At 65.5% G+C, this 55,472-nt stretch carries 52 protein-coding genes, 1 tRNA gene and 1 riboswitch (2 of these 54 running past the window's edge); of the genes, 22 read left to right on the top strand and 31 right to left on the bottom strand.

Features of this window, described 5'->3' with window-relative positions; translation table 11 throughout:
- The 3 genes from ACIPK7_RS12185 to ACIPK7_RS12195 all read right to left on the bottom strand — a co-directional run.
- Positions 1–1,844 carry the 5' portion of a fimbria/pilus outer membrane usher protein gene (locus ACIPK7_RS12185; protein WP_401087928.1) on the bottom strand. The gene continues 748 nt to the left of window position 1, outside the view, so only the first 1,844 of its 2,592 coding nucleotides appear in the window; the start codon lies at positions 1,842–1,844; its stop codon lies beyond the left edge, outside the window.
- On the bottom strand, positions 1,828–2,580 hold the full coding sequence (locus ACIPK7_RS12190; protein ID WP_192436119.1) for a molecular chaperone: 753 nt from the start codon (positions 2,578–2,580) through the stop codon (positions 1,828–1,830). Before ACIPK7_RS12190 ends, ACIPK7_RS12185 begins: the two co-directional genes overlap by 17 nt.
- A gap of 98 nt (positions 2,581–2,678) precedes the next feature.
- Positions 2,679–3,224, bottom strand: a complete 546-nt coding sequence (locus tag ACIPK7_RS12195) for a fimbrial protein (protein ID WP_192436120.1) — start codon at positions 3,222–3,224, stop codon at positions 2,679–2,681.
- A gap of 254 nt (positions 3,225–3,478) precedes the next feature.
- Here ACIPK7_RS12195 and ACIPK7_RS12200 point away from each other — a divergent pair, with 254 nt between their 5' ends.
- From ACIPK7_RS12200 to ACIPK7_RS12225, 6 genes are all read left to right on the top strand, one after another.
- On the top strand, positions 3,479–3,847 hold the full coding sequence (locus ACIPK7_RS12200) for a YciI family protein (RefSeq protein ID WP_192436121.1): 369 nt from the start codon (positions 3,479–3,481) through the stop codon (positions 3,845–3,847).
- A gap of 40 nt (positions 3,848–3,887) precedes the next feature.
- Positions 3,888–4,418 carry an SRPBCC family protein gene (locus ACIPK7_RS12205; RefSeq protein WP_192436122.1) on the top strand — a complete coding sequence of 177 codons (531 nt, stop codon included), beginning with the start codon at positions 3,888–3,890 and terminating at the stop codon, positions 4,416–4,418.
- 31 nt (positions 4,419–4,449) lie between these two features.
- Positions 4,450–4,602, top strand: a complete 153-nt coding sequence (locus ACIPK7_RS12210; protein WP_192436123.1) for a hypothetical protein — start codon at positions 4,450–4,452, stop codon at positions 4,600–4,602.
- Complete coding sequence (locus ACIPK7_RS12215; protein ID WP_401087931.1) at positions 4,599–5,396, top strand: DUF899 domain-containing protein; 798 nt, start codon at positions 4,599–4,601, stop codon at positions 5,394–5,396. Before ACIPK7_RS12210 ends, ACIPK7_RS12215 begins: the two co-directional genes overlap by 4 nt.
- A 24-nt stretch (positions 5,397–5,420) precedes the next feature.
- On the top strand, positions 5,421–5,861 hold the full coding sequence (locus tag ACIPK7_RS12220) for a nuclear transport factor 2 family protein (protein ID WP_192436125.1): 441 nt from the start codon (positions 5,421–5,423) through the stop codon (positions 5,859–5,861).
- A 293-nt stretch (positions 5,862–6,154) separates the two neighbouring features.
- Positions 6,155–7,408 (top strand): RNA polymerase sigma factor, encoded by a 1,254-nt coding sequence (locus ACIPK7_RS12225; RefSeq protein WP_192436126.1) that lies wholly within the window; start codon positions 6,155–6,157, stop codon positions 7,406–7,408.
- A 74-nt stretch (positions 7,409–7,482) separates the two neighbouring features.
- On the opposite strand, the gene ACIPK7_RS12230 is transcribed toward ACIPK7_RS12225, so the two are convergent.
- The 5 genes from ACIPK7_RS12230 to ACIPK7_RS12250 all read right to left on the bottom strand — a co-directional run bounded on the left by ACIPK7_RS12230 (position 7,483) and on the right by ACIPK7_RS12250 (position 13,611).
- Positions 7,483–8,256 (bottom strand): SDR family NAD(P)-dependent oxidoreductase, encoded by a 774-nt coding sequence (locus tag ACIPK7_RS12230; RefSeq protein ID WP_401087934.1) that lies wholly within the window; start codon positions 8,254–8,256, stop codon positions 7,483–7,485.
- A 246-nt stretch (positions 8,257–8,502) separates the two neighbouring features.
- Positions 8,503–9,306: a gamma-glutamyl-gamma-aminobutyrate hydrolase family protein gene (locus ACIPK7_RS12235; protein ID WP_192436128.1), complete on the bottom strand. Its 804-nt coding sequence runs from the start codon at positions 9,304–9,306 to the stop codon at positions 8,503–8,505.
- 384 nt (positions 9,307–9,690) lie between these two features.
- Positions 9,691–11,361, bottom strand: coding sequence for a diguanylate cyclase (locus tag ACIPK7_RS12240; protein ID WP_401087936.1), 1,671 nt, complete (start codon positions 11,359–11,361; stop codon positions 9,691–9,693).
- Between the two features lie 182 nt (positions 11,362–11,543).
- On the bottom strand, positions 11,544–11,888 hold the full coding sequence (locus ACIPK7_RS12245; RefSeq protein ID WP_192436130.1) for a hypothetical protein: 345 nt from the start codon (positions 11,886–11,888) through the stop codon (positions 11,544–11,546).
- 394 nt (positions 11,889–12,282) lie between these two features.
- Entirely contained in the window at positions 12,283–13,611 is a 1,329-nt protein-coding gene (locus ACIPK7_RS12250; protein ID WP_401087938.1) for an OprD family porin, read from the bottom strand.
- A 450-nt stretch (positions 13,612–14,061) separates the two neighbouring features.
- Between ACIPK7_RS12250 and ACIPK7_RS12255 the strand changes: the two genes are divergently transcribed.
- From ACIPK7_RS12255 to ACIPK7_RS12275, 5 genes are all read left to right on the top strand, one after another.
- Positions 14,062–14,439: a RidA family protein gene (locus ACIPK7_RS12255; RefSeq protein ID WP_081517570.1), complete on the top strand. Its 378-nt coding sequence runs from the start codon at positions 14,062–14,064 to the stop codon at positions 14,437–14,439.
- Positions 14,440–14,837: 398 nt separating this feature from the next.
- Entirely contained in the window at positions 14,838–15,371 is a 534-nt protein-coding gene (locus ACIPK7_RS12260) for a hypothetical protein (RefSeq protein ID WP_192436132.1), read from the top strand.
- A 61-nt stretch (positions 15,372–15,432) separates the two neighbouring features.
- Complete coding sequence (locus ACIPK7_RS12265) at positions 15,433–16,278, top strand: DUF692 domain-containing protein (protein WP_401087941.1); 846 nt, start codon at positions 15,433–15,435, stop codon at positions 16,276–16,278.
- Positions 16,271–17,044, top strand: a complete 774-nt coding sequence (locus ACIPK7_RS12270; protein ID WP_401087943.1) for a DUF2063 domain-containing protein — start codon at positions 16,271–16,273, stop codon at positions 17,042–17,044. Before ACIPK7_RS12265 ends, ACIPK7_RS12270 begins: the two co-directional genes overlap by 8 nt.
- Before the next feature lie 12 nt (positions 17,045–17,056).
- The gene (locus tag ACIPK7_RS12275; RefSeq protein ID WP_401087945.1) at positions 17,057–17,479 is read left to right on the top strand and encodes an organic hydroperoxide resistance protein; all 423 of its coding nucleotides are present in this window, start codon (positions 17,057–17,059) and stop codon (positions 17,477–17,479) included.
- A gap of 705 nt (positions 17,480–18,184) precedes the next feature.
- Here ACIPK7_RS12275 and ACIPK7_RS12280 read toward each other — a convergent pair.
- From ACIPK7_RS12280 to ACIPK7_RS12295, 4 genes are all read right to left on the bottom strand, one after another.
- Positions 18,185–18,700: a DoxX family protein gene (locus ACIPK7_RS12280; protein WP_401087947.1), complete on the bottom strand. Its 516-nt coding sequence runs from the start codon at positions 18,698–18,700 to the stop codon at positions 18,185–18,187.
- A gap of 94 nt (positions 18,701–18,794) precedes the next feature.
- Positions 18,795–19,433 carry a hypothetical protein gene (locus ACIPK7_RS12285; protein WP_401087949.1) on the bottom strand — a complete coding sequence of 213 codons (639 nt, stop codon included), beginning with the start codon at positions 19,431–19,433 and terminating at the stop codon, positions 18,795–18,797.
- 123 nt (positions 19,434–19,556) lie between these two features.
- A complete protein-coding gene (locus ACIPK7_RS12290; protein ID WP_192436138.1) occupies positions 19,557–20,867 on the bottom strand; it encodes an ATP-binding protein in 1,311 nt (436 codons plus the stop codon).
- The gene (locus ACIPK7_RS12295) at positions 20,864–21,604 is read right to left on the bottom strand and encodes a response regulator (RefSeq protein ID WP_045209716.1); all 741 of its coding nucleotides are present in this window, start codon (positions 21,602–21,604) and stop codon (positions 20,864–20,866) included. Before ACIPK7_RS12295 ends, ACIPK7_RS12290 begins: the two co-directional genes overlap by 4 nt.
- A 225-nt stretch (positions 21,605–21,829) precedes the next feature.
- On the opposite strand from ACIPK7_RS12295, the gene ACIPK7_RS12300 reads away from it, so the two are divergent.
- The 4 genes from ACIPK7_RS12300 to ACIPK7_RS12315 all read left to right on the top strand — a co-directional run bounded on the left by ACIPK7_RS12300 (position 21,830) and on the right by ACIPK7_RS12315 (position 24,189).
- Positions 21,830–22,102 carry a DUF2790 domain-containing protein gene (locus ACIPK7_RS12300; protein ID WP_401087951.1) on the top strand — a complete coding sequence of 91 codons (273 nt, stop codon included), beginning with the start codon at positions 21,830–21,832 and terminating at the stop codon, positions 22,100–22,102.
- A 94-nt stretch (positions 22,103–22,196) separates the two neighbouring features.
- On the top strand, positions 22,197–23,417 hold the full coding sequence (locus ACIPK7_RS12305; protein WP_401087953.1) for a cytochrome c biogenesis protein DipZ: 1,221 nt from the start codon (positions 22,197–22,199) through the stop codon (positions 23,415–23,417).
- Between the two features lie 163 nt (positions 23,418–23,580).
- The gene (locus tag ACIPK7_RS12310) at positions 23,581–23,832 is read left to right on the top strand and encodes a type II toxin-antitoxin system Phd/YefM family antitoxin (RefSeq protein ID WP_401087955.1); all 252 of its coding nucleotides are present in this window, start codon (positions 23,581–23,583) and stop codon (positions 23,830–23,832) included.
- A gap of 9 nt (positions 23,833–23,841) precedes the next feature.
- Positions 23,842–24,189: a type II toxin-antitoxin system RelE/ParE family toxin gene (locus ACIPK7_RS12315; protein WP_401087957.1), complete on the top strand. Its 348-nt coding sequence runs from the start codon at positions 23,842–23,844 to the stop codon at positions 24,187–24,189.
- 4 nt (positions 24,190–24,193) lie between these two features.
- Here the strand turns inward: ACIPK7_RS12315 and ACIPK7_RS12320 are convergent, their stop codons facing one another.
- The 3 genes from ACIPK7_RS12320 to ACIPK7_RS12330 form a co-directional block, all read right to left on the bottom strand.
- Positions 24,194–26,041 (bottom strand): diguanylate cyclase, encoded by a 1,848-nt coding sequence (locus ACIPK7_RS12320; RefSeq protein ID WP_401087959.1) that lies wholly within the window; start codon positions 26,039–26,041, stop codon positions 24,194–24,196.
- Between the two features lie 115 nt (positions 26,042–26,156).
- A tRNA-Gly gene (locus ACIPK7_RS12325) sits at positions 26,157–26,230 on the bottom strand.
- Between the two features lie 152 nt (positions 26,231–26,382).
- A complete protein-coding gene (locus ACIPK7_RS12330; RefSeq protein WP_192436147.1) occupies positions 26,383–27,276 on the bottom strand; it encodes an alpha/beta fold hydrolase in 894 nt (297 codons plus the stop codon).
- A gap of 499 nt (positions 27,277–27,775) precedes the next feature.
- Between ACIPK7_RS12330 and ACIPK7_RS12335 the strand changes: the two genes are divergently transcribed.
- Positions 27,776–28,609 (top strand): substrate-binding periplasmic protein, encoded by an 834-nt coding sequence (locus tag ACIPK7_RS12335; RefSeq protein ID WP_401087961.1) that lies wholly within the window; start codon positions 27,776–27,778, stop codon positions 28,607–28,609.
- A 3-nt stretch (positions 28,610–28,612) separates the two neighbouring features.
- Positions 28,613–31,486, top strand: coding sequence for an HD domain-containing phosphohydrolase (locus ACIPK7_RS12340; protein ID WP_401087963.1), 2,874 nt, complete (start codon positions 28,613–28,615; stop codon positions 31,484–31,486).
- A gap of 69 nt (positions 31,487–31,555) precedes the next feature.
- Here ACIPK7_RS12340 and ACIPK7_RS12345 read toward each other — a convergent pair whose 3' ends face one another.
- The 13 genes from ACIPK7_RS12345 to ACIPK7_RS12405 form a co-directional block, all read right to left on the bottom strand.
- Positions 31,556–32,302, bottom strand: coding sequence for a murein L,D-transpeptidase catalytic domain family protein (locus tag ACIPK7_RS12345; RefSeq protein WP_192436150.1), 747 nt, complete (start codon positions 32,300–32,302; stop codon positions 31,556–31,558).
- A 376-nt stretch (positions 32,303–32,678) separates the two neighbouring features.
- The gene (locus ACIPK7_RS12350) at positions 32,679–33,731 is read right to left on the bottom strand and encodes a L,D-transpeptidase (RefSeq protein ID WP_401087966.1); all 1,053 of its coding nucleotides are present in this window, start codon (positions 33,729–33,731) and stop codon (positions 32,679–32,681) included.
- 138 nt (positions 33,732–33,869) lie between these two features.
- The gene (locus ACIPK7_RS12355) at positions 33,870–34,565 is read right to left on the bottom strand and encodes a pseudouridine synthase (RefSeq protein ID WP_401087968.1); all 696 of its coding nucleotides are present in this window, start codon (positions 34,563–34,565) and stop codon (positions 33,870–33,872) included.
- Positions 34,565–34,780 (bottom strand): cysteine-rich CWC family protein, encoded by a 216-nt coding sequence (locus ACIPK7_RS12360; protein ID WP_401087970.1) that lies wholly within the window; start codon positions 34,778–34,780, stop codon positions 34,565–34,567. Before ACIPK7_RS12360 ends, ACIPK7_RS12355 begins: the two co-directional genes overlap by 1 nt.
- 94 nt (positions 34,781–34,874) lie before the next feature.
- The gene (locus ACIPK7_RS12365; protein WP_401087972.1) at positions 34,875–35,705 is read right to left on the bottom strand and encodes a DUF4824 family protein; all 831 of its coding nucleotides are present in this window, start codon (positions 35,703–35,705) and stop codon (positions 34,875–34,877) included.
- Complete coding sequence (locus tag ACIPK7_RS12370) at positions 35,702–36,778, bottom strand: DUF2157 domain-containing protein (protein ID WP_401087973.1); 1,077 nt, start codon at positions 36,776–36,778, stop codon at positions 35,702–35,704. Before ACIPK7_RS12370 ends, ACIPK7_RS12365 begins: the two co-directional genes overlap by 4 nt.
- 235 nt (positions 36,779–37,013) lie before the next feature.
- Entirely contained in the window at positions 37,014–38,822 is a 1,809-nt protein-coding gene (gene atzF / locus ACIPK7_RS12375) for an allophanate hydrolase (RefSeq protein WP_401087975.1), read from the bottom strand.
- A gap of 239 nt (positions 38,823–39,061) precedes the next feature.
- Entirely contained in the window at positions 39,062–42,868 is a 3,807-nt protein-coding gene (locus tag ACIPK7_RS12380; RefSeq protein WP_401087977.1) for a 5-oxoprolinase/urea amidolyase family protein, read from the bottom strand.
- Between the two features lie 251 nt (positions 42,869–43,119).
- Positions 43,120–43,755: an urea amidolyase associated protein UAAP2 gene (locus ACIPK7_RS12385; RefSeq protein ID WP_081517598.1), complete on the bottom strand. Its 636-nt coding sequence runs from the start codon at positions 43,753–43,755 to the stop codon at positions 43,120–43,122.
- An 11-nt stretch (positions 43,756–43,766) separates the two neighbouring features.
- Positions 43,767–44,486, bottom strand: coding sequence for an urea amidolyase associated protein UAAP1 (locus tag ACIPK7_RS12390; RefSeq protein WP_401087979.1), 720 nt, complete (start codon positions 44,484–44,486; stop codon positions 43,767–43,769).
- Positions 44,458–45,303, bottom strand: coding sequence for an ABC transporter ATP-binding protein (locus ACIPK7_RS12395; protein ID WP_401087981.1), 846 nt, complete (start codon positions 45,301–45,303; stop codon positions 44,458–44,460). Before ACIPK7_RS12395 ends, ACIPK7_RS12390 begins: the two co-directional genes overlap by 29 nt.
- Complete coding sequence (locus tag ACIPK7_RS12400; protein ID WP_192436158.1) at positions 45,300–46,115, bottom strand: ABC transporter permease; 816 nt, start codon at positions 46,113–46,115, stop codon at positions 45,300–45,302. The genes ACIPK7_RS12395 and ACIPK7_RS12400 overlap by 4 nt, the downstream gene beginning before the upstream one ends.
- Positions 46,116–46,232: 117 nt before the next feature.
- The gene (locus tag ACIPK7_RS12405) at positions 46,233–47,297 is read right to left on the bottom strand and encodes a putative urea ABC transporter substrate-binding protein (protein WP_401087983.1); all 1,065 of its coding nucleotides are present in this window, start codon (positions 47,295–47,297) and stop codon (positions 46,233–46,235) included.
- Positions 47,298–47,354: 57 nt separating this feature from the next.
- Positions 47,355–47,453, bottom strand: a riboswitch (guanidine-I (ykkC/yxkD leader).
- Between the two features lie 268 nt (positions 47,454–47,721).
- Here ACIPK7_RS12405 and ACIPK7_RS12410 point away from each other — a divergent pair.
- Together ACIPK7_RS12410 and ACIPK7_RS12415 are read left to right on the top strand one after the other, a co-directional pair.
- Positions 47,722–47,979: a DUF1145 domain-containing protein gene (locus ACIPK7_RS12410; RefSeq protein ID WP_192436160.1), complete on the top strand. Its 258-nt coding sequence runs from the start codon at positions 47,722–47,724 to the stop codon at positions 47,977–47,979.
- A 123-nt stretch (positions 47,980–48,102) separates the two neighbouring features.
- Positions 48,103–48,267 carry a hypothetical protein gene (locus tag ACIPK7_RS12415; protein WP_167523272.1) on the top strand — a complete coding sequence of 55 codons (165 nt, stop codon included), beginning with the start codon at positions 48,103–48,105 and terminating at the stop codon, positions 48,265–48,267.
- 3 nt (positions 48,268–48,270) lie between these two features.
- Here the strand turns inward: ACIPK7_RS12415 and ACIPK7_RS12420 are convergent, their stop codons facing one another.
- A complete protein-coding gene (locus ACIPK7_RS12420; protein ID WP_192436161.1) occupies positions 48,271–49,182 on the bottom strand; it encodes a LysR family transcriptional regulator in 912 nt (303 codons plus the stop codon).
- 97 nt (positions 49,183–49,279) lie between these two features.
- Here ACIPK7_RS12420 and ACIPK7_RS12425 point away from each other — a divergent pair, with 97 nt between their 5' ends.
- From ACIPK7_RS12425 to lapD, 3 genes are all read left to right on the top strand, one after another.
- A complete protein-coding gene (locus tag ACIPK7_RS12425; RefSeq protein ID WP_401087986.1) occupies positions 49,280–51,253 on the top strand; it encodes an alkyl/aryl-sulfatase in 1,974 nt (657 codons plus the stop codon).
- 166 nt (positions 51,254–51,419) lie between these two features.
- Positions 51,420–52,124: a cysteine protease LapG gene (lapG, locus tag ACIPK7_RS12430; protein ID WP_401088216.1), complete on the top strand. Its 705-nt coding sequence runs from the start codon at positions 51,420–51,422 to the stop codon at positions 52,122–52,124.
- Between the two features lie 75 nt (positions 52,125–52,199).
- Positions 52,200–54,143 carry a cyclic di-GMP receptor LapD gene (gene lapD, locus ACIPK7_RS12435; RefSeq protein WP_401087988.1) on the top strand — a complete coding sequence of 648 codons (1,944 nt, stop codon included), beginning with the start codon at positions 52,200–52,202 and terminating at the stop codon, positions 54,141–54,143.
- A gap of 183 nt (positions 54,144–54,326) precedes the next feature.
- Here lapD and ACIPK7_RS12440 read toward each other — a convergent pair whose 3' ends face one another.
- The gene (locus tag ACIPK7_RS12440) at positions 54,327–54,656 is read right to left on the bottom strand and encodes a tryptophan synthase subunit beta (protein ID WP_081517608.1); all 330 of its coding nucleotides are present in this window, start codon (positions 54,654–54,656) and stop codon (positions 54,327–54,329) included.
- A gap of 116 nt (positions 54,657–54,772) precedes the next feature.
- Positions 54,773–55,472, bottom strand: the 3' end of a protein-coding gene (locus tag ACIPK7_RS12445; protein ID WP_401087990.1) for a retention module-containing protein. It continues 13,469 nt past the right edge of the window; the window shows 700 of its 14,169 coding nt (coding positions 13,470–14,169); its start codon lies off the right edge, out of view — the gene reads right to left on this strand; the stop codon is at positions 54,773–54,775.

The following is a 55,472-nucleotide window of genomic DNA, read 5'->3' on the forward strand; positions in this document are numbered from 1 at the left end:
GTGCTGCCGCTGCTGTCGCCGGAGCGCCGCGAGACCATGGCACTGAGGTTCGGTGCGCGGCTGGTGGAGCCCAGCGGCATGGAGAGGCTCAGGGTCAGGGTGTTGTTGCGGTTGCTGCCGTGCTGCAGGTTGTACTGCGGTGGTTGGGACGGGTCGTAGTCGTCGTTCACGTCGCGGTACCAGGTGGTCTGCTGGCGCGAGTAGGAAAGGTTGTAGCTGAGCTGGCGCCAGACGTTGGAGTAGCCGACCTGCAGTTGCGTATCGCGGCTCTTGCCGTCGTAGTAGTCGGCGGTGGAGCCGGACAGGTAGAGGTTGCCGTACTGCCCCAGGCCCTGGTTGACCAGCAGGGTGAACTGGTTGCGCTGCTTGTAGCTGCTCGAATCCCAGTTGTCGCCGTGTTCGTCGGCATCGCGCGCGGAGAGCGCATCGCCCAGGTCGCGATAGCCCTCGGTCGAGTAGCGGTAGCCGGCCAGGGTCAAGGTGGTCTGGGTCGGCTGGAAGGTCCGGCTGTAGTTCAACCCGACGCGCCAGCCCTGCTTGCGTTGGTTGTTCTCCACGGTGGCACTGGAGAAGGTGGTATTCATGCCGAAGGCGCCGTAGGGCGTGGCCAGCACGCCGCCGCCGAGCACGGCCAGATAATCCTCGGCGACACGGGTGCCGAGGTTGGCGGTGAGGGCGTTGGTCAGGCCGCGTTGGTAGGTCAGGTCGCCGAACAGGTCGTTGCCGTCGCCGTACTGGCGCGCCTGGCCGACTGTGGCGCTGTAGCGCGACAGGCCTGGTCGCATGGACTCGGGCACGGCGGAGAAGGGCACGGAGAAGCGCGAGACGCTGCCGTCGGCCTCGATCACCTGCACGTCAAGGTCGCCGTCGTAGGCAGTTCCGTAGAGGTCGTCGATGACGAAGGGGCCGGGCGCCACGGTGGTCTCGTGGATCTTCCGGCCGTTCTGGCTGATCACTACCCGCGCATTGGTGGTCGCGGTGCCGCGTACTTGCGGGGCGTACTGGCGCTGCGAGTCGGGCAGCATGCGGTCGTCGGTGGCCAGGCGCACGCCGCGGTAGCCCATGCTGCCGAACAGGTTGCCCTCGGTGTAGCTGTCGCCCAGGGTCAGTTCGCTGCGCAGGTCCGGCACTGCGCGTTGGGCGTAGGTGCGGATGCTGTTCCAGTCGCTGCGGGTGTTCCCCGCGTAGCTGGAATAGGTGTAGTTGGACTGGTGGCGCAGGCGCCACAGGCCGAGGTTCACGCCGCCGTTCAGGCCCAGGTAGCCGTAGTCCGAGTCACCGCCGCTGCCTGAGCCTTCGAAGGAGGAACGGTACAGGTTAGCGTCGTAGTTGACGAAGCCCATGGTTGTACCGGCGTCCCATTCGTCCGGGCTGACATAGCCGCGCGGCTTGATGTCGAGCAGCGCCTGGGGCACCGAGAGGTCCAGGCGCAGGCGTGCGGTGTCGAGGTTCCAGGTCGAGTCCGGCAGGCGCTCGGTGAGCCAGTGACAGATGCCCTGGTCGTCCTTGCCGGCCTTCGGGTCCGGGCGCGCACCCAGGCTCTGGCGCAGAAAACGCTCGCTGAAGCAGGGCTCGGCGCGCTCGCCGTGCTGGCGCATTTCCACTTCGGCGCGGGTGGCGTACTGGCCATTGAGATAGAGGTCGACGTGGTAGGTGCCGGGGTCCACCTGATCGGCGCGGTTGAAGCGCTCCAGGCTGCCGCCGGCCAGACCCGAACCCATCAGCAGGCTATCGTCGAAGCGGTAGTCCGCATCCCCCTGCGCCAGTCCCGCGACCACCATGGCGAGGGAACCGAGGGCGAAGGGCAGCAGCGGTCCACGGTGAGGGTCAACGCGACAGGTCATGGCGAAGTTCCACTCTTGCGCCGTAGTCGTTGATCAGCAGGGCGGACAGTCGCGGCGTGCCGGCGGGCAGCGCCGAAGGCTCCTGCGCCTGCCACTGGGCCTGGCCCATGGGCGCGATCATGCTCGGCTGCAGCTTCCATTGACGCGCGCCGACACTGAGCGTCGCGCCGCCGAAGGAGGCGTGGTAGCCGGTGGGGTTCTCCACCTTGACGCTCCAGCTGCTGCCGCTCTGCACCAGGGAGAAGCGCAGCTTCTCGGGCAACTGCTCCGGGCTGCCGGCAATGGCTGCCGGGCGATAGAACAGCTTCAGGCGGTTGCGCAGCATCAGCAGCATCTGGTTCTGGTCGGCCTTGGCGGCGTTGCGTGGCGGAATCTGCAGCACGTTGAGATGGAACAGCGATTCGCGGTCCTGGGGCAGGCCGGAGCCGGTGAAGAGGATGCGCAGGGTCTGGCCGCTGCCGGGTGCCATGCGCGACACCGAAGGGTTCACCACGAAGGGCGCCTTGGCGGTATCGGGTGTGGAGGCTGGGTCGTCGACGTCGATCCAGGCCTGGATGACGTTGGGGAAGCCGTCCTTGTTGGTCAGCTGCACGGTCTTTTCCCGCGCATCGCCGGGATAGATGACGCGGGTGCCGGTGATCACCACGCTGGCCTGTGCGAGCGGGGCGGTGAAGGCTGCCAGCAGGGCGAGCGCAAGCGTCGCCGCGCGAAGCGGGCGCAGTGGGAGGGCGTTCATCCGGTTCACCTGTCCTGCCGGATCGTTCGGGGCTCGATCACCTCGACCGACGCGGCGCAATGCGAAAAAGCGGCACCGGGGGGCGGTGCCGCGGGGTGTCACTCGTAGCGCAGGGTGTAGGTCACCGAGCCGAGTACCGGACCGGGAGTCACGGTGGTGGCTTCGGAGATGTACTGCACCGCGTAGTCGTAGCTGGCGCTGGTTTCACCGTCGGCGAGGACGATGTCACCGGCGGCCACGGCCGCGCCGCCTGCCAGGTTCACCGGGGTGCCTGCCGGGCCGTCGAGCAGCTGCAGGGCGACGCCGGTGGCGCCACTGGCAGCGGTGTTTGTCAGGTTGCCCGAGGCGGTGGCGTTGGTAGCCTGGAACAGGGTGGTGAAGTGCTCGGCGGCACCGCTGGGAGCGGCGCAACCAGTCAGTTGCAGGGTGAAGCTGGTCTCGCCGGTGGTCTGGCCAACGGAACCGTTCAGGGCACTGACCGGCACGCTGTCGAGGATGACGGTCGGGTCGGTGTTGCCGTCGACCACGGCCGAACAGGTCTGGTCGGTCACTTCGCCACTGAAGTTGATGGTGTTGGCAGCGAAAGCAAAGCCCGGCACAGCGAGGGCAGCTGCGACAGCGAGGGCGGTTGCGTGAAGTTTCATTTCTCTTGAGCTCCATGGTCAGGGTTTTTTCCCCACGGCCATCTTCGCCACGTCCCGCCCGTAAGGCTCTGAGACGAATCTGAAAGCGCTGGTGCGCCGCTGACGAACGGCGGAAATGACGGTTGCAGAGCGTTTCGCCGCGTCTGTCCGAGGGACCGCCGGAGCCTGCGAGGAAAAAATCTTCACCCGGCTGTCGATTCCTGGCCGCGCGCTTCGACTAGGAGATAACAGCCAGCGCGATGCGTGAGACGAGCATGAAGTACCTCTGCCTGATCTATGTCGATGACCAGCGCCTGTCGAGCCTGTCCGATGTGCAATACCGTCATCTGATGGATGAGTGCTTCGCCAACGACGAATACCAGCGCCGGGCGGGGCGTGTGCTGGCGTCCGAGGCGCTGGAAGCGGTGGAAAGCGCTACTACGCTGCGTCATGGCGCGGCGGGGCTTTCGATCACCGACGGGCCCTTTGCCGAGACCCGAGAGTACCTGGGCGGCTTCGTACTGATCGACGCCCGCGACCTCAACGAGGCGCTACAGATCGCCGAGCGAATTCCCAGCGGCCGTCTCGGCGCCGTGGAGGTCCGCCCGGTGCGCGACTGGAACCGATACTTCGCCGGGCGCTGAAGCCCGGCGCTTCTAGAGAAAGCAACGTCAGGAGAATGGAATGCTCAAGTGGATTGCGTTGGTGGTGGTACTGGCTGTGGCGGTGGTCCTGGTGCTGGCTGCGAATCGGCCAGGCACCTTCCGCGTGGAACGGACGCTTCACGTGCAGGCACCGCCGGAGAAGGTCCAGGTTTACATCGAGGACTTCCACCTGTGGTTGCAATGGTCGCCCTTCGAGAAGCTCGACCCGCAGATGCAGCGCAGCTTTTCCGGCGCCGACAAGGGCCCAGGCGCGGTATACGCCTGGGAAGGCAACGGCAAGGCAGGGGCCGGGCGCATGCAGATACTCAAGAGCGACCCCGGCAGCCGCGTGACCATCGCGCTGGACTTCTTCAAGCCGTTCAAGGCCAGCAACACCGCCGAATTCACCCTGGTGCCGCGCGACGGCGGCACCGACGTGACCTGGGCGATGTTCGGCCCGGTGCCCTTCGTGGCCAAGATCATGCACCTGTTCTTCGACGTGGACAGCATGGTCGGCAAGGACTTCGAGGCGGGCCTGGCCAACCTCAAGGGGCTCGCCGAGAAGGGCTGATTTCACCCGCAGCCAACCGTGGAGGTGAGCCATGTGCCCACTGTGCGTATCGACCCTGACGCTGGCGGTGACCAGCGTCCTTTCCGCCGGCGGCGTCAGTGCCTTCGCCGTCACCCGCCTGCGCGGCAAGCGCCGCGCCCGGCTCAACGAGCAACGGGAACATCCCCAGGAGCGTGCGACATGAAACTGGCCAACCAGCATTCCTCATTCCCGGATATGCCTCGCGTGGTATCCCAGGCCGCCTGGCGACAAGCGCGTATCCGCCTGCTGGAGCAGGAGAAGGCCGCCACCAAAGCCCGCGACGCGCTCAACGCCCAGCGTCGCGAGCTGCCGGTGGTGCGCATCGACAAGGACTATCGCTTCGAAGGCGCGCATGGCCCGCTACGCCTGCTCGACCTGTTCGAAGGGCGGCCGCAGCTGATCGTCTACCACTTCATGTTCCACCGCGACACGGGGCTGGGCTGCGAGGGCTGCTCCTACCTGATCGACAACCTCGGCCGGTTGGAGCATCTGCACGCCCGTGGCACCACCTTCGCCATGGTGTCCCGCGCGCCTCTGGAGGAAATCGCGCCATTCCGCGCGCGTATGGGCTGGCAGTTCCCCTGGTACTCGTCGTTCGGCAGCGACTTCAACTACGACTTCCATGTCAGCGTCGATGAATCCGTCGCCCCGGTGGAATACAACTATCGTGACAAGGCTGAGCTGGAGCGCCTCGGCCAGGGCTACCACGTGCGCGGCGAGCAGCCGGGCATGAGCGTGTTCCTGCGCGACGGCGACCAGGTCTTCCACAGCTACTCGACCTACGGCCGTGGACTGGAGGCGCCGCTGTTCACCTACCACCTGCTCGACCTCACCCCGCTGGGACGAGGCGAAGGCTGGGGCGGCATGCCCGATTACCAGGGCAAGGGCATGAACTGGACGCGCTTCCACGATGAATACGACGATGCCGCACCGGCGCACAGCTGCTGTGGCTCCTGACCCGTGACGCGGAGGAAAATCCTCATGACTGCCGCTGAAAAGAACGCCACCCACAGTGAACTGCACGCGCTGCTGGAGAGCTGGCTGAAGTCCGTGCGCGCCTCTGACGTGGACGGCATCACCCGCCACTACACCCAGGACATCCTCGCCTTCGATGCGGTGAAGCAGTTGCAGTTCAAGGGCGTGGGGGCCTACGCCAGTCATTGGCGCGACTGTACGCAGATGTGCAAGGAACCCACTTTCGAGATCCATGAGCTGAGCTTCGAGAGCAGCGGCGATACGGCCTTCGGGCACTACCTCGCCTACTGCGGCGGCACCGACGACAAGGGGCAGCACAACGCCTCCTGGGCGCGGGTGTCGGTCGGGCTGCGGCGAGAGGCAGGGCACTGGAAAATTGCCCACGAGCACTTCTCGATTCCCTTCGATCCGGCGACGGGGCAACTGCTGTTCGACGCCAAGCCCTGACCTCGACCTCTGCACGAAACCTGGCCTGGGCCTCGACTTGTAGGAGCGAGCTTGCTTGCGAACCGCCTGACGCCATGGGTGCCACGTGAGGTTCGCGAGCAAGCTCGCTCCTACGAAAGGCCACAATTACCGGCTGATGCGATGGCGCTGATCTGCCCTCGCGCCAGCTCGGCCTTCCCGGCCCAACGAAACACCCCGCAACGATCCCCCGTCGCATCCGTCCGGCCACCTCCCACCCCGACGCGAATCCGTGCAGGATAGGCAGACCTCTCCACGCCAAGGACCTTCGGCCCATGCACGAGTACGCCCCCCAGCCCCTGCGCGATGTGGTGGACGAGGTCTATCGCCGTGAATCGCGCCGGGTACTGGCTACGCTGATCCGCCTGCTGGGTGATTTCGACCTCGCCGAGGAGGCGCTGCACGAGGCCTTCGTTGCCGCCGTGGACCAGTGGCGGCGCGATGGAGTGCCGGCCAACCCGCGTGCCTGGCTGGTCTCCGCCGGACGCTTCAAGGCCATCGACGGCCTGCGCCGGCGCTCGCGCTTCGATGCCTCGCTGACACAGATCGCCGAGCAACTGGAGATCGACGCGCAATCGGTGGAAGAGCTGGCCGACGAGAGCGTCGAGGACGACCGCCTGCGGCTGATCTTCACCTGCTGCCACCCGGCGCTGCTGCCGGATTCGCAGGTGCCGCTGACCCTGCGCGAAGTCTGCGACCTGAAGACCGAGGAGATCGCCCGCGCCTACCTCGCCACGCCCTCGACCATCGCCCAGCGCATCGTCCGCGCCAAGGCGAAGATCCGCGACGCGCAGATTCCCTACCAGGTGCCGGAAGCCGCCGAGCTGCCAGAGCGTCTGGCCAGTGTGCTGCGGGTCATCTACCTGGTGTTCAACGAAGGCTATTCGGCCTCGGCCGGCGATTCGCTGACCCGCACCGACCTGTCCGCCGAAGCCATCCGCCTGGGCCGGCAATTGCTCGAACTGCTGCCCGAAGCCGAGGTGATGGGATTGCTGGCGCTGATGCTGCTGCACGAGTCGCGGCGCGAGGCGCGCACCGGCGAGGACGGCGAACTGGTCTTGCTGGAAAACCAGGACCGCGCGCTCTGGGATCGTGCGTTGATTGCCGAGGGCCAGCAACTGATCGGCGCTGCGCTGGCTACCCGGCGTGTCGGCCCCTACACCCTGCAGGCGGCGATCTCCGCTGTGCACGCCGCTGCTGCGGACATGGCCAGCACCGACTGGGCGGAGATCGTCGGTCTCTACGACCTCCTGCTGGCGATGCAGCCCTCGCCGGTGATCGAACTCAACCGCGCGGTGGCCCTGTCCATGCGCGATGGCCCGGAAGCGGGGTTGGAGCAGGTCGATGCCATCCTCGCCCGTGGCGACCTGCAGGATTACCACCTGGCCCATGCTGCGCGCGCCGATTTTTGCCGCCGGCTGGAGCGCCGTGAGCAGGCGCGTGGCGCCTACGAACGCGCACTGGAACTGGCCAAGCTGGAGCCGGAGCGGCGCTTTCTGGAGCAGCGGATTCGCGAGCTCGACCGCTGAGTTGCAGCGCACTCTCCAGCGGTCAGACGGCTTGGCAGTCAGACAGCGTCGCTGGAGAGGCCCGCGGGTACGTTCTACAGGCTGCTCACCAGGTGCCCGCCGTCCACGGCTAGCACCGCGCCGGTCATGAAGGCGCCGGCGTCGCTGGCCAGCAGCAGGAAGGGTCCTTCCAGCTCCTGGAGCTGGCCCAGGCGGCGCATCGGTACCGTGTCGCGGATGTAGGCCTGGCCCTTGTCGCTGTCAAAGTAGGCGTCGTTCATCTCGGTCTTGAAGTAGCCCGGTGCGATGGCGTTGACCCGCACGTTGAAGCGCGCCAGTTCGAGCGCCAGGGATTTGCTCAATTGCACCACGCCAGCCTTGGCCGCGCAGTAGTGGCTATAGCCGCCGCCCACGCGCAGGCCGAGGATCGAAGCGATGTTGACGATGCTGCCGCCGCGCCCGGACTTGGCCAGACGCTGCGCCGCGCACTGGGCGACCCGCCAGACGCCGTCCAGGTTGGTGGAGAGCATGCTGCGCCAGTCTTCCTCGCTGACTTCAAGCGCCCGCTGGCCGTTGCCGATGCCGGCGTTGTTGAGCACTACCTCGACCACGCCGAACTGCGCCTCGGCGCTGTCGAAAGCGGCTTCCACGCTGGCGCGGTCGGTCACATCCAGCGCCACGGCATGGGCTTCGCTGCCATCAGCGCGGATAGCTTCGGCCAGTTGCGCCAGGCGGTCGGTACGCCGAGCCGCCAGCACCACGCGGGCACCCGCACGGGCGGCCACACGTGCCAGGTGTGCGCCGATGCCGCTGGAGGCGCCGGTGACCAGCACGGTCTTGCCGGCGAGAGAGAAGAGGTCGTTGCTCATGGCTGCACCTTGTTCATCAGAGCGAATTCGCTGACCGCCAAGGTTATCCCGAGGCGCCCTCAAGGGCGTGCAGGGTGCGCCATTCGCAGCGCGAATGACGGGCGCTTTTCGTAGGAGCGAGCTTGCTCGCGAACCGCCCAGCACCAGCGCGGTCGCTAGCTTCGTTCGCGAGCAAGCTCGCTCCTACACAAAGCTGAAACGAAAAAGCCCGGCGGATGCCGGGCTTTTCATGACGCGGGAAGTGAATCAGGCAGCGAGTGCGCGAGCCTGTTTCTTCTTCACCTGCGCACGGCAAGCATCGCCGAACGCCTGGAAGATCTTCACCGAGTCCGGGTTTTTCGCCGCCTGCCATTCCGGGTGCCATTGCACTGCGAAGAGGAAGGGGGAAAGCGTCGGGGCGTGGATGGCCTCGACCAGGCCGTCTTCCGCATGGGCGATGGCTTCGATACCCTTGCCCAGGTTCTTCAGACCCTGGCCATGCAGCGAGTTGACGCGGATCTCGTCACCCAGCAGCTGCTGCAGCCAGCTGCCCGCTTTCGGGCGAACGCCGTGGGCCGGGCTGTACTGCACGTCGACCGGGTCTTCGGGATTCTCGCGATGATCGTTGAAGCCGGGTTCGGCGTAGACCTTCTGGTAGATATCGCCGCCCAGGGCCACGTTGATTTCCTGCATGCCGCGGCAGATGCCGAAGATCGGCAGGCCCCGCGCAATGGCGGCCTTGATCAGCGGGATGTCGAAGTTGTCGCGGTCCTTGTCCTGGCCTTTGCCGGGAGTTTCGTTCTCCTGGCCATACAGGGTCGGATCGATGTTGCTGCCGGCGCCGGTCAGGTACACGCCGTCGGCCATGTCCAGGTATTGCTCAAGGTCTTCGATGCCGCAGCAGGTCGGTACCAGTACCGGCACGCAATCGGACTGTTCGACCAGGGGCACGATGTATTTGTGGGTCATTACCTGATAGTCGTGGCCTTTGCGCTCTTGGCTGCCCATGGACATCAGGACGACGGGTTTACGGAGAGTCTGTTTCTTGTTGCCAATGTTGCTGTTGGACATATGTCACCTTTGGACGGGCTGCAGCCCATCGTTTTTGTGCAGGCGCGCAGCGGAAAGGCGCGCTACCTGAGGTCCCGAGCACTGCCGGGAGCGCACAGAAGGCGAAGTTTCCCGGTCGAAACCTGCCTACCAGCCTGCCAGAGCCGTTAAATATGTCAAACGAATTCGGTGAAGGGCGTCAAAAATATTGGCCGAAATCCTGTCTTACAATTCCTCTATCTAATTGTTTTTAAACGATTTATTGAAATATCCAGGCGTGCTGAAAAGTCCATTATTTAAAACGCAGAGTCATAATGGTGAAAAATTCTGCACGCTTTTTCATGGGAGGCGTTCAGGATCGGCAACGCCCTCGCAGGCGGCACGCTCTGCCGCGCGGGTTTGCCCTCAGTGGCACTCGATACGGTTGCGACCGTTCTGCTTGGCCCGGTAGAGCGCGCTGTCGCTGCGGGACAGCCCGGCCTCGGCGGAGGCGTCGCTGGCTTCCAGCGAAGCGATACCGATGCTGATGCTCAGCGGGATGCGCTGGCCTCCCTGCATCAGCGGTTGCTCCAGCAATTGCTGCTGCAGGCGTTGGGCGAAGACCTGCGCGGCGGCGACGTCGGCATCCCCCAGCACCACGGCGAATTCTTCGCCGCCCATGCGCCCGGCGAAATCCACGCGGCGGATGTCACGCCCGAGGATGCAGGCGAAATGGCGCAGCGCCTCGTCGCCGACGGCGTGGCCCCAGCGGTCGTTGATCGCCTTGAAGTGGTCGATGTCGCACATCAGGATCGCCGCGCGGTGTGTCGTCGAGCGCTGCACGCGGCCAAGCTCTGCCTCGATCAGGCGCATGAAGTGGCCACGATTGGGCAACTGCGTGAGGAAGTCGGTGGTAGCCAGGACCTGCAACTCGGCTTCGATGCGCTTGCGTTCGGTGATGTCGGTGATGAAACCATGCCAGATCAGGGTGCCGTCCTCCATCCGCTTGGGATGCGCGTTGCCCTGGCGCCAGAGCGTGCCGCGCCCGGCGATCTGCACGCGGTATTCGTGGCGCCAGGGTTGCAGCAGGGTGGCTGATGCTTCCAGCGAGGCGAGGCAGGCCGGCAGGTCCTCGGGGTGGATGAGGTCGCGCAGGAACACGGAGTTGTGCGCCATTTGCTCGGCCGGAATGCCGTAGATATCCATCACCCCGGCGCTGACGTAGGGGAAGGTGCCGGTGCCGTCGGGCAGGCGGCGGAACTGGAAGACCATGCCGGGGATTTCATTGGTCAGGTCGGTGAGCAGTTCCACGCTTTCGCGCAGTTGCTCTGCCATGCCGCGCAGGGCGGTAATGTCGGTGGTGGTGCCGAGCATGCGCACGGCGTTGCCGGCGGCGTCTCGCTCGACCACCTTGCCGCGACTGCAGACCCAGAGGTAGTGGCCGTCCTTGTGGCGCAGGCGATGCTCCACCTCATACGCCTCGGTGCGTCCCTCGAAGTGATCGCGCATGGTGTTCTGCACGTACTCGAGATCGTCAGGATGCACACGGGTGTAGGCGTCCTCGATACAGCTACCGATCTCCTCCTCGGTGTAGCCCAGCAGGGACTTCCAGGCGCTGGAATAGTGGATCTCGCCGGAGGGCACGTGGCGGTCCCAGATGCCGGTTCCGCTGCCGTCCACCGCCAGGGCCATGCGCTGCGCGTTCTCCCGCTGCGGTGCGCGGGCGCGGTCGAGCAGGGCCTCGCCCAGCTCCAGTACATCGGCCAGCAGCGTCTGCTGTTCCGGGCTGAGCGCCTTGTCGCCGTTGCCTAGTAAGAGCAGGCGCGCCTGCGGGAAGCCTTCCTGGTCGCGCAACGTCTGGCTGGCCAGCAGGTTCAGTAGCTGGCCCTGGTGGCTCAGAGGGCTGGTGGCGGCGTTGAGCGATAGCAGGGTGGCCAGCGAGAGGGCGCCGGCATCGTCGATGCCGAGCTGGCCGAGCAACTGGCCGCGCATGTCGATGAGCAGGACGGCGCAATCGCCACCCGCGTGGCGGGCGAGACGCAACAGGCCGTCGTATCGCCCGTACTCCTTTACCCCAGGATTACTGGAAGTTCGCATCCGATAGCAGCTTCTTCAACGGAGGATGGGCGTGATTCTGGAAGGTGCTCCGCGCCGGACATGCGGCAGGCGGACGCAGCTGGCTTTATGAAATCACGGCAGTTGAGCGGCCACAATCTCCAGCTGCGACACGGGCGACGAGCGCACCTCGCCCGCCGGGTTTCCGGCGGGCGAGAAGGGCGTCAGTTGATGAGTTGGTCGATCAGCACGGCGTTGGTGTAGATCAGGCTGCCGTCGCGGGCGGCGTGGCCGACCAGGTGGAACTGGCCGCGCCGTTCGGCACCGCCCAGATACACGCGGAACATGCAGTCGGCCAACGGGCCGATGCTTTCGGGCATGTGCAGGTCGAGGGTGTCGAGATCGGCATCGACCATCATTTCCCGCTGGCCGTTTTCCTGCAGGTAGACCTCAGCCTGTTCCAGGTGCAGGCGATCGTCGTTGGTCAGGTAGAAGCGGATGTCTTCCAGTGGAGTGGGCTTTTGTTCGGCAGTGGTCTTGCACCAGCCTTCGAGGGTCATTGCGCTCATGGTGAGGTGCCTCCGTGGTTCGCGCGGGAATACAGCGCGTCGTCGCAGAGTAGGACCGCTTCGCTGGGCGGTTCGATCATTTTTTGTTCAGATCGTTTTTCAGGCGATTGTTGGGACGACCAATGCCGGGCATAAAAAAAGCCGCTCCAGAGGAGCGGCTCGAAGGACGTCGAAGGAGCAATCACAATATCAACGTCAGGAGTTGTCTTCCGCAGGGAAAGTGCGGAAGCGGGAAGATGGGGTAATTCTAGAAAGTTGCAGCGGCGGGATAAACCTTTATTCCGGGAAGAGACTTTCTGCACGGGCGTAATAATCTCACCGGGACACGGGGCAAACTTTAAGACGAATCCGAAAGTTGCCCCGGTCAATAATTCCGCCAGATATCCGTGCTGAATTACAGGATCGACAGCGGATATTCGACGATCAGGCGCAGCTCGTTGTTGTCGGCTTCACCCTGGTCGGCGTTGGCGCGGTGGAAGGCCTGACGCACTCGGAAGGAGAGGTCCTTCGCCGGGCCTTCCTGGACTACGTACTTGGCTTCCAGGTCGGTCTCGTGGTGGCTGCCGTCTTCGCCGTACATGCCGGCGTAGCTGCCATCGACGTCGGCGTGGCTGCCGTCGATGCCGGTCCCGTTGATGTAGCGGGCCATGAAGCTCAGGCCCGGTACGCCGTAGGTGTCCATCGCCAGATCGTAGCGTACCTGCCAGGAGCGCTCGCCCGGACCGTTGAAGTCGGAGTACTGCACGGAGTTGGCGAGGAACACCGAGTCACCGGTGGCGCCATCGCCGTCGTCGCCGAAGCCGACATAGTCGAAGGGCGTGTCGCCGTGGACCTTCTGATAGGCCAGGGTCACGGTGTGCGCCTGCAGGAAGGAGTAGGCGGCTGCCAGCGACCAGGTGGTGTTGCTGATCTCACCGGCCTTGGCCTGGCCTTCGTCGTTGGTGCGGTAGATGTTGAAGTCGAACGCCAGCGACTGGTCAGCGGCGACCGGCAGCACCCAGTTCAGGTTGCCGTAGTACTGGCGCCAGATGTCCTTGAACTCGGAGCCGTACAGCGAAACGCTGAGGTTGTCGTTGATCGCGTACTTGCCACCGAGGAAGTCGACGTCGCTGGTCTCGCGGCCGGCGTAAGCCGCCCACAGGCCGCCGTCGCGGGCGGTGGTGACCGGGCTGGTGCCGGAGGTGAAGTGACCGGCTTCCAGGTCCAGGCCTTCGATTTCGCTGCTGAACAGGTTGAAGCCCGACGCGGTCTGCGGGATCAGGCGGGTGCCGCCGGCGGCGAACACCGGAGCGGTCGGCTGCATGTCGCCGAATTTCAGTTCGGTCTTGGAGATGCGCACCTTCAGCGCGCCACCGGCCTTGCCGTAGTCGTCATCCGGCTTGCCGTCATTGCCGACCGGCAGGTTGCCGGTGCCCGCGCGGCCACGGCCGGCGTCGAGCTTGATGCCCAGGTAGCCGAAGGCGTCCACGCCGAAACCGACGGTGCCCTGGGTGTAGCCCGAGGAGAAGTTCGCCAGGAAGCCCTGGGTCCAGTCGCGGTTGTCGGCTTTGCCGTTCTTGCCGTCGTGGTCGTAGTAGTAGTTGCGCAGCAGGACGTCGAACTTGGCGTCCTCGACGAAGCCCTTGGCATCGGCCTGATCGGTGACGAAGGGTTCGGCGCTGGCGAACTGGCTGGCGGCGGCGGAAACAGCGAGCACGATGGCGCTGCGTTTGAGGTGCTTCATGGATATTGCCCCTAGAGTCTTGGAGGACCGGCTCGATGAGTTGCGTGAGAACCGGACGTTTTTATAGGCAGGCACAATGAATCCGGACGTGGATTGACCACGGCGGAAAGTCGCAGGAAGTTGCGTTGGCATTGTTGCAGTTAACTGGCTTTGTATTCCCCCACGAATTGCTCCAAGCATGGGGGAGCCGACGTCATAATGCCGAAAGAGTTCGCCGTTTAAATCACGGATTATGAAAAGGTCTATGTCTCAAATTGTAATAATCCGGACTTTTGTCCAATTGCCATAACGCATTCGGAAGTTTCTTGTATATCAGCAATGTCGCTATTTCCGTGGGCTGCGGGCACGGTGACATGGCGCGAATCGGGGCGATGCGGCTAAGCTGCGCGACCCGGCCGCCGCACCCCATGCGGCGACGTGCCCCATTCACCGACAGCAGAGATTTGTCCCATGACGCCTACCTTCATCCCCGACGCGGACCCCGAATCCATCTCCTCCGACGTCGCCGGCTTCGGCGGCCTGCTGGTTTCCACGCAGATCCCCACCCTCGAGGACGGCAGCCTGGAACTGGGCGACATCAAGGCCCAGAGCGTCGCAACCCTGCGCAGCCTGCAACTGGCCCTGGAAAAGGCCGGCAGCGGCCTGGACCACGTACTGCACCTGACCATCTACCTCACCAGCATGGCCGACCGCGCTGCGTTCAACGAGGTGTACTGCAGCTTCTTCGCCAAGCCCTACCCGGTGCGCGCCGCCGTCGGTATCTCAGAGCTGGCCGTCGAAGGCATGAAGGTGGAAGTCACCGCCATCGCGGCGAAGCGCGCGGGCTGATCTTCCCGTTCTGCAGGAAAGGGCCGCATTGCGGCCCTTTCTTTATGTGTTCCGCTTCTTTGACCTGAGCACGTCTCTGGTTCGCGAGCAGGCTCGCTCCTACAGGTCCACGCCATGCTGCTCTGCGTAGGAGCGAGGGGGACGCCTAGTTCTTGCTCGCGAACCGCCCCCGCTCCGGCCCTCCCGAATGTATTGCTTTGTATCCGCCGCTCCCTGAGCGGACACACGCATACAAAAGCCTTCTGTCGCCGATACGCCCGCGATACATCGCCAGGGCGAAATAGCCCTACCCGAACGACACGGCGCTTCGGCAGGGCAACCTCCAGCGCTTCGTTCCAGGGATTCGCCCTTGCGGCATGACCCGGCGCACAACGCGCCACAGTATCTGGAGAAAAACCATGACTCGTACTCTGCGCTCGAAATCCCAACTGGGCCTGCTCGCCGTCGCACTGGCTGGCGGTTTGAACCTCGCGTCCTCCGCCTTCGCCGTCGAAGCCCTGCCGCAGGGCTACCAGCTGGCTTCCGCCGCCAAGGCCGGAGAGGGCAAGTGTGGCGAGGGTAAGTGCGGCGCCGCCAACGAAGCCAAGACCAAGGCCAAGGCGAACCAGGGCGAGGGCAAGTGCGGCGAAGGCAAATGCGGTGCCGACGGCGCCCAGGCCAAGGCCACCGGCGCCGAGGGCAAGTGCGGTGAAGGCAAGTGCGGCGATGCCTCCTTCGCCCGTACCGACGCCGATCACGACGGCCGTGTCTCCCGCGCCGAACTGCTGGCCGTGGCACCCAAGGCTGGTGCGGAGTTCGACGCCATCGACGCCAACCACGATGGCTACCTCTCCGAGGCCGAGGTCTACCAGTTCCGCAAGAACCAGTTCGATTCCAACGGCAAGCCTTTCCCGTCCGACTTGTACAGCAAGCTGAGCCAGGCTAAGAACTGAGCCACGCCGATGCCTCCCCGCGCCATCGGCCGGGGAGGGCACCTCGCCAAAGGAGATCGCCATGACCACTACCGCATTCCTGCAGGGAGCCGGCCTAGGCCTGCGCCGCGCGATGCTGCCCGACCTGCTGACAATGGACGATTCAGCCGTGGACTTCCTCGAAGTGGCGCCGGATAACTGGATCGGCGTCGGCGGTACCTATGGCGAAGGGCTGGCCCGCCTGGCCGAGCGCTTCCCGCTGTCCTGCCATGGCCTGTCGCTGTCCCTGGGCGGCCCCGAACCGCTGGACCATGTGTTCCTTGGCCGTATCCGCGAATTTCTCGATCAGCACAGGGTGCCGCTGTTCAGCGAACACCTGAGCTACTGCTCCGACGAAGGCCATCTCTACGACCTGATTCCCATGCCCTTCACCGACGAGGCCGTGCGCCACATCGCCAGTCGCATCCGTGAAGTGCAGGATGTCCTCGGCCGCCGTATCGCCGTGGAGAACATTTCCTACTACGCCGCGCCCTACCAGGCGTTGAGCGAGATCGACTTCCTCCGCGCCGTGCTCGACGAGGCCGACTGCGATCTGCTGCTGGACGTCAACAACCTCTACGTCAACGCTCACAACCACGGCTACGACGCCGCCGGCTTCCTGGCCCGCGTACCGGCCGAGCGCGTCGTCTGCCTGCACGTCGCCGGCCACTACGACGAAGCGCCGGACTTGAAGGTCGACACCCATGGCGCCGCGGTGAAGGGCGACGTCTGGAGCCTGCTGGCCAGCGCCTACCAGCACCTGGGCAGCGTCCCGACCCTGCTGGAGCGCGACTTCAACCTGCCGCCGCTGGTCGAGCTGCTCGGCGAAGTGGATACCATCCGCCACCTGCAAGTGTCCGCGCGCCAATCGGAGGTGAGTCATGGCTGAGACCTTGCGCGAACAGCAGTTGCGCATGACCCGCTACATCCGCGATCCGCAGGCCAACGAACCGCCGCCCGGCATCGAGGCGCGGCGCCTGGCGGTCTACCGGCAACTGTTCTTCGGCAACCTGCAGGGGTTGCTCGCCGGCAACTTTCCTGTGCTGCACGCCAGCCTGCCGTGCGAACAGTGGCAGGCGCTGACGGAAGACTTCTACGCTGGCTTCCGCTGCCAGACGCCGCTGTTCACCGAGGTTGCCGGCGAGTTCGTCGACTACCTGGAGGGCCGCGCCGAGCAGCCTGGCTGGATTGCGGAACTCGCGCACTACGAATACATCGAGACCTCGCTGCTGCTCAGCGACAACAGCGAGCCGGCCCATGACCCGGACGGTGATCTGCTCGAGGGTGTGCCGCTGCTGTCCGCGCTCGCTACACCGCTGGCCTATGCCTGGCCAGTAAGTCACATCGGTCCCGGGCACATCCCGTCGCAGGCGCCGGCCGAACCGACCCTGCTGCTGGCCCGCCGGGATACCGACCTGAAAGTGTACTTCTCGCGCCTGGCCCCGCTGGCCCATGCCCTGCTGGTGTCGCTGCAACAGTGGCAGCTCACCGGGCGCCAACACATCAAGGCGCTCGCGGAAATCGCCGGTGTGGAACCGGCCGCCATCGAAGGGCAGGGCATCGCCCTGCTGCGCAGTCTGAAAGAACAGGGCGTTGTGCTCGGCACCCGCCCGAATTGCACCACTCCACGTCGTCCCCCCTTGCATCGCCCCTGAAGGAGAAGCGTCATGACCGACACCCTGGCAACCGTGATCTACACCGCCCACACCCACACCACCGGCGGCCGCGACGGCCGCGGCCAGACCACCGACAGTGAGCTGGACCTGCCCCTGAGCCCGCCCGGCTCAGGCCGCCCCGGCACCAACCCCGAGCAACTGTTCGCCATCGGCTGGTCCGCCTGCTTCATTGGCGCCTTGCGCCGCGCCGGGCAGAAGCTGAACGTGCGCCTGCCGGCCGATGTGGCGGTGGACGCCGAAGTATCCCTGGGCAACACCGCCGACGGCGGCTTCGCCCTGGCCGCCCAGCTCACCGTGCATCTGCCGGGGTTGGACGCCGAGGACAAGGCGAAGCTGGTCGAAGAGGCTCATCAGATCTGTCCGTATTCGAAGGCGACTCGCGGCAATATCGAGGTGGGGTTTGTGATTCCCTGATTGATCCCTTGTCCACAGCGCAGCCCGCGCACCGTCATCGGTGTGCGGGCTTTTTTATGTCCTATCGGCGCGCGAGGTGCTTCCCTGTGGGAGCGGAGCTTCTCCGCGACGTTCTGGCTCTTGCTTGGGGTTTGGTGTGTCTACGCCGCTTCGGCGTACGCGCGGGATTCTGGTTTCGCCCCCTCGGGCGAGTTCCTTTTGGCAAACGTCGGATAGCCGCCCTCCCAAAAGGAACCAAAAGGTCTTGCCCCGGACATCCGGTTTTTCGCTTAGGCGACAAATTTCCTCGTTGAATCGAAGTTTCAGGGGCACGCGCTGAGGGGCCGTCCCTGGCCCGACAGCGCTCTCGCGACATCCATGTCGCTCAACCCCTGAAACTCCGCTTCAACGAGGCCTCCTGAACGGGGCATTCGGCGCACGGACGTTTCTCTGGAAGTCTTTGAAGCCAAAGCCAAAGCCAAAGCCAAAGCCAAAGCCAAAGCCAAAGCCAAAGCCACACGTAGGGCGAATAAGCCGGAACGGGTTATCCGCCGCTTGCTCTGCGGCGCGGAAGGAAAACCGCACGCCTTGCAGGAGCGGACCATGCCCGCGAACAACGGACAAAGTCCATGTTCAACCCCCTGCACCGACTTCCCGCAGACAAACAAAAACGCCCTCTCCAAAAGGAGAGGGCATCGTGGGTCGACCAGATGAATCGCCGGCCGATCAGACGTTCCGCGAAGCTCCCATTAACCGCCGCACCAGCCCATCCACACTCAACGCGCCCGAGCCCTTGAGCATCAGCGGCGCCAACGCCACCAGGTAGATCAGCGGCAGCTTGTAGTTACCGAAGCCATGGTCGGTGATGGAGTAGCCCTGGGCCAGTTCCGCCAGGCTCGACCACTGTGCCGGCCAGTGCACCGCGGCGATGGCGACGATGGTGACGACGATCAGCGAGGCCGAGGCAAATCGCGTTGCCAGCCCCAGGAGCAGCAGCACTGGCGCGATCAGCTCGGCCCACATCGATACCTGCCAGTCGAAGCCGGCGGAGAAGTGGTTGAAGGGGAAGGGGAAGTTGGCGTGGATCTGCTCGAACCAGTTGTCGCCGTGCCATTTCTCCAGGCCCGATTCGAAGAACTCCCAGGCCAGGAACAACCGCAGCGGGATGTCCCAGCCCCAGGCGGCGAGGCGGTCGAGTTGGTCGAAAACGGTCTTGAGCGGGTTCAGGGTCAGCAGGGTCATGGCGCACCTCGTGGGCAAGGTTGGGGGCAATCGATTGTGGGCAAGATTTTGTGCAGCCGGACGCGGGGGCGCCCGGTGGCGGAGAAAGTCGGGGTCAGGTGTTCGGCAGCGCCGGGCGCGCGCTACGGCGCAGGTGCACGGCCAGCTTGGCGATGAACTTGAAGGCGATGGCGCTGAAGATCAGGCCGAAGCCCAGCGGGTACCAGGAGCCCATCGGCAGGCGCTTGTAGAAGGACAGGAAGAACACCCCGGCGATTACCCAGGTGCCGGTGCTGTGCAGGCCCTTCCAGACGCGGGCACCGAGGAGCTTCATCGCGTAGGGGAAGGAGGTAAGGGTCAGCAGGATGATGAACAGGTAGCCGACCGAGCCGGGAATGTTCGCGGCGACACTGCGGCCGTGCCAGAAGGTTTCGGGGAAGAACTTCACGTAGAGAATGATCAGCACCGCGTGCACCGCATGGGAGAAGGCGAAGGCCAGCCCGAGGAAGCGCCGCTCACCCAGCAGGCCGCGGGTGAAGTCGCTCGGCACCAGCGCCGCCAGGGACGAGGCGAGGAAGGTGGCGAGGAACAGCGCGAAAGAAGTGCGGGCGGTGACGCGGATCGAGCTGCGCAGAGCCTCTACCCACTGCGGCTGGGACCACAGGGCCAGCGCGGTGACGATCAGGACTAACAGCGACAGCAGGGAAAACAGGCGCCAGCCATGCAGGCGGGCAGATTCGGCGGGACGGTTCATGGCGGGCTCCTTTGGCGAACGCGGCGGGCGGGGGGCCGCCGCTGTTCATGGAGCCATCTTGTCGACGGGCCTTATCCCGGATGTGTCCGGGGAAGGCCGTCTTGTATCTCTGTGTACAGGTGTCTAGTTGGCCGGGCGCAGTTCCAGTTGCACGCACAGTCCGCCGCTGGTGCGGTTGGACAGGGTCAGCGTGCCGCCCAGCGCCTGGCTCAGTTGCTGGGCAATCGCCAGCCCCAGGCCGGTGCCGCCGGTGCTGCGGTTGCGCGAGCTTTCCACCCGGTAGAAGGGTTTCACCACTTCGGCCAGTTCGTCCTCGGGGATGCCGGGGCCGTCGTCGAGTACACGAACACACACAGCGCCCTGGGCATCGCGCCCGACTTCCACCTGGGCGGAGCCACCGAACTTCAGCGCGTTGTCCACCAGGTTGGTGAGCACCCGGCGCAGCGCGTGGGGGCGGGTTTCCAGCACGGCGTTGCTGATGCCCCGCAGCTCCACGGCCTGGCCGCTGTCCTGGTAGTCGAGGACGAGGCTGTCGAGGAAGGCGTCGAGGTTGACCTTCACCGCCGCCTCGCTGGCGCCGTCCATGCTGCGTGCGTAGGCCACGCCTTCGCGGACCAGATGCTGCATTTCTTCCAGGTCGCTCCACAGGCGCTCGCGCTCGGGTGAGTCATCCATCTGCTCGACGCGCAGCTTCATCCGCGTGATGGGCGTCTGCAGGTCGTGGGAGATGGCGGCGAGCAGTTGCATGCGTTCTTTCAGGTACGAACCGATACGGCCCTGCAGCGCATTGAAGGCACGGGCGGCGTAGACGACTTCGCTGGGGCCGCGTTCGTCCAGCTCCGGCGCCGGGGCGTCCGGGTCGAGATCATCCACCGCTTGCGCCAGTCTGGTCAGCGGGCGGATCGCCAGGCGCACGGCGATCCAGGTGCAGAACAGCAGCAGCGCCAGTTGCACCACCAGTACCCAGGGCAACCACTGCGCCACGGGTACGCCTTTGGGCGTCACGTCGATGGTCAGCGGGCTGCCGTCCTTGAGTTTCAGGTGCACCTGGAAATGCGGGATGGAGCCGGGAATGTTCTCGAAGCGCAGCGGGTAGCGCGGCCCGACGACATCGGCGATGGACAGGGCGGCCATCGGCGCCTGTGCCATATTCATCGGTTCGCCCGGTTCACCACCATCCAGCCGGTAGCGGTAGTTGGGCCGCTGCACCATCGGCAGCCAGGCCTCGCGCTCGTCCCTGGGCAGGCGGTCGAGCAGGGCGACGGCGGTGCTGACATCGGTCTCCAGGTTGCCCAGCATCATGCTGCGCGCACTCTGGTAGCGCTCGTAGAACTGCGAGCAGAACGACAGGCTGTAGGCAAACACCAGCCCGGCGAGGAAGATCAGCGCCAGGCGCGCGGCCAGCGTGCGTGGCCAGTGCAGGACGGATTTCATTCGTTGGGCTCGAGCAGTTCGACGGCCAGCGCAAAGACGTAGCCTTCGCTGCGTACCGTTTTGATGTAGGCCGGCTCGCGGGCGTCATCCAGCAGACGCTGGCGCAGGCGGCTGACCAGCAGGTCGATGGAGCGGTCGAAGATGTCCGCCTCGCGCCCCTGGGTGAGGTTGAGCAACTGTTCGCGGCTGAGCACGCGCTGCGGGTGATCGACGAACACGCGCAGCAGGCGGTACTCGGCCCCGCTGAGGGCAACCAGGGTGCCGTCTTCGTCGAGCAGGTGGCGCGCGGTGGTGTCGAGCTTCCAGCGGCCGAAGCCGATCAACCGGCTGGCCTCGCTGACCTGCAGGTTCGGCGGCAGCATGCGGGTGCGGCGCAGCACGGCGTTGATCCGCGCCAGCAACTCGCGGGCGGAGAAGGGCTTGGTGAGGTAGTCGTCGGCGCCCATTTCCAGGCCGATGATGCGGTCGGTCTCGTCGTTGCGCGCGGTGAGCATCAGCACCGGGGTCGACTTGTGCTTGCCCACACGCAGCTCACGACACAGCTTCAGGCCGTCGTCGCCGGGCATCATGATGTCGAGGACGATCAGGTCGACGCTGTTGGCATCGAGGAAGGTGCGCATCTGCCGGCCGTCTCCCGCCAGGCTCACGCGCAGGCCGTTCTTCTTCAGGTAATTGCCGACCAGCTCGCGGATCTCGCGGTCGTCGTCGACGATCAGTACGTGATCGACATGGTCCATGCCGGTTCCTCATTCGTAGTGGGTTGAGGCGAGTTTATAGCGCCGCGCCGCGCTTGCCTGCCGTGCTTTGTATTCCACTGTATCTACAGCCGCCGCCGATACCCGGCGCGGCAAACCCGGGCCTTGCGCGACACAAGCCCGATACCTCCTGAACGTGAAATGGGCACCAACGGCGAGGCACACAGTCCCCGCCGGCCAAACCCGACACAGGATAGGAGAACCACCATGAAAGCCATCCAACTCGCCAACGCTTGCCTCTTCGCTGCCATTGCCGCCTTCGCCAGCTTTGGTGTACAGGCTGCCGATTCCCAGCCCACCGAGACTTACCACTACGGCCAGAAACTGGACGTGAAGCGCGTCCTGGCCATTCACGAAGAGAACGCCTCGCCCTTCGACTGCGGCATCGTCAACGCCCGCATGGACTACCTGGATTCCAGCGGCCAGCCGCACAGCCTGGCTTATCGCAAGTTCGCCACCAACTGCAACGAGGGCGGCTGATCGCCCTGGGCTGCGGCCATGGACGGCTGCGGTGCTGATTTTCCCGGCGCTCATTCATCGCGACCGTACGGGCCATCGGCCCACTGAGGTTTCCATGTTGCTCATCGCCTTTCTCGGCGGGGCGCTGACCCTGCTCAGCCCCTGCATCCTTCCCGTGCTGCCTTTATTGCTGCAGCGCGCCGGCGGCCCGGCGTGGTCGCCGTGGGTCACGCTGCTCGGTCTGGCCAGCGGCTTTGCCGTGCTGGCGAGCCTGGCGACCGTCTCCAGCAATTGGGTGATCGCCGCCAGCGAGTGGGGCCGGTACTTCGCCCTCGCGCTGCTGTCGGTTTCCGCCGTTGCACTGCTCTGGCCGCGTTTCAGCGACGCGCTGGCCAAGCCCTGGGCGTGGATCGGTGATCGTCTGCACGGCGAATCGCGCCGCTTGCCGCCGGCATTGTCTGCATGGATGCTGGGCTTCGCCGCCGGCCTGCTGTGGGCGCCCTGCGCAGGGCCGGTGCTGGGGCTGATTCTCTCTGGCGCCATGCTGCAAGGCCCGAGCGCGCAGACCAGCCTGCTGCTCTTCGCCTACGGCCTGGGGAGTGCCTCGGTGCTGGGCGTCGTGCTCTTCGCCGGCCGCCGGCTGATGCAGCACCTGCGGCCGCGCATGGCCGTTATCGAAGGCCTGCGCCGCGCTACCGGCGTACTCGCCCTGCTGGCCGTGGCCGGCATCGCTAGCGGCACCAGCGCGCAACTGGCTTCCGGCAGCTCGTCCACACTGGTGAACAGCCTGGAACGCAAGGTCATCGACGGCGTACCTGCGCTCGTCAGCCAACTGATGCCCGGCGACATGGCCCACGGAGCCGAACGCCTGCCGGACCTCGGCCCGGCTCCGGAGCTGCAAGGTGCGGTGGAATGGATCAACAGCCCCGAACTGAACCTGCGTGATCTGCGCGGCAAGGTCGTGCTGGTCGACTTCTGGACCTACGACTGCATCAACTGCCAGCACAGCCTGCCGTACGTGAATACCTGGGCGAAGAAGTACGCCGACCAGGGACTTGTGGTGATCGGCGTGCACACGCCGGAATACCCGTTCGAGCGCGTGCCGGCCAACGTCCGCGCAGCGGTGAAGCAACACGACATCCACTATCCGGTGGCGCTGGATAACCAGTACCGCATCTGGAACGCCTTCGCGAACCAGTACTGGCCGGCGCACTACTTCATCGACGCCCAGGGGCGGATTCGCCACCTGTCGATCGGCGAGGGAGGGTATGAAGAGCAGGAGCAGGTGATCCAGGCGTTGTTGAAGGAGAGGGATGGGGTGAGGGCTGGGGCCTGAGTGAGCGAAGAGGCGGATGGTGCATCCGTCTCTTTTCTCTTTGGCTAACAGGTTCCAAGAAATGCCATGCCCGGCTTGGTTTAAATTCAGACCGAATTCAGGCTAAAGTGTTCAGGCCGAGGGCGCCCTGGACTGACGCTCTTCACCACCGGAGGAATGCCTCATGCGTGTCGAGACTATTAGTTACCTGAAACGCCATGCTGCCGACTTGGACCTGAGCGAGCCCATGGTCGTTACGCAGAATGGTGTGCCTGCCTATGTTGTCGAGTCCTACGCCGAGCGACAGCAGCGCGACGAGGCGATTGCCTTGGTCAAACTCCTGGCCATGGGATCGCGGCAGTATGCCGACGGTAAGCACTGCTCAGCTGACGATCTGAAGGCCCGGCTTGCCAAAAGGTTCTCGCAGCCTGACTGAGGATCGATCGTGTCCGAGTTGGTCGCTCGATTTACCCATACTGCAGAGCAAAGCATCCAGGATCAGATTCATCATCTGGTTCCTTTCATAGGGCAACAGAGTGCACTGGATTCGCTGCTCGAACTGATCGTCGAGGTGGAAGAGAAGCTACCGCGAGCGCCGGTTGGTTACCCGGTCAGTGAGCAGGCCAGTCTTCTGGGTGTGCTTCATTACCGCGAGTTCAATAGGGGGCCATACCGGGTGTTCTATGAACTGCATGAGCACCGGCGCGAGATCGCAGTCATTCTGGTTTTGCGGCAGAAGCAGAGTGTCCAGCAGCAATTGATTCGGTACTGCCTTGTCGGGCCCTTTGAATAGGCTGTCAGCCCACGACTTGATTCCGCCCCTGCTTTTTTGCTTCATATAGCGCCGCATCAGCCCTTGCCACCAGCGCCTCGGCAGAGGCTTCCTGCCCCGGCAACGCTGCTGCAATGCCGATGCTCACACTCACCCGCCCCAACGGCGAAAGCTCATGGGGCAGGGCGAGGGTTTCCACCGCTTGCAACAGCTTGTTCGCCATTCCACGCACGCCAGCGAGGTCGGTCATCGGCGCGAAGAAGACGAACTCCTCACCGCCATATCGCGCCACCAGATCGGTCGAGCGGCTGACCGTCGTCGCCAGCGCCTGGGCAATTTCGCGCAGGCAGGCATCGCCGGCCAGGTGGCCGTAGTGGTCGTTGAAGCGCTTGAACCAGTCCACATCGACTACCGCCAGCGCCAGGGACTCGCCAGAGCGACGCGCATGAACCCATTCCTGTTCCAGCACCTGATCGAAGCGGCGGCGGTTGGCGATGCCGGTAAGGGCGTCGGTCAGGCTTATGGCTTCCAGCTGGTTGTTCAGCTCGCGCAGCTCATCGGTGCGCTCGGCGACGCGCAGCTCCAGTTCGTGCTCGGAGGTGCGCAGGTTATCCACGAGCTGCTGCTGGGTGCGGATCAACTCCTCCTGCACCCGCGTCTTCTCCCGGCGCATCACGTTGAAGCGGTCGGCGAGGGCAAAGGCCAGCACGATCATCTCCATCGCCGAGCCCAGTTGCAGGCCGTCCACAGTGAACAGATTGGTCGGCACGATGCCCATTGCGCGCAGTGAGGTCATCGCCCCGCCCAGCATCAGCAGCGCGAAGGCGGCGAGGAAGAAGAACGCACTGCGCTGGCGCTTGAAGGCGCAGATGATGGCCGCCGCCAGCAGCACCACTGCAGTTGCGAAATTCAGCGTTATCCCGGCGCGAGAGACATACGGCAGTGCGAACGCATAGGCGACCAGGCTGAGCAGGTACAGCACGATCATCCCGCGCAGCACCCAGTCCAGGCGCGGCAGGATGCGCTCGAGCTGCATCATCCGCCGCGCGAATAACAACAGTGCAGCGAGGGCCAGCGACACGCCGGAGTAATAGACGATGTTCGAGTTGAGCGGCACGGCGAAGATCGCCCAATCCGGAGCCAAGCCGTTCTTGATTGCCAGCGCCGAGGCCGTGCAGCCGACGAAGGCCACGTAGAGCAGATAGATCGGGTCGCGCAGCGCGAACAGCAGCATCAGGTTGAAAAGGATCATCGCCATGGCGATGCCGAAGTACCACGCCTTGCCTGTGTAATCGTCGCGCTCATAGGCGTGGAACACCTTCACCGGCCACAGCTGCAGCGGCACCAGCAAGCCGATGCTCGACTCCGCCCGCAGGTACACCACCTGCTCGGACTGCGCCGACAGGTTCAGCGGAAAGACGAAATTACGATTCGGGTAGACCTTGCTCGACTGCGGCACATCGCTGCCGGTGTTGATGGTTCTGTACGAACCATCCGCCTGCGGGATGTTCGCCTGCACATGGGAAACGCGCGGGTTTTCCACCACCAGCAAGCGCTGCAACGGCGCGTCACTGGAGTTTTTCAGCTGCAGCTTCAACCAGAACGCCGAGCGGGTGAACCCCATCGCCAACGCACTGCCTGGCGGCTGGTCGCCCTTGAAGCGCGCCTGCTGCTCGGGGGATTGCACGTCCGCCAGCGTCAGATTGCCGGTTGGGTCCTCAAGGACGGACACGTAGGTGGATAACGTCAGCGGCTGCGTGGTGACGCTGGCAGCGTCGACCATCTGATCGGCCCAGGCTGGGCAGAGCAACAGAAGAAGGAGAGGGAGCAGAAGCCAGGACAGGAATTGCCGGTGCGGGGCGAGGGCGGGCATGCGGCGGGTCCGGGGATGTAGGTGTGCCACGGAGTTTACAAGACACGCTTTGGTGACGCCAAAAACACAAAAGCCCCCGGCAATTCAGGTTGCCGGGGGCTTATGTTTGGGATTCTGGAGCGGGCGAAGGGAATCGAACCCTCGTCATGAGCTTGGGAAGCTCAGGTAATGCCATTATACGACGCCCGCTTGGGGGTGCCTTTTTACCAGAAGGGCGGGGCTTAGTGAAGCCTTGACGGGCGAGCTGCTTGGGCTATGCCGCTTCTGCTACGAATTCTGCGCAAAAAATAACCGGGAGCGGAGGGGCAGGGGCCGGCCCCCGGCTGTGTGCGCTGGCTGCATCAGCCCACCATGGCGGCGATGGGCACGCCCTGGCTGCTGGGCAGGTAGGGATTGGCCAGAACTGGGTGGCGCTGGGGCTGGAGGAAGGTCAGGAGGGCGTCCTGGGTGTCCTGCCAGGCCTTCTTGTGCTCAACATCGATGAAGTGGCCGGCGTTGCGGATGGTGCGGAACTCGCAGTCAGGGATCAACTGCTGGAACAGCTTCGCCTCGGCCGGGGTGGTGTAGATATCCAGCTCGCCGTTCATGAACAGCAGCGGGATGTCGATGGCCGCGAACTTCTCCATGTAGCTCTCCGCGCTGAGCTTGAGCACCTGGCAGATGTGGAAGTGCATCTGCTGGTATTCGTGCTCGTCGAGGCCGGCGACATGGCGGAAGTTGTAGCGCTTGAACAACTGCGGCAGGTAGCGGCCGATGGTGTCGTTGACCAGGTTGCCGATGTTGCTGCGGTCGCAGGCGGAGAGGTAGTCCAGGCCGCGGTGCAGGTAGTCGAGCATCGAAGCGTTGAGCATCGGCGAGAAGGAGTTGATCACTGCCTTCTGGATCCGCGCCGGGCGTTCGGCCAGGGCCAGCAGGGTGGCGACGCCGCCCCAGGAGAAGGACATCACTACGTCGGCGCGGTAATGCTCGATCAGGCCGAGCAGCAGCTGCGCTTCGTATTCCTTGGTGATGAACTCGCGGCAGTCGTTGTGGGCCTTGGACCGGCCGGCGTATGGCTGGTCGTAGCACACCACGTTGAAGTGCGGTTGCAGGTATTTCACCGTTTGGGCGAAGGAGGCGGTGGTCGCCAGCGAGCCGTTGACCAGGATGATGGTCTGGCGCGCTTCCCTGTTGGCGTGAAACTCCGTGTGTACCCGATGTTGCTGAATCTCGACGACGGCGGTTTCCGGCCTCATGTCGTATTCCTCCAGACGCAGGTCATGGTGCGCATCCAAGATCGGATGTGAAGAAAGTACCCAGGCAGAGGAAAGCGTCTTGGCGTGACAGCTTCATGTCACTCGACGAAAGTTAACAATCTCTTGGTTTTCAACTGGTTAAGACATCAAAAGACAGGCCGTCCGACACGTTGAAGGTGTGGATGCGGGCTTTTGATCAGGCGGGGAAGGCGCGGCTGGGGGAACGGCTGCCGCGAAAATCATTGTTGGCTACGCTGCGTGACTCGGCGGTCACGCTTGAGCCAGAGTTAAGCAGGGTGGTTCGTTACCCGCAACCGCCGTTGAGCGCTTGAGTCACATCGTTTTGTCTAAATCCGACGAAATGACATTTCTCTGCGCGATTGTCCGGCGCTTTGGATAAGCCGGATTACACTCTTGTGATAGCTGTAACGCCCCCTGCCGAAGACGAGCGATCTCGCCGTGCTCCCCCTGAGGCCGATACCGCGTGCGGAGCGGTTCCATGGCACTTCACCGACAGTTCGTCCCACTGCTGGTTCTGGCTCCGGCCGCATGGCTGTGTGCGGAAGCCATGGCCGAGGATCGCTATGGCTGCGAACAACCGGTCACCGTCGCCTACACCCGCAACGTGGTGTTCTTCCATGACGACGTCGGCATCGACCCGGACCTGATCGCCGAACTGGGCAGGCGCACCGGCTGCCAGTTCGAAACGTCCATCCGCCCGCGCGACGAAATATGGCGCATGCTCGAAAGCGGTGACCTGCAGATGGGCACCAGTGGCGTCGCTACGCCGCAGCGCCGCGCTTACAGCTACTTGCTGCCTTACCTCTACATGCGCAACAAGCTGATCGTGCGCGACGATCTGGGCGAGATGAACACCCTGGACGCCTTCCACGACATGCCCGGCGCGCGCCTTGGGGTGATCGCCGGATACCGCCACGGCGCCTTCATCGACGGCATGCTGCGCATCCTCCGTGCCGAAGGCCGGGTAGTGGAATACAAGGACGACGCGACCCGGTTCAGCGCGTTGCTCAATGGCGATGTAGAGGGGGTGATCGGCCATGAGATGAATCTTCAAGGGGCGGTGAGCGATCGTCGTCAACGCGAACGCTTCCATGTGATAGATGTGATGCCCGGACCGGCGACACCCCACAACCTGATGCTCTCGCGCAAGCGCTTCACCCCGGCGCAAAGTGCCGAATGGATGCGCCTGCTGGAGACGTTGTGGCTGGACGGAACCCTGGCCCGGATCATGCGTAAGAATGCACCGCCGCAAGTGGCGGAAGGACTGCTCGACAGCGGATATCGCTACAGCTCCACGGACAGAGGCTGGTAAAGGATGAAGGCATTCGAACGGGGTATTCCGCTGCAACTGCTGGTGGCCGGAGCCATCATTGCCAGCATGCTGGTGCTGGCGGGCGCGTTGCTGATCCAGGGATACCGCGGTGTGGAAGGGGCATTGGTGACGGCTGCCGGGGAATCGGCCAGCCAACTGGGCGCGACCATCAACGAACGGATTCGCCGCTTGATCGATCCGGCGGAAAGCGCGCTGCGCCTGCTGACCCACGACCCCATCTCGCAGACCGACAACCTGCCGGCGCGCCTCGATCGCCTGCCGATGCTGGTGGAGAACCTGCGCGCCAATCGCACCTTGAGTGCGGTGTACATCGGTTATCCGAACGGTGAGTTTCTTCTGATCCGTGCGCTGCGTGTGCCGGAGGTGAGGCAGACCTTGCAGGCGCCGGACGCAGCCAAGTACCTGGTGCAGAGCCAGACTCTCAACGGCCAGGGCGGGCTGCTCGGCGAGTGGCGCTTCTATGACAGCGAGCTGCGTTTGCTGCGCGTGCAGGAGCGCCCCGACTATAACTATGACCCCCGTCAGCGTCCCTGGTACAACGAGGCGCGCCTCACCAGCAAGACGGTGCTGACCCAGCCTTATGTGTTCTTCACCACGCGCGAGATCGGCCTGACCCTGGCGCACCGCAGCGTCGACGGCGCTGCGGTGATCGGCATGGATGCCTCGGTCAATGACCTGGGCGGCGAGATGGGCGATCTGCGCCAGACCGCCAATACCGAGCTGGCGGTGGTCGATGGCAAGGGCACGGTGATCGCCTATCCGGACCTGTCGAGGCTGATGATCCACGAAGGCAAGGAATTGCGCCTGGCCACGCTGGCCGAGTTGAAGGTGCCGGCACTGAGCGAGCTCAACTCCGAGAAGGTGCCTTCCGGTACTGCCCAGTCTTACCGGGTCAACGGCGAGGATTGGTACGGCATCTGGGTGCCGCTGTCGAACTTCACCAGCAACGAGGTGAAGGTGCTGATCGCGATTCCCGCCGTCGAGCTGCTGGCCGGTGCGCGGCAACTGTTGTTCAACCAGGCCCTGTGGAGCGGCACGCTGCTGCTGGTGTTGCTGCTGATCGGCTGGTACATCGGCCGGCGCATCGCCCGCCCGCTGACCGCGCTGGCCGATCAGGTCGGTGCGCTGGCAGCCTTCGACTTCGCCCGGCCGGTGGGTGTGGAGTCGAAGATTGCCGAGGTCCGCGATCTGAGCAGCGTGATGGGCAGCATGTCGCGCACCATCCACAACTTCCAGGCGATCACCCTCACCCTGAGCCGCGAGACCCGCCTGGAGAGCATGCTCGACGGCGTGCTCTCGCGCCTGGTCGAAGCCACTGGCGTGATGGGCGGGGCGGTCTACCTGCTGGACGACGAGGAGTGCCGACTGCGCCTGGCCTGCTCGGCAAACGGCGAGCAGTACCCGCAATCCATGCTGATCGAAGGTTTCACCGAGGCTGAGCTGGCGGAGCGGGTGGACCTGGCGCTGGCCAATCGCGGGCAGTACCTGGAGGTATCCCTGCGCAACCGCTCGGATGAGCTGCTGGGTATTCTCGTCCTGCAACTGGCCCAGGAAGGCGTACACAGTCGACAGCCGCGCAAGCCGTTCAAGCGCTTCGTCGAAGAACTCTCCGGCGCCGCCGCCGTGGCCATCGAAACACGCCAACTGATCGAGGCCCAGCAACGTCTGCTGGACGCGATCATCAAGCTGCTGGCCGACGCCATCGACGCCAAGAGTCCCTACACCGGTGGTCACTGCGAGCGCGTGCCGCAACTGGCCGACCTGCTGCTGCAGAAGGTCATCGACTCGCACGACGGCGAGTATGCCGGCTTCACCATGAGCGACGCCGAACGATACGAATTCCAGATCGCCGCCTGGCTGCACGACTGCGGCAAGATCACCAGCCCCGAGTATGTGGTGGACAAGGCGACCAAGCTGGAGACCCTGTACAACCGGCTGCATGAAGTGCGCACGCGCTTCGAGGTGATCTGGCGCGACATCGAGCTGGACTACTGGCGCGGCATCGCCGAGGGCAGCGACATCGGCCTGCTCGCCGCCCGCCGCGATGCGCTGCATGAATCGCTGCGCGACGACTATGCCTTCGTCGCTCAGGCCAACGTCGGTGGCGAGTTCATGAAGGACGAGGACATCGAACGCCTCCAGCAGATCGGCGAGCGCCGCTGGACGCGCTATTTCGACGATCGCCTGGGCATCTCCCATGACGAGGCCGAGCGCCTGCAGGGCCGGCCGCCACAACCGCTGCCGGCGGAGGAATGCCTCCTCGCCGACAAGGCCGAGCACCGCGTGATGTGGGGCGAGCGCAAACCACCGGTGACCAAGGACGACCCGCGCAATATCTGGGGCTTCGACATGCGCCTGCCGCCCTACGCCAGTAACTATGGCGAGCTGTACAACCTGGGCATCCGTCGCGGCACGCTGAACGACGAGGAGCGCTTCAAGATCAATGAGCACATCGTGCAGACCCTGATGATGCTCACCACCCTGCCGCTGCCGCGCAACCTGCGCCGCGTGCCGACCATCGCGGCCAACCATCACGAGAAGATGGATGGCACCGGCTATCCGCGCAAACTCTCCCGCGAGCAGATGAGCATCCCGGAACGGGTGATGGCAATCGCCGACATCTTCGAGGCGCTGACCGCCGCCGACCGCCCGTACAAGGCCCCGAAGACACTCTCCGAGTCGCTGAAGATCCTCGCCTTCATGGCGCGCGACCAGCACATCGACTCTGACCTCTTCCGCCTGTTCATCAGCCAGGGCGTGTACAAGGAGTACGGTGATCGTTTCCTCAATCCCGAGCAGATGGACGCGGTGGACGTGCGCGCGATCCTCGAAATCCTCGACGGAGTGAAGGCCTAGGCGCCCCCGCGATCCCCTGAAATGCAAACCGCCGGCTTGATGCCGGCGGTTTGCATTTGCGGATTCAGATCAGCGCTTGGCGAGGTTGGTGGCGTAGCGGTTGATCTGTGGGTTCTTGGCCACAGTGCAGCTTTGTCCGGCGAGGAACTGCGAGGTCTTCAGGTACTGCTGCTGCGGGTAGTAGGCGAATACGTAGCTGCCGTTCTTCACCGTGTCGATCAGCTTCTGTGCCACCTGCGGGCGTACGGCCGGGCAACCCAGGCTACGGCCGAGGCGACCGAGGCCGGAGACGACCTTGGGGTCGGCGTAGGCGGCGGCGTGCATGACGATGGCGCGCTCTTCGCTGTTGTCGTTGAAGCCCGGCTCCAGGCCCAGCAGGCGCAGGGAGCGGCCGTGCTTGCCGCTGTAGGTCTGGCCGGTCTGGTAGAGGCCGATGGAGGACTGGTTGCTCTCCGGGCGGTTGGAGAAGGAGGTGGCCATGTCGTCGCCACTCTTCTTGCCATGGGCGACCCACTCCTCGAAGAGCAGCTTGCGCTGCTTCAGGTCGAAGACCCAGAGGCGCTTGTCGCGGGACGGCTTGGAGTAATCGATCACCGTCAGCAGATTGTTCTGGCCGCCCAACTGGGTGCTGGCGCACTGCAGTGCGCTGAGCGCCAAGCGCAGGGTTTCGGTATTGGTTGCCGGCGCGAGGCGGTGCAGTTCCTCGGCGGAGGGAAGGGCGGCAGCGGACGCAGCCTGCCAGCTACCGAGCGCGAAAAGCGCGGTACTGGCGAGCGAAATCCGGAAGAACCCCCGTAACTTCAAAAAAGTCAGCATGAATACAACATTCCCGTTGAATCGATATGGTTTTTTCTGGGAAACGCCGCATTGTGCGCGATTTTTGACCAGTGATGTGGTTGTTTTTTAAACAAGTATGGTTCCGCCCGTCGGCAACTACGAACTTTCCAGCGTGATAAATCGCCGCGAGGCGGTGAATTTCCCTGCGCTCAGGCGCAGGAGTCTCACCCCGGACAGGCGCCTTGACTCTTTGTGTTTCGAGATTCTTCGGCTGCTTGCACGGCTGGCTTGACGCCGTCTGTCCGGTGGTGAGTGCAGGCAGTTTGCGGGGGGCGAGCCAGAGGCGGTGCAGTAGAAGGATGAAGGCCCTGTAGGGGAAATCTGTAGCACCCAGGCGTCGCTCCGGTCCATCGGGTTACTGCACGCTCTGGTTCTTGACCGGCTTCTGCTCGGCCTTGCGGTCGTTGGTGGTGATCACGGTGAAGTCCGGGTTGCTGCGCATATCGCGAGTGGATGGCAAGTCGGTGATCACCAGCGTGCTGCCCACGTCCATGCTGGCGAGCAGGTTGCGCAGGAATTCGCGGTCGAGGCTGAACTTGCCTAGTTGCTCGGCCGGCGACAGGCCGCGCTGCGGGTCGCTGACCTGCACGCTGGTCCAGCGCAGGTTCGGGTTCTCGCTGTCGATCTCGGCCTGTGAGGGTTTCTCCATGAGCGAGAAGGCGGCGACGCCGGTTCTTTCTTCCGGGTGTTCGAAGGCCACTGGCGCGGTGCCGATCTGCAGGCCGCCGCGGTAGACATAGAGGCGGCGGTCGGCACGGCTGACCAGCACGGAGACCGGGCCCTTCTCCGCCCCCGGATCGCTCCAGAACGGCACCACCATGCCGCTGTCGTCATGCGGGCCGGCGGCGCGGCCGTCGCTGACGATAGGCGCGAGCAGGCCGGGGTGGTAGACCTCCACCGGCGAGCTCTTGGCGTCGGAAATGATCACGGTGGTGGAGGTGAAACCGGTGACTTCGTAGAGCTTCTTGGCGAAGGCCATGGGCAGGCGGATGCAGCCGTGTGAGGCCGGGTAGCCGGGCAGGTTGCCGGCATGCAGGGCGATGCCGTCCCAGGTCAGGCGCTGCATGTAGGGCATGGGCGCGCTGTTGTAGAGGTCGGAGTGGTACTCGACCTTCTTCTGCAGGATGGAGAACACGCCGGTGGGCGTTTCCTTGCCTTTCTTGCCGGTGCTGACGGTGGCCACGCCGATGGCGATGCCATTGCGGTACACGTAGGCGCGCTGCTCGGTGAGGCTGACCACCAGGGTAACCGGGCCCGCCGGGGAGATTTCCGGGTACCAGAGGAACTGGCCGGGCTTGAGTGTCTTCAGCGCAGCCTGCAGATCCGAGAGCGGCGAGGGCTTGCCCGGATTGGCAAAGGCGACGCTGGCGCTCAGGGCGATCAGCAGGGCAACCGACAGTTTCTTCATCACCTTTCCTTGGGACGCGGACATGCCTGGGAGCTTAGCCAAGCGGTAGCTCCGCCTGCAAACTGCCGGGCTGAACGGTCTGCGTGGGAATTTCCAGGATGTGAGTCTGCTCGTGATGTGTGTTGGGCTGGCGATGTTTCAGCCCAGCGCCGCGATTTCCTGCGTGGTCAGCGCACGGTACTCGCCCGGTTGCAGGGCCGGGTCAAGCTGCAGGCTGCCCATGCTCTCGCGGTGCAGGCGGGTCACCTTGTTCTGGAAGTGCCCGAACATGCGCTTGACCTGATGGTAGCGGCCTTCGTGCAGGGTCAGGTGCGCAGCGCGGGGGCCGAGAATTTCCAGCTGGGCGGGCAGGGTGGTGAGGTCTTCGAAGGCGAAATACAGGCCCTGCTCGAAGGTCGCGATGTAGCGCTCCTCGATCGGGTCTTCAGTCTCGACGTAGTAGACCTTGGGCAGCTTGCGCCCCGGAAGTGTCATACGCCGCGACCATTGCCCGTCGTTGGTGATCAGCAGCAGGCCGGTGGTGTTGTAGTCCAGGCGGCCGCCGATGTGCAGCTCGTGCTTGTCCGGCTCGTCCAGCAGGTCGAGCACGGTGCGGTGCTCGGCGTCTCGGGTGGCGCTGACGCAGCCGGCGGGCTTGTGCAGCATGAAATAGCGCGCCGGCTTGCCAGCCTGCAGCACGTCATCGTCCAGCTCAACGCGGGAAAATTCGCGCACTTCGTGGCAACCATCGCGCACCACCTGGTCATCCACGCGAAGGCGGCCTTCAGCAAGCAGCTGGCGGGCCTGCTGGCGGTTCAGGTGAGGCAGGTTGGCGATAAATCGATCCAGACGCATCAGGCGTTCCCGGCGTCCTTCAGCCCTGCTGCGCAGCGCGGGCAGAGGCAGGCGCGGTCGACCAGCTCGGGCGGAATACGCGCCAGCGCCTCGCGGTCGATGGGCGTGCTGAAGCACCAGCAGCTCTGGTCCTGCAGTACCGGATCGGCCTGGGTGCAGCGGTTGGACTGGCCGCAGAGCGGGCAGCGGCTGGGATCGGGAGATGCGTCGTTCATGGCCGGTCAGGGCGGGCGTTGGCGGTGAGGTGGGCGCACAGGGTGCAGCGCCGACCCGCATCGCGCAAGCGCATTCGGATCGGCGCGGGGGCGGTCAGGGAATCCTGATGCCTTCGATCCAGGGTTCGAGGCGGCGACCGAAGGCGACCTCGGCCACATACGGCTGCGCGGTTCCATCGGCCCGGGCGGGCCGCAAGAGGACACGGTCGAGGCGCTCCCTCCACAGGTGTGGAACATTGATGTTGTCGGTGCCGATGGAGCTGGCGGTGCCGCCGAGCGTCCAGACGTGCTGGTAGTAGTTGGAGATCGGCCTCACGCGACCCTGGACGATCAGGTAGCGTTGGCGGTCGGGGTACTGGGCGCGCAGTGTTTGCAGGTCCAGGCCGACGTCCTTGAGCAGCAGGCGCGTATCGGTCTTCTCTTCGCTGTCCAGTTCGCGGCGGATGAAGTCGCGTTCGTCCGCCAGGCGCGCATTCTGTGGCGCGGCGTCTGCGGCGAGGCGGGCTTCGTCGAGACGCTTGCGCGTCAGTTGCACCTCGCGCTGGTACAGCGGGCCGTCAAGCTCCAGCACCAGCAGGGCATCGCGCGATTGCTGGCGGCCGAAGCGCGGCGCGCTGTCGTCGTCCACCTGCGCGGGCATGGCGAAGCCGAGCTTCTCCATCTTCTGGGCATCGATGGCCGGTAGCCAGCCACGGTTGTGCCGTGTGCTGTCGTCCCGCGTCGGGATGCGCCAGTGCAAGCGCAGGCTCAGTCCGCTGTTTTCGTTGTGCCAGGAGCTGTTTCGCAGCAGCTCGCGCTGGCTCAGGGGCAATACGCTGTCGGGCTCGCCGGAGTGGTTCCAGGCGACGCCGCCCAGGGCCACGGCGTTGACCAGCAGGATCAGTCCGACGCCGCCGACCAGGGCATGGGTGCGTGTCCAGTTCATGACGAAGTCCCTCCCAGCAGGCCATGGGCACGGCGCAGGCGGCGCAACACCAGCAGGATCAGCACGGCGCATAGGCCCAGCACCAGGAAGAACAGGTACTTGGGCATCACCTCCCACCACCAGTCGAAGAACTTGGTGTAGAGGAAGATCACGAAGAAGGTCAGCCCGGTGTTCACCACTTCCGGCCATTCGCGGCGCGCGCCCAGCCAGATGACCAGGGCCGAGGCAATGAAGCCAAGCACCTGGTAGAGATTTTCCACCGTGGCGAAACCCAGCGGCAGGTAGCTGCCGCCGCCCCAGTTGGCCAGCACCAGCATCGGCAGGAACAGCCCGAGCAGGCCAAATATCCGGTAGATCGCGGCGAAGCCGTCGAAGCGGTTCTGTGTGATGAACGAGGGGACGAAGAAGATCAGCAGTGCGGCGGGGAAGAAGTTCTCCGGGCGTTCGCCCACATCCAGCCAGTAGACGCCGCTCCAGGTGCCGACCCGCGCGGCGACGTAGCCCATCACGCAGATCAGTGCGGCGGCCAGCAGCAGGCGGGTATTGCAGGTGTAGGCCAGCAGCAGGGCATAGGCGGCCCAGGGCAGCAGGGCCTTGTCCGAGGGCGTGATGTTGAAGATCTGCCCGATCATCACGACGTTCAGCACCAGGCAGGCGAAAGCCAGCATGGCGCCGAGCTTGGCGAAGTAGCCGGAGGCGTCGCGGCGTTGCAGGAACAGGGTCAGCAGCAGGCTGATCAGCGATGCGGCGATGAGGGTGAGCACCTGGGCGGTTTCCGCGAACAGGCCCCAGAACTGGTAGAACAGGAAGAACAGGCTGGCGGCCAGTGCCAGCGCGCCGAGGAAGGAGGCGATGCGCATGCCCAGGGAGAGACGGTGGTCCTGGCTGTCGCGGTCGATGTCGAAGCGCGCACGGTAGTCGGCGAGCAGGCGTTGCTGGTGGTCGTGCAGGCGGTCGCGCTGGGTGGTGTCGAGGACGAGGGCACCTTCGTCGTGCAGGCGGCGCAGCTCGCGGTCGAAGGCCAGGATATCGTCGACGCGGTGCTGCGCCTGCTGGTGGCTGAGGTCGGGCATGACCGGTCCTTGCGGCGGGTGATGCTGGAACTCTAGCTGTCGGCGGGGCGCGGTTCCATGGGCGAATGGCCTCGGCGCGGTACGCGTGTCGGTCGCGACTCGCTTTCCGCTCACACACCGATGATGCGTCAGTATCTGCAGGAGCGTAGGGCGAATAACCTGGAACAGGTTATCCGCCGACCTTGCGCGGCGGATAAAGCTGGCGCGTGATGCGCCTTACGGCATCCCACTGCGATCAGCTACGGCTCTGCAGCCACGCACGCCAACCGCCGAAGCGGCTGATGTCCTCGGCGCCGTCCAGGCCCCAGGCGTCGCAGATGAAACCGGTCTCCCAGCTGCCATCCTCCAACTGCACCTTGCCCAGCCCCAGCGGCGCGGGGATGCCGGTGAGGAAGGAGCCCAACTCGGCGCTGGGCAGTTCCCAGACTTCCACTTCGATGGCCACGCCGCCATCGGCCACGCGCAGCATGCCGGGGCGCAGCGGCGGGCCGCCGGCCAGAGCGTAGAGCTTGTAAGCCGGGGCGCTATGAGTGGCGCGCAGCAGGCGCGCGCCGCGCTGGCGCAGCTGCCAGTTCAGCGCCAGGCCATCGAGATGCGCGCCGCATACCACCAGGCGCGCGCGGTCGTTGCGCGCAGCGTTGGCGGAGGATGAGGGCGGGATGGCGTTGCCGCCGGTGAGCGGCAGGTTGTGTCGGCGCTGCAGGGCGTCTGCCACGCCGAGCAGGTACTGGTCGGTGAAGGCGCGGCCGAACAGCGTCACGCCCCAGGGCAGGCCGTTGCTCATGATCGCGCTGGGCACGGCGACGGCGGCGTAGTCCAGCAGGTTCATGAAGTTGGTGTAGTAGCCCAGGTCGGAATTGCGCTTCACCGGTTCGGCATGCAGCTCGTCCAGTGTCACCGGACGGCCGATGGTGGGCGTCAGCACGCAGTCGAGATCGGCGAGGATCGCGTCGCACTGTGCCTTGAGCTCCTGCAGGCGGTATTGTGCGCAGAAGGCCTGCACGGCGGTGGCGCCGGGGGCTTTTGCCAGCACGTCGCGGATCACCGGCAGCACGGCTTGTGGGTCGCGCTCGATCAGCTCGCCCGCCACGCTGTAGCGCTCGGCCACCCACGGACCTTCGTAGAGCAGGCGTGCGGCTTCGAGGAAGGGCGCGAAGTCGATTTCCCGTGCCTCGCCGCCCAGCGCCTTGAGCTGGTCGAGGGCGTCGGTGAACAGCACCGGGCCTTCATGGCAGCCGAAGAATTCCAGCTGGTCGGCGCGCGGCACGCCGAAACGGAAGGGCTTGGGCGCACCGAAGGCGCTGGCGTCGTTCCAGGCGGGATTGGCGCGGCTGTAGCCATCCAGCGGATCGAGCCGGGCGGTGAGGCCCAGCAGCTCGCTGGCCTCGGCGGCGCTGGCGGTGAAGTAGGTGATGCAGTCCAGGGTGCGGCAGGCCGGGACCAGTCCGGTATTGGGCAGCAGGCCCTTGCTCGGCTTGAGCCCCAGCAGGCCGTTGAGTGCCGCCGGCACACGGCCGGAGCCGGCGGTGTCGGTGCCCAGGGCGAAGCTCGCCACGCCCAGCGCCACGGCCAGCGAGGAACCGGCGCTGGAGCCGCCCGAGGGGTACTCCGGAAGCACGCTGTTGCGGCATTCGCCGTAGGGCGAGCGGGTGCCGTTGAGGCCGGTGGCGAACTGGTCGAGGTTGGTCTTGCCCAGCGGGATGGCGCCCAGGTCGATCAGTTGCTGCACCAGCGTCGCCGAGGTCTTCGGCGTGTAGGCGAAGGCCGGGCAGGCGGCGGTGGTGGGGATGCCGGCGAGGTCGATGTTGTCCTTGATGGCGAAGGGGATGCCGTAGAGCGGCAGCGCTTCGGGGGACTTCTCGTCCAGCGCAGCGAGGTAGGGCTCCAGCTCCTCCAGGCTCAGCAGGTGGATGAACAGGTGGTAGTCCGGGTTCAGCGCGGCGGCCTTGTTGCGCAGCCCGGCGATCAGCTGGCGCGGCGAGGCGCGGCATTCGCGGTAGGCGGCGCGCAGGGTGGCGAGGCGGAGGTCGAAGGTGGTGGGCATGGTCGGTGTTCCTTTGGGCCTGTCAGTTCTTCGCTCGGATTGCCCTCACCCCGGCCCTCTCCCGGAGGGCGAGGGGGAGGAGCAGTCCGGCGTGGTGTTGGGTTCGAACCACGACTCGCTCGGCGGAGAGAGCGGTGGATTCAGGTTGATCCCGTGCTGAGCCTCACTCCGAACTGTCCCCTCTCCCCCTGGGAGAGGGTTAGGGTGAGGGGCTCTTCGCAACGTAGGCTCACTTCAGCTCAAGCCTCCTCCATCACCACCACCCGCTGCCCGGCGCGCACCGGCGAGCCGGGCTGCACGCGGACCTCGCGCACCACGCCGTCGCGCGGGGCGGTGAGGGGGATTTCCATCTTCATGGATTCGAGGATCACCAGGATGTCGCCGGCCTTCACGCTGGCGCCAGCTTCCACCTGCACCTGCCAGAGGTTGCCGGCGATGTGGCTTTCGACGGCGTGCTGGCCGGCGCCGAGCGGGGCGTCCTCGCCTGTGTCGACGGCAGCTTCCTCGCTCTCGAAGTGCGCCTGGCCGGAGGCGATCCAGCGCTCGCGCTCGGCATCGAAGGCGGCGCGCTGGTGGTTGCGGAAGGCGGCGATGCTGTCGGCGTCCTCGGCGAGGAACTGCTGATAGTCAGCCAGGCACAGTTCGCTGTGCTCGATGCGCAGCGGGTAGCGGCCGAGCGGGAAGTCGCGGCGGATGCGCAGCAGCTCCTCGGCGGACACCGGGTAGAACCGTACCTGGTCGAAGAAGCGCAGCAGCCAGGGCTTGCCATCGAACGCCGCGACTTCGCGGTAGCGGTTCCACATCTGCAGGGTGCGGCCGACGAACTGGTAGCCGCCGGGGCCCTCCATGCCGTAGACGCACATGTACGCGCCACCGATGCCCACGGAGTTTTCCGCAGTCCAGGTGCGTGCCGGGTTGTACTTGGTGGTCACCAGGCGGTGGCGCGGGTCCAGCGGCGTGGCCACCGGTGCTCCGAGGTAGACGTCGCCCAGGCCCATCACCAGGTAGCTGGCTTCGAAGACAGTGCGGTAGACCGCCTCCAGATCCGGCAGCTCGTTGATGCGGCGGATGAATTCCAGGTTGCTCGGGCACCAGGGCGCGTCCTTGCGCACGGTGGTCATGTACTTCTCGATGGCCAGCTGGCAGGCCGGGTCGTCCCAGGACAGCGGCAGGTGCACGATGCGCGAAGGCACCTTGAGGTCCTGCGCGGCGCAGACGGCGTCCCACAGGCCGGCGACGGTTTCCAGCAGGCTCTGCAGCGTCAGGGTCTCCGGCTGGTAGTGGACCTGCAGCGAGCGGATGCCGGGGGTAAGGTCGATTACGCCGGCCAGGGCTTTCGCTTCCAGCGCCTGCATCAGTGCGTGGGCGCGGAAGCGCAGGACCAGGTCCAGCTCCGGCTGGCCGATTTCCAGCAGCAGGTGGGTGTCGCCGGAGAGGCGGGCGACCAGGCGGCTGTCGTCCTGGCCGAGGTCGAGAACGATGGGGGAGGTGAGACTGGCGCTCGGGCCGCCCTCACCCCCCGCCCTCTCCCGCAAGCGGGAGAGGGGGCTGTCCGTGTGGCCGGATAGCACGGCAATCGCCGGCAGCTCCGTACTGCCCCCTCTCCCTTTGGGAGAGGGTTGGGGTGAGGGGGAACCGGCGGCAGCGGAGTTGGGCTGCTCTGTAGGAGCGAGCTTGCTCGCGAACCGCATGTCACTGGAGTGCCAGGCGGAACTCTGTTCGCGAGCAAGGGCTGAGGCGCCCCCCTCGATCCTACGAAGAGCCGCCAAGTCGCGAGCCGTGGCGATATCCACCGGAAGGAACCGCACCTTGTCCCCGGCCTTGAGCTGGCCGAGTTGCCAGAGGTCGGCTTCGATCACCGTCACCGGGCAGACGAAGCCGCCCAGGCTCGGGCCATCCGGGCCGAGGATCACCGGCATGTCGCCGGTGAAGTCCACCGCGCCGATGGCGTAGGGATTGTCGTGGATGTTCGACGGGTGCAGGCCTGCCTCGCCGCCGCTCTCGCGCACCCACTCCGGCTTCGGGCCGATCAGGCGCACGCCGGTGCGGCTGGAGTTGAAATGCACTTCCCAGTCGGTGGCGAAGAAGGTGTCGATGTAGGCCGGAGTGAAATATTCCGGCGCACCGTGGGGCCCATAGATCACACGAATCTGCCGCACGGCGGGCAGCTCGGTGCGCAGCTCGGGCGCCAGGCTGGCTCCGTGGCTGTTGTCTGCCAGTTCCGCCAAGTGCAGCACATCGCCGGCGCGCAGGGCGCGGCCGCCGTGGCCGCCGAACTGGCCGAGGGTGAAGGTGCTCTTGCTGCCCAGGTAGTCCGGCACCTGCAGGCCGCCGCGCAGGCACAGGTAACTGCGCGCGCCAGCGCCGCCAACGGTGCCGAGGCTGAGGGTGGAACCGGCGGCGATGAACAGCGAAGTGTTCATCGGCTGCTCGACGCCATCCAGGCTGATCGGCAGTGCCGCGCCGGTGATGGCTACCACTGCGTCGGTGTTGAAGCGCAGGGTCGGGCCGCTCATGGTGATTTCCAGCGCGGCGGCGCCTTCGGAGTTGCCCAGCAGGGCGTTGCCCAGGCGCAGCGCGCGGTCGTCCATCGGCCCGGACGGTGGCACGCCCACGGCCCAGTAGCCAAGGCGGCCGGGGTAGTCCTGCACGCTGGTCTGGGTGCCGGCGCTGAGCACTTCGAAGGTCTGCGCGCGGTAGCGCAGGCCTTCCAGGCAGCGGGTCCAGGGCGAGCCGCCGGCGAAGGGAGCGTCCGCCAGAATCTGCCGCAGGTAGTCGCGGTTGCATTCCACGCCGTGCAGCTGGCTGTCGCCGAGGGCGCGATCGAGGCCTGCGCTGGCCTGCTCGCGGCTCGGCGCCCAAGCGATGAGCTTGGCGATCATCGGGTCGAAGTAGGGCGGAATCTCGCAGCCGGCTTCGACCCAGGTGTCGATGCGCAGCGCCTTGCCGTCGGCCGGCGGGAAGTGCACGGCGGTGAGCAGGCCGGGGCAGGGCTGGAAGTCGCGGCCGGGGTCTTCGGCGTAGAGGCGCGCCTGGATGGCGTGGCCGCTGGGTTTCAGCGTGGCCGCGAGTTCGGCCAGGGGCGGCAGGTCGCCGGCGGCCAGCTCGATCATCCAGCGAACCAGGTCGACGCCCCAGACCTGTTCGGTGACGCCATGCTCCACCTGCAGGCGGGTGTTCACTTCGAGGAAGTAGAAGCGCTGCGCCTCGCTGTCGTAGACGAATTCCACGGTGCCGGCGCTGCGGTAGCTGACGGCTTTCGCCAGCTGGATCGCCGCCGCGCACAGGGCTTCGGCCATGCCGGCGGGCAGGTTGGGCGCCGGGGTTTCTTCCAGCACCTTCTGGTTGCGCCGCTGCACCGAGCAGTCGCGCACGCCGAGGGCAATCACTTCGCCCTGGCCATCGCCGAACACCTGCACTTCCAGGTGGCGGGCGCGCTGGATGTACTTCTCGATGAACACGCCGGAGTCGCTGAAGTTGTTCTGCCCCAGGCGCTTCACCGCATCGAAGGCGTCGCGCAGCTCGTCCGCCGAGCGGCACACGCGCATGCCGATGCCGCCGCCGCCGGCGGTGCTCTTGAGCATCACCGGGTAGCCGACTTGCTCGCCGGCAAGCAGGGCGGCGTCGAGGTTTTCCAGCAGGTCGGTGCCTTCGAGCATCGGCACGCCCTGTTCACGAGCCAGCGCGCGGGCGGTGTGCTTGAGGCCGAACAGGCGCAGCTGTTCCGGCGTCGGGCCGACGAAGGCGATGTCGGCGGCCTCGCAGGCTTCGGCGAAGGCGGCGTTCTCGGAGAGGAATCCGTAGCCGGGGTGGATCGCTGTCGCGCCGCTGTCGCGGGCAGCCTGGAGAATCTTCTCGACCACCAGGTAGGTGCTCGACGCGGGGCCTTCGCCGAGGCTGATGGCCTGGTCGGCCTGCTGGATGTGCAGGCTGGCGGCGTCGGCTTCGGAGTAGACGGCCACGCCCTCTACTTGCAGCTCACGAAGGGTGCGCAGGATGCGGCAGGCGATGGCGCCGCGGTTGGCGATCAGGAGCTTGTCGAACATGAGGGCGTCCCCATGGGGTGGCGGGCCGTCCCGCCGTCATTCGGTGCGCGCCATGGTCGTCCGTGGCGCTGAAGTGCTCTTCGTAGGAGCGAGCTTGCTCGCGAGCCCCGCCTAGCTCCGGCGCTCGGGCGAGGTCTGTTCGCGAGCAATAACGATGGCGTCCCCCTCGCTCCTGCAGGTTCTCAGCGTCGGGCTGCATTGGGCGCTGCGGCTCTGGCAGAGCGCGAGCAGCCACTGGCGCAGGCGCGCGGTCAGTCCCATACCAGCAACTCCGCCGGGGTCGGGTTCCAGCCGTTGCAGGGGTTGTTGAGCTGCGGGCAGTTGGAGATCAGGACGATGACATCCATGTGCGCGAGCAGCTCGACGTACTTGCCGGCACCGGAGATGCCGTCTTCGAAGGTCAGGCCGCCTTCGGCGGTGACCGGCACGTTCATGAAGAAGTTGATGTTGTGGCTGATGTCGGCCTTGGTCAGGCGGCCATCGTGCAGGCTGGCGCGCAGGAAGTTGTCGCGGCAGCTGTGCATGTAGCGCTTGTCCAGGGCGTAGCGCACGGTGTTGCTCTCCTGGGCGCAGGCGCCGCCGAGGGTGTCGTGGCGGCCGCAGGTGTCGGCGCTGATGGTCAGCATCGGGTTGCCGAGGTTGGACCAGAGCACGCTGCCGGCGCTGAGGTAGACCTGCCCCTGCTTGCGCAGGGTGCGCTGCACGTCGTAGCGCTCGCGCGGGTTGGCGGCGCTGAAGAACAGCGTGTCCACCGCCTGGTTGCCTTCCAGGTCGAGGATGCGCAGGGTCTGCCCGGCCTTGAGTTCGGTGAGGCTGGGTTCGCCGGCCGGGATCAGGGTGCGGGAGACGCAGGCTTCGGGGTGTTTGTCGCTGGGGACGATGGGCATGCTCGCGCTCCTTACAGGTACTGGCGTTCGGTGTTGTGGAAGCCGCGGCCGTTCTCCGCGCGGGAAGTGCGGCAGAGCACGCTGATGCCGTCGGACGCGACCTGCTGCCAGGTCAGGCCGATGGGCTTGGGCGCGTACTGCGGGTTCGGGTCCAGCGGGTGCTGCAGGGCGGTGAGCGCGACAAGGGTGTCCATCGGCGCGTAGAGCTCGACGTAGTCGCCGGCTTTTGAGTTGCCCTGGGCGAAGCGGAAGCAGCCGTCGGCGTCGACGTCCACGCGGCTGAACAGGTTCAGGCACATCAGCAGGTCCTGCAGGCGCATGTCCCACTTGCCCATTTCCACCAGCAGGTTGTCCACGCCGTTGCGGTGGAAGCCGTTGCGCAGTTCCTGGTAGCGGCCCGCGCCGTATTTCTCCTGCACCTCGGCGGCGTTCAGCACGCCGCCGAAGCTGTCGTGCCAGCCGCAGCTGTCGGCGGTGATGGCGGCCAGCACGCGGCCCATGTCCGAGTACAGGCAGTGGCCGGCGGTGAGCCGCGCGGTGTGCTGGCACTTGAGGCTGTCGGGCAGGTTCAGCCGCTCGCTTTTCTCGGCGGCGTTGAACAGCAGAACGCTGGCGTTGCCACCGCCTTCCAGGTCGGTCAGGCGCAGCAACTGGCCGCGCTTGAGGACGAAGGAGGTGTGGCCGCCGCCGGGGACGGTTTCTTCATAGAGGGTGGTGCGCAGTTCGTTCATGGCGGGCTCCTTGGTAGGCCGGCGTGATCGCGGGCTCGGCGGCGGGTTGCAGGCGCGCCGCGAGCGTGGCCGGCAGGGCGGCGCGGGCGGCCCGGCGGTCGGCGTTGAGCGGGATGTCGTAGGTGATGCGGGCGCCGTAGGCGCTGGGCGCCTGCGGGTCGTGGCGGACCTTGTCGAAGACCAGCAGGCGGGTGCCCAGGCTGAAGCCCTCGGCGAGGTCGTGGGTGACCATGAACACGGTGAGCCGGGTTTCCTGCCACAGCTCCAGCAGCAGGGCGTGCATGTCCTTGCGGATGCCCGGGTCCAGCGCGCCGAAGGGTTCGTCGAGAAGCAGTACGCGCGGCTTCATCACCAGCGCCTGGGCAATCGCCAGGCGTTGCTGCATGCCGCCGGACAGGGCACTCGGGTACTGCTGCAGCGCGTGGCCGAGGCCGACGCGCTTGAGCAGTTCGGCGGCCTGCTCGCGGGCCTCGCGCTTGGCTGCGCCGAACAGCCGGCCGAGCAGCGGCGAGCGCGGCAGCTCCAGGCCAAGGGCGACGTTGTCGAGTACGGAAAGATGTGGGAGCACCGAGTAGCGCTGGAACACCACGCCACGGCTCGGGTCGGGTTCTGCGGCCAGCGGCTGGCCTTCGAGCAGCAGCTCGCCGCGGCTGGGCCGCTCCTGGCCGAGCAGCAGGCGCAGGAAGGTGGACTTGCCGCAGCCGGAGGCGCCGACCAGGGTGCAGAACTCGCCTTCTTTCACCTCGAGATTCAGGCGTTCGAGTACCACGTTGCCGGCGTATTCCTGCCAGACGTTCTTCACCTGGATGAAGCTCATGCCTTGGCTCCTTCGTACCAGGGGAAGGCGCGTCGGGTGAGCGCGCGCAGCGCCCAGTCCATCAGCCAGGCCAGCGCGGTGATCCACACCACATAGGGCAGGATCACGTCCATGGCCAGGTAGCGGCGCACCAGGAAGATGCGGTAGCCCAGGCCATCGGTGGAGGCGATGGCCTCGGCGGCGATGAGGAACAGCCAGGCCGAGCCGAGCATCAGGCGCAGGGAGATCAGCAGGCGCGGCATCAGTTGTGGCAGCACTACGCGCAGGATCAGCGTCCAGGTGCTGGCGCCCAGGGTCTGCGCCTTGATCAGCAGTTCGCGGGGGATTTCCCGGGCGCGCTGTTCGATGTCACGGGCAATGCACGGGGCGACGCCGATGACGATCAGCACCACCTTGGACAGCTCGCCGAGGCCGAAGACGATGAACAGCACCGGCAGGATCGCCAGCGGCGGAATCATCGACAGTACGGTGAGCAGCGGCGAGAGCGGCGCACCGAACAGCGGCACGCTGCCGGCGGCGATGCCCAGCACCAGGCCGAGCAGGGCGGCAATGGAAAGGCCCATCCCAAGGCGTTGCAGGCTGGCGCCGGTGTCCTGCCAGAACAGCACGTCGCCGGTGCGCTTGTCTTCACTGAAGGCCAGGCGGTTTACCGCGTCGGCCATCTGCGCGGCGCTGGGCAGCAACTTGTCGTTGGGGTTCTCCGCCAGCCGCGCCGTCGAGCCTGCGAAGTAGGCGAACAGCAGCAGGGCGAAGGGCAGCAGCACCAGAAACAGGCGGCCGCTGCGGTCGGGGGTTCGGTTGATCAGGCGCATGGGGCGTACCTATCGGTTCGTAGGGCGCATAACGCGGAACGCGTCATCCGCCGTGTCGTCCGGACGGCGGATAACCGCAAGCGGTTATTCGCCCTACGAGTGGGAACGGTGCGGAGTTCAGAGCTTCCCGTCCGCCGCCATCTGCACGTAGGTCGGGTCGAAGCGCAGCTTGAGGTTCTGCGCGTCACCGGTGGTGAGGCCGCCGGCGAAGCTCATGCCGACCGCTTCGGCGCTTTTCGCGCCCTCGCCGAGCAGGCCGTGGGCGAAGGAGAAGGCCGCGACCTTGTCCATGGTCGCCGGCAGTTTTGGGCTGGTGGCGAAGGCCAGGGCTTCCTTGGGCGTGGCAAACAGTTTGGTGGTGGCGAGCTGGCTCTGGTAGCCGGCGAGGTCAGTGCCCGAGGCCTTGGCCATGTGCTCCAGCGCGGCGCGAGTCTCGGCGCTTTCGCCCTGCATCAGCGCCACGGTTTCGAACCAGGCGCCGGTCAACGCCTTGCCCAGGGCGGGGTTGTCCTTCAGGACCGCGCTGTTGACCACCATCATGTCCATGATCTCGCCGGGGACCTGGCTGGAGTTGAACACCTCGGTGGTGCCCGGCTTGGCGCGGGCCTCAGCGAGCATCGGGTTCCAGGTGGTCACGGCCTGCACGTCGTCGGTGTTGAAGGCGGCGGCGATGTCGGCGTCGGAGGTGTTCACCGTCTTCACGTCCTTCTCGCTGAGGCGGGCGTTCTCCAGGGCGCGGGCGAGCAGGTAGTGGGAGACGGACAGCTCCACCAGGTTGACATTCATGCCCTTGAGGTCGGCCAGGGTTTTGCCTTCACCCTTGATGACGATGCCGTCGTTGCCGTTGGAGAAGTCGCTGACGATCAGCGCGGTGGAGTCGACGCCGCCGGCGGCGGGGATGGTCAGGGCGTCCATGTTGGTCATGGTGCAGCCGTCGAACTGGCCCGCGGTGTACTGGTTGATCGACTCGATGTAGTCGTTGAGCTGGGTGACCTTGATCTCGATGCCGTATTTCTTTGCCCACTTGTCGACGATGCCGTGGCTGGCCGCGTACTCCCAGGGCATCCAGCCGGCGTAGATGGTCCAGCAGAGGTTGAAGTTGTTCTTCGCGGCGGCAGAAGCGGAGAGGCTGAAGGCGGCGAGGCCGGCGGCGAACAGGGCGGTCAGAAGGGGCTTGCGCATGGAGCATCTCCAGTCGATTGTCGGGCAGGCAGGAGTCGGGCGGCACTTGTCGCTCTCGTCTCCCGGGCTTTTGTCCCGCCGTGTAACCTCGCTGGAGGTCGATGACTCTCGGACCAGTCACTCGCTGCGCGAGCCGGAACCCTAGTCATCCATTGTCAGATTGTGGTGCCGCTGTCCGAATGCTTCGGATCGTTCCTGCACTCTCGATACCAAGCGAGCGGCGTGCCAAGTTGGCGAAAGTACCGGTACAGAAGGGCTGCGCTGGAGCGGGGCGGATGTTTCGCTGCAAGCCGGGGCGTTTGCCCGCCCTCAAATGAAGCGCGGCGCCGCATCCTGGTGCGTGTGGGCCAGTCGAAAGGCAGGAGCGGGCGGGGCGTGCCGGGCGGCAGACTGCAGTCACCGTCACCTTGAGGAATCCATCGCCATGTCCGAATTGCTGAGCTTCGCCAAGGGCGCGCTGACCATGTTCTGGGTCGCCGCCGTGCTCAACCTGATCTACCCGTTCGGCGAGCTGCATCGCCCGCTGCTGTGGCTCTCCGTGATCCTGCTGGTGGCCCACGTGGGCGAGGTGCTGTTGCTGGCGCGCCGGCGTTCCTGGCTGGAGCAGGTGCAGGTGCTGCTGTTCGGTGTGCTGCACCTGCAGAGCCGCAAGCTGCGCCGCCTGGAAACTGTAAACGGCTGATTTACCCAAGCTTTACCTTTCGACGCGGCACCGCCTTCTGACAGACATGTCTGATCTTGTGAGACCGGAAGAATGTACGCCCCGCACCCCGGCGGGGCGGCCGGCTCGCCTGATGGAGGCGCCATGCGTCGTTTCTTCGCTGCTGTACTGATGATCCTTCCGTTGACCGGCTGCGTGGTCTACGAGCATGACCATGACCGTGGTGGCTGGCATGACCGGCCGCACTACTATCGTCCGGCACCGCCGCCGGCCTATTACGGTGGCCCCTACCAGGGCTGGCGCCGTTGAGCCTCACGACGCGGCGTTGAACGCCGCGTCTTCCTCCAGCAACAACTCGACGAACTGGCTGGCCGCAGGCGACAGGCTGCGGCTGGCATGGCGTACCAGCGCATAGGCTGAGCCGCGCCCGGCAACCGCGCTGCTGCCCGGCCATGGCAGTACCGCCAGGCTGCCGGCCTGGACATCCGCGGCCACTACATCCCAGGTCGCCAGGCAGAGCACGTCGCTGCCTTTCACCAGTTCCTTGAGCATCAGCACGTCATCGCACTGCACGCTCAGCGGCTGCTCGCGGCCGAGGGTGCGCGCCAATCCTTCGTGGGCGTCGCGCGGCAGGCGCGGGCCGGCCAGCGGATAGTCCAGCACGCGCTTCACCGAGGGTGCGCTGCCGATCAGCGGATGCCCCGGCCGGCAGAACAGCACGCCCCGGTGAACCCGCAGCGGCAGGATGTCGAGGCGGTTGTCGCCTTCGAGTTCGCGGTAGTCGGCGATGAACAGCTCCAGTTCGTCGTCCAGCAGACGCTGGTGCAGCTCGCTCCAGTTCTCGATGGAGAGCAGCACCGATACCTTCGGGTGCGCGCTGCTGTAGCGTGCGAGCACCTGCGGCATCAGCCGCGCGCCGGGGAAGGGCCCGGCGCCCAGGCGTAGTTCGCCGGTCTCCAGGTCCGCCAGTTGCAGCACCGCATTCTTCAGCGCGCGGTCGCCGGCCAGCAGGCGGCGCGCGTGTTCCAGCACCAGCCGGCCATGGGCGGTGAGGGTGACGCCACGCGGATTGCGGTCCACCAGTTGGCAGCTCAGCTGGCCCTCCAGCGCCTGGATGCTCCGCGACAGGGCGGGTTGACTAAGATTCACCGCATCGGCGGCGCGGGCGAAGTGACCGTGTTCGGCGAGGGCGACGAAGTGGCGTAGCTGGCGGAGATCGCTCATGCGCTTCCTGCATTGATTGTTAAATTGGAATGCATTGGAATTATTAGCGCGACGGCCGGCATAGTGCGAGCACAACAACAAATACCGGAGCCCTCCGATGTCCCGTCTTTCCGCTGCCGTGCTGCTCGCCAGCCTCTGCCCCGGCCTGCTGGTCGCCGCCGAACAGCCCAAGCCCCCGACTTCCTTCACCCAGGCTGCGCAGGAGCAGGTGCGTCAGTCGCTGCCGTTCAGTGACCGCGCCGACTTCGAGCGGGTGGAGAAGGGCCTGATCAAGCGCCCCGAGAACCTCGTGATCAAGAACGAGGACGGCACGGTCGCCTGGCAGCTGGGTGGCTACGACTTCCTCAAGGCCGCGAAGGACGTCGCCAGCGTCAACCCGAGCCTGATGCGCCAGGCCCAGCTGAACCTCAGCTACGGCCTGTTCAAGGTCACCGACGGCATCTACCAGGTGCGCGGTTTCGACCTCGCCAACACCACCTTTATCGAAGGCAAGTCCGGCTGGATCGTCATCGACACCCTGACCACCCCGGCGACTGCCAAGGCCGCCTACGCCCTGGTGAGCCAGGAGTTGGGGCAGAAGCCGATCCGCGCAATCATCTACAGCCATGCGCACATCGACCACTTCGGCGGCGTGAAGGGCCTGGTCAGCCAGGAGCAGGTGGACAAGGGCGAGGTGCAGATCATCGCGCCCAAGGGCTTCATGGAGGCGGCGATCAAGGAGAACGTGCTGGCCGGCAACGCCATGCTGCGCCGTGCCACCTACCAGTACGGCACCATGCTGCCGCCGGGGCCGGAAGGCCACGTCGACATGGCCATCGGCAAGGCGGTCGCCCACGGCCCGATGAGCATCATCGCGCCGACCAAGATCGTTGACGGCTCGCTGGTGGAGATGGAGATCGATGGCGTCCCCGTTACCTTCCAGAACACCCCCGGCACCGAATCGCCGGCGGAGATGAACGTCTGGTTGCCGCAGCAGAAGGCGCTGCTGATGGCCGAGAACGTCACCGCCACCCTGCACAACCTCTACACCCTGCGCGGCGCCGAGACCCGCGACCCGCTGGGGTGGAGCAAGTACATCAACGAGGCGCTGCACCATTTCGGCGACAAGGCCGAGGTGATGTTCGCGGTGCACAACTGGCCGCGCTGGGGGCACGAGGACATCGTCCGCACCCTGGAGAAGCAGCGTGACATGTACGGCTACCTGAACGACCAGACCCTGCACCTGGCCAACAACGGGGTGACCATCAACCAGATCCACGAGCGCCTGAAGGTGCCGCCGGAGCTGGCCAACGAGTGGTTCAACCGTGGCTACCACGGCAGCGTCAGCCATAACGTGCGCGCGGTGGTGAACAAGTACCTGGGCTACTACGACAGCAACCCGGCGACGCTGAACCCGCTGGCGCCGGAGGATTCGGCGGTGAAGTATGTCGAGTTCATGGGCGGTGCCGATCACCTGCTGCAGATGGCCAGGGAGTCCTTCGACAAGGGCGAGTACCGCTGGGTGGTGGAGGTGGTCAACAAGCTGGTCTTCGCCGACCCGACCAATCAGGCAGCGCGCAACCTGCAGGCCGATGCCCTGGAGCAACTCGGCTACCAGGCGGAGAATGCCGGCTGGCGCAACAGCTACCTGACCGCCGCGCAGGAGCTGCGCAACGGCGTGCCGAGTGACCTGCCGTCGATGAAGTCGGGCAGCCCCGACGCGCTGGCGGCGATGGATACCGGCCTGCTGTTCGACTACCTGGGCGTGCGCCTGAACGCGGAGAAGGCCGAGGGTGAGGCTTTCGCCATCAACCTGGTGCTGCCGGACAAGAACGAGCAGTACCTGCTGGAGCTGAAGAATTCGCATCTGAACAACATCAAGGGCGTGCAGAGCGAGAACGCCGGGCAGACCGTGACCATCGACCGTGCCGACCTCAACCGCCTGATGCTCAAGCAGGTGTCGCCGGTGCGCCTGGTGTTCGAGGGCAAGCTTAAGAGCTCGGGCAACCCGCTGCTGCTGGCCAAGCTGTTCGGCATGCTGGAAGACTTTAACTTCTGGTTCGACATCGTCACGCCGCCGCAGAAGAGCTGATTCGCTTCCCATCACGCGCGGCCGTTTCCCTCCAGGCCGCGTGATCCTTGAATGGCACGATGCAGGTGATTGCATTGTGCCATTGTTTTTTCCGCCGCCAGTCTGCACCATGCCTTCCCTGCGCCCGCAGCTGGTTGCCGGCGCTCGCAGTCGAGTCGTCGCGATCATGCTCAGCCGTTGTACCAGGATGCTGCGTCGTTGCTGGCCGGGGCCGTTGGCCCTGGTGCTGGCGACTTCGCTCGGCGTTCTGGCGGGGGCGCAGCAGGCCGAATGGGACTTCCAGCTGATCAGCCAGCAATCCACGCGCCTCTATGGGCCGCTGGGTCAAGGCCAGGTGCGCATCGACGCTTGGCAGAAGCTGCTCGCGCAGCAGGCCACGGCGAGCGAGCGCGACCAGTTGCAGGCGGTCAATCGCTTCTTCAACGACCAACTGCGTTTCACCGATGACCTGAGCCTCTGGCATGAAGTGGACTACTGGGCCACGCCGGTAGAGGCCTTGCTCAAGGGCGCCGGCGACTGCGAGGATTTCGCCATCGCCAAATACATCAGCCTGCGACATCTGGGCGTGCCGGCACAGAAGCTGCGCATTACCTACGTCAAGGCGCTGCGCCTGAACCAGGCGCATATGGTGCTCACGTATTACCCGCGGCCCGACGCCGTGCCGCTGGTGCTGGACAACCTGATCGGCAGCATCCTGCTGGCCAGCCAGCGCAGCGACCTGCAGCCGGTCTACGCGTTCAACGGCGAGGGCCTGTGGCTCGCCGGCAATGGCGCGGGCAGCGGCAAGCAGGTCGGCGACAGCAAGCGGCTGTCGCGCTGGCAGCACCTGCTGAAGAAGATGAAGGCCGAAGGCTTCCCCTTGGATGAATAGCCTTCGGATGAATAGCCGCGGAACGAATTGCTGCACCGACACGAATAGCTCCCGCGGGGGGAGCCTGGAGACACGATGTCCCTGTTCAAACAGTTGTTGATCGCCATCTGCCTGTTCCTGGTGGTCGCCTTCAGCGGCAGCTTCATGGTCGGCCTGGAAAGCTCGCGCGAGCAGTACGGCAACCAGCTGCGCTCCCACGCCCAGGACGCCGCCACCGCGCTGGGCCTGTCGTTGACGCCGAATATCGACGACCCGGCGATGGTCGAGCTGATGGTCAGCTCGATCTTCGACAGCGGCTACTACGAGAGCATCCGGGTGATCGACCTGGCCACCGGCAAAGTGATGGTGGAGCGCACCGGGGTGCCCGACGCGGTGGCCGCCAAGGTGCCGCAGTGGTTCATCGCGCTGATCGACCTGCATTCGGCTGGCGGCGATGCGATCGTCAGCCGCGGCTGGACCCAGGCCGCGCGGGTCGAGGTGCTCAGCCACCCGATGTTCGCCATCGCCAAGCTCTGGCAGAGCACCCTGGGCAGCCTGCTCTGGCTGGTGCTCTGCGGTATTGCCAGCGCCGTGCTCGGCGCCATTCTGCTGCGCCGCCAGCTCAAGCCGCTGGACTACATGGTGGAGCAGTCCCACGCCATTGCCCGCCGCGAATTCCTAAGCCTGCCGGAACTGCCGCGCACCCCCGAGCTGCGCCGCGTGGTGCAGGCGATGAACCAGATGGTGGAGAAGCTCAAGGCGCTATTCCAAGAGCAGGCCCAGCGTAGCGAACGCCTGCGCGACGAGGCCTACCAGGACAGCCTGACCGGGCTGGGCAACCGGCGCTTCTTCGACATGCAGCTGAACAATCGGCTGAGTGCCGAGGACCAGGTCAGCAGCGGTGTGCTGTTGGTGCTGCGGGTCAACGACCTCGCCGGGTTGAACCAGCGCCTGGGCGGCCAGCGCGTCGACCAGTTGCTCAAGGCGGTTGCCGACCAGCTGCGCCTGGCCGGGCAGGGCCTGGGCTCCGGCCTGACCCTGGCGCGTAGCCGTGGCGGCGAGTTCGTGATGCTGGCGCCGGGGCTGATGCCCGAGGACGCGCCGGCCCTGGCGATGCGTCTGGAAGGCATGCTCGCCGCGCTGGCCACCACCGGCGCCAGCGATGTGAGCCCGGTGGCTTGCCTGGGGCTGGTGCCCTTCGTTTCCGGCGAGTCGGCGCAGACGCTGTTGCAGCGTGCGGACGAGGCGCTGGTGCAGGCCGAGCGACAGAACGACAGCTGCTGGGCTTTCCTCCAGGGCGGCGCGAAGCCGGTCGCCGAGGAGCGCCATAGCTGGCATCAACTGCTGGACGAGGCGCTGGTGCACAAGCGCTTCCAGCTGCATTTCCAGGCGGTGGTTTCCTGCGCCGACCCGCAGGTGGTGCTGCATTACAAGGTGCTCTCGCGCCTGCCGGACGGGCAGGGCGGCAGCATCGCCGCCGGGCGCTTCCTGCCCTGGCTGGACCGCTTTGGCTGGACCGCGCGGCTGGACCTGCTGATGCTCGAAAGCGTGCTGGCCGACATGGCCAAACACAACCGCCCACTGGCGCTGAACCTGTCCGCCGCGCTGCTGCGGGATGAGTGGGCGACTACCCGCGTGTTCGACCTGCTGCGCCAGCACCCGCAATTCGCCGGGCGCCTGACCCTGGAGCTGGAAGAAGACCAACTGCCGGCGCAACCGGTGCTGGAAGCGTTGACCCGCCGTCTCGGCGAGCTGGGCTATCGCCTGAGCCTGCAGCACTTCGGCGGACGCTTCAGCATGATCGGCAACCTCGCCCGCCTCGGTCTGGCGTACCTCAAGGTCGATGGCAGCCATATCCGTCATATCGACCAGGAGAACGACAAGCGTCTGTTCATCGAGGCGATGCAGCGCGCGGCGCACAGCATCGACCTGCCGCTGATCGCCGAGCGCGTGGAGACGGCCGGGGAGTTCCGGGTGCTGAAGGAGATGGGTATCCAGGGGGTGCAGGGGCAGTTGTTCGGTGGGCCGGCGCCGTGGTGATGCGCCTGTAACGTTGTAGGAGCTGGCCATGCCCGCGATCCGTCGGCAGGGCCGACGTTTTGGGTGATTTCACGGCATCACGGAAGTTCCAGAATAAACCTGCAGGAGCGCTCCATGAGCGCGATCGCGGGCGTGGGCTGGGCGCCCCCGCCTCTCCTACAGGTCGGAAAAGAAAAACGGGGCTCAGATCAGCCCCGTTTCCTCGTCGTCGTTGATCAGCCGGGTCAACCCGCCCAGCGCCTCTCGCGCCTGCGTCCGGTTGAGCAGCTTGGAACGCGCCGCCGGCGGCAGGTCGGTGATGCGGATCACCCCCTTGGTGATCAGCACCGAGATCAGGTCTTCCAGTACCCGGATCATGTCCAGGTCGCTCTGCTTGAGCTGCAGCAGACTGCTCTCGGCCGCCCAGGCCTGGATGTCCGGGTGGTCCGCCGGCAGGGTGCCGGTCATCCCGTCGAACTCGGCGTCCTCGACGCGCGAGATTCTCCCCTCGGCGTTGCGCTGGATATACAGCATCGACCCGTCCCCAATTCATGTGATGTGAAGGAACGACAGCGGAACTCCCCTGAAGGGTAGCCCCGCTGTCGTCGTGTCAGAGCCTGACCGTTTGGAAGCCTGGCGGCAATCGCGGATCAGTGATGCTCAGTCTTGACCACCGGGTCCGAACCCGCCACCAGCTTGTTGACGATCTCGGTGGAGGTCGAGCCGTAGGCGGAGAGGTCGACCCCGCTCAGCTTGATGGTGACGTCCGCGGCCCCGCCGTTGTTGATCTGCCCGGTGGTGCTCACCTGCAGGGTCGAGGTCGTGGTGTCCACCTTCAGGTAGCTGAGGATGTCGTTGTGCGCGGTCTCCGGCAGCAGGTCGCTGATGTCGATGCGGTCGCCTTCACCGGCCTTGAAGTCGGTGATGGTGTCGTTGCCGATATCACCGGCCCTCCAGATGAAGGTGTCGGCACCCGCGCCGCCAGTGAGGATATCGTCGCCCTTGCCGCCGGTGAGCTGGTCGTCACCGGTGCCGCCGAAGAGGATGTCGTTGCCATTCTCGCCGAACAGGAAATCGTTGCCGCCCTGGCCGTAGAGGATGTCGTTGCCATCGCCGCCATACAGGTGGTCGTTGCCGCCACGGGTATCGCCCTCGACGTTGAAGGTCGCGTGATTGGCCTTGATGTAGCTGTACATCTCTTCGCTGGTCGCCGCATGGCCGTTCTTCAGTTCGAGGAACGCCGACAGCGCGCTGACGCCCGAGCCCGCCGGCATGTCGGCCGGTTTGGCCGGGTTGCCGTTGACGCCCCAGGGCAGGTTATCGGTGTTGATGGTGTCACCGAAGATGATG

The sequence above is a fragment of the Pseudomonas sp. NPDC086581 genome, from assembly GCF_044746165.1.
In the GTDB taxonomy this organism is placed as follows: Bacteria; Pseudomonadota; Gammaproteobacteria; order Pseudomonadales; family Pseudomonadaceae; genus Pseudomonas.

Coding starts and splice junctions, on each gene's coding strand:
- ACIPK7_RS12425 (WP_401087986.1), top strand. CDS start 49,280: ATGTCCCGTCTTTCCGCTGCCGTGCTGCTCGCCAGCCTCTGCCCCGGC.
- ACIPK7_RS12360 (WP_401087970.1), bottom strand. CDS start 34,780: ATGAACGACGCATCTCCCGATCCCAGCCGCTGCCCGCTCTGCGGCCAG.
- ACIPK7_RS12205 (WP_192436122.1), top strand. CDS start 3,888: ATGCTCAAGTGGATTGCGTTGGTGGTGGTACTGGCTGTGGCGGTGGTC.
- ACIPK7_RS12255 (WP_081517570.1), top strand. CDS start 14,062: ATGACGCCTACCTTCATCCCCGACGCGGACCCCGAATCCATCTCCTCC.
- lapD (WP_401087988.1), top strand. CDS start 52,200: ATGTCCCTGTTCAAACAGTTGTTGATCGCCATCTGCCTGTTCCTGGTG.
- ACIPK7_RS12215 (WP_401087931.1), top strand. CDS start 4,599: ATGAAACTGGCCAACCAGCATTCCTCATTCCCGGATATGCCTCGCGTG.
- atzF (WP_401087975.1), bottom strand. CDS start 38,822: ATGCCCACCACCTTCGACCTCCGCCTCGCCACCCTGCGCGCCGCCTAC.
- ACIPK7_RS12365 (WP_401087972.1), bottom strand. CDS start 35,705: ATGAACTGGACACGCACCCATGCCCTGGTCGGCGGCGTCGGACTGATC.
- ACIPK7_RS12335 (WP_401087961.1), top strand. CDS start 27,776: ATGGCACTTCACCGACAGTTCGTCCCACTGCTGGTTCTGGCTCCGGCC.
- ACIPK7_RS12190 (WP_192436119.1), bottom strand. CDS start 2,580: ATGAACGCCCTCCCACTGCGCCCGCTTCGCGCGGCGACGCTTGCGCTC.
- ACIPK7_RS12320 (WP_401087959.1), bottom strand. CDS start 26,041: ATGCCCGCCCTCGCCCCGCACCGGCAATTCCTGTCCTGGCTTCTGCTC.
- ACIPK7_RS12310 (WP_401087955.1), top strand. CDS start 23,581: ATGCGTGTCGAGACTATTAGTTACCTGAAACGCCATGCTGCCGACTTG.
- ACIPK7_RS12210 (WP_192436123.1), top strand. CDS start 4,450: ATGTGCCCACTGTGCGTATCGACCCTGACGCTGGCGGTGACCAGCGTC.
- ACIPK7_RS12305 (WP_401087953.1), top strand. CDS start 22,197: ATGTTGCTCATCGCCTTTCTCGGCGGGGCGCTGACCCTGCTCAGCCCC.
- ACIPK7_RS12290 (WP_192436138.1), bottom strand. CDS start 20,867: ATGAAATCCGTCCTGCACTGGCCACGCACGCTGGCCGCGCGCCTGGCG.
- ACIPK7_RS12410 (WP_192436160.1), top strand. CDS start 47,722: ATGTCCGAATTGCTGAGCTTCGCCAAGGGCGCGCTGACCATGTTCTGG.
- ACIPK7_RS12280 (WP_401087947.1), bottom strand. CDS start 18,700: ATGACCCTGCTGACCCTGAACCCGCTCAAGACCGTTTTCGACCAACTC.
- ACIPK7_RS12415 (WP_167523272.1), top strand. CDS start 48,103: ATGCGTCGTTTCTTCGCTGCTGTACTGATGATCCTTCCGTTGACCGGC.
- ACIPK7_RS12350 (WP_401087966.1), bottom strand. CDS start 33,731: ATGAAGAAACTGTCGGTTGCCCTGCTGATCGCCCTGAGCGCCAGCGTC.
- ACIPK7_RS12265 (WP_401087941.1), top strand. CDS start 15,433: ATGACCACTACCGCATTCCTGCAGGGAGCCGGCCTAGGCCTGCGCCGC.
- ACIPK7_RS12225 (WP_192436126.1), top strand. CDS start 6,155: ATGCACGAGTACGCCCCCCAGCCCCTGCGCGATGTGGTGGACGAGGTC.
- ACIPK7_RS12230 (WP_401087934.1), bottom strand. CDS start 8,256: ATGAGCAACGACCTCTTCTCTCTCGCCGGCAAGACCGTGCTGGTCACC.
- ACIPK7_RS12235 (WP_192436128.1), bottom strand. CDS start 9,306: ATGTCCAACAGCAACATTGGCAACAAGAAACAGACTCTCCGTAAACCC.
- ACIPK7_RS12270 (WP_401087943.1), top strand. CDS start 16,271: ATGGCTGAGACCTTGCGCGAACAGCAGTTGCGCATGACCCGCTACATC.
- ACIPK7_RS12380 (WP_401087977.1), bottom strand. CDS start 42,868: ATGTTCGACAAGCTCCTGATCGCCAACCGCGGCGCCATCGCCTGCCGC.
- ACIPK7_RS12275 (WP_401087945.1), top strand. CDS start 17,057: ATGACCGACACCCTGGCAACCGTGATCTACACCGCCCACACCCACACC.
- lapG (WP_401088216.1), top strand. CDS start 51,420: ATGCTCAGCCGTTGTACCAGGATGCTGCGTCGTTGCTGGCCGGGGCCG.
- ACIPK7_RS12390 (WP_401087979.1), bottom strand. CDS start 44,486: ATGAACGAACTGCGCACCACCCTCTATGAAGAAACCGTCCCCGGCGGC.
- ACIPK7_RS12400 (WP_192436158.1), bottom strand. CDS start 46,115: ATGCGCCTGATCAACCGAACCCCCGACCGCAGCGGCCGCCTGTTTCTG.
- ACIPK7_RS12285 (WP_401087949.1), bottom strand. CDS start 19,433: ATGAACCGTCCCGCCGAATCTGCCCGCCTGCATGGCTGGCGCCTGTTT.
- ACIPK7_RS12195 (WP_192436120.1), bottom strand. CDS start 3,224: ATGAAACTTCACGCAACCGCCCTCGCTGTCGCAGCTGCCCTCGCTGTG.
- ACIPK7_RS12240 (WP_401087936.1), bottom strand. CDS start 11,361: ATGCGAACTTCCAGTAATCCTGGGGTAAAGGAGTACGGGCGATACGAC.
- ACIPK7_RS12295 (WP_045209716.1), bottom strand. CDS start 21,604: ATGGACCATGTCGATCACGTACTGATCGTCGACGACGACCGCGAGATC.
- ACIPK7_RS12385 (WP_081517598.1), bottom strand. CDS start 43,755: ATGCCCATCGTCCCCAGCGACAAACACCCCGAAGCCTGCGTCTCCCGC.
- ACIPK7_RS12300 (WP_401087951.1), top strand. CDS start 21,830: ATGAAAGCCATCCAACTCGCCAACGCTTGCCTCTTCGCTGCCATTGCC.
- ACIPK7_RS12340 (WP_401087963.1), top strand. CDS start 28,613: ATGAAGGCATTCGAACGGGGTATTCCGCTGCAACTGCTGGTGGCCGGA.
- ACIPK7_RS12395 (WP_401087981.1), bottom strand. CDS start 45,303: ATGAGCTTCATCCAGGTGAAGAACGTCTGGCAGGAATACGCCGGCAAC.
- ACIPK7_RS12420 (WP_192436161.1), bottom strand. CDS start 49,182: ATGAGCGATCTCCGCCAGCTACGCCACTTCGTCGCCCTCGCCGAACAC.
- ACIPK7_RS12440 (WP_081517608.1), bottom strand. CDS start 54,656: ATGCTGTATATCCAGCGCAACGCCGAGGGGAGAATCTCGCGCGTCGAG.
- ACIPK7_RS12330 (WP_192436147.1), bottom strand. CDS start 27,276: ATGAGGCCGGAAACCGCCGTCGTCGAGATTCAGCAACATCGGGTACAC.
- ACIPK7_RS12370 (WP_401087973.1), bottom strand. CDS start 36,778: ATGCCCGACCTCAGCCACCAGCAGGCGCAGCACCGCGTCGACGATATC.
- ACIPK7_RS12260 (WP_192436132.1), top strand. CDS start 14,838: ATGACTCGTACTCTGCGCTCGAAATCCCAACTGGGCCTGCTCGCCGTC.
- ACIPK7_RS12250 (WP_401087938.1), bottom strand. CDS start 13,611: ATGAAGCACCTCAAACGCAGCGCCATCGTGCTCGCTGTTTCCGCCGCC.
- ACIPK7_RS12200 (WP_192436121.1), top strand. CDS start 3,479: ATGAAGTACCTCTGCCTGATCTATGTCGATGACCAGCGCCTGTCGAGC.
- ACIPK7_RS12245 (WP_192436130.1), bottom strand. CDS start 11,888: ATGAGCGCAATGACCCTCGAAGGCTGGTGCAAGACCACTGCCGAACAA.
- ACIPK7_RS12355 (WP_401087968.1), bottom strand. CDS start 34,565: ATGCGTCTGGATCGATTTATCGCCAACCTGCCTCACCTGAACCGCCAG.
- ACIPK7_RS12220 (WP_192436125.1), top strand. CDS start 5,421: ATGACTGCCGCTGAAAAGAACGCCACCCACAGTGAACTGCACGCGCTG.
- ACIPK7_RS12345 (WP_192436150.1), bottom strand. CDS start 32,302: ATGCTGACTTTTTTGAAGTTACGGGGGTTCTTCCGGATTTCGCTCGCC.
- ACIPK7_RS12405 (WP_401087983.1), bottom strand. CDS start 47,297: ATGCGCAAGCCCCTTCTGACCGCCCTGTTCGCCGCCGGCCTCGCCGCC.